At 58.5% G+C, this 53728-nt stretch carries 47 protein-coding genes and 3 pseudogenes (1 of these 50 running past the window's edge); 28 read left to right on the plus strand and 22 right to left on the minus strand.

Translation table 11 applies throughout. The annotated features are described in order from the left end of the window. The 8 genes from AXW79_RS18035 to AXW79_RS18070 all read left to right on the plus strand — a co-directional run. Window positions 1-1147, plus strand: partial view of a YcjX family GTP-binding protein gene (locus AXW79_RS18035; protein ID WP_005310768.1) — the 3' portion only. 260 nt of this gene lie to the left of the window's left edge; only the last 1147 of its 1407 coding nucleotides appear in the window; its start codon lies off the left edge, out of view; it ends in the stop codon at window positions 1145-1147. 68 nt (window positions 1148-1215) lie between these two features. After that, window positions 1216-2259, plus strand: a complete 1044-nt coding sequence (locus tag AXW79_RS18040) for a YcjF family protein (protein ID WP_005310770.1) — start codon at window positions 1216-1218, stop codon at window positions 2257-2259. Between the two features lie 169 nt (window positions 2260-2428). Next, a complete protein-coding gene (phhA, locus tag AXW79_RS18045) occupies window positions 2429-3223 on the plus strand; it encodes a phenylalanine 4-monooxygenase (RefSeq protein WP_005310772.1) in 795 nt (264 codons plus the stop codon). Between the two features lie 53 nt (window positions 3224-3276). Next, a complete protein-coding gene (locus AXW79_RS18050) occupies window positions 3277-3630 on the plus strand; it encodes a 4a-hydroxytetrahydrobiopterin dehydratase (protein ID WP_005310774.1) in 354 nt (117 codons plus the stop codon). Window positions 3631-3764: 134 nt separating this feature from the next. Then, entirely contained in the window at window positions 3765-5312 is a 1548-nt protein-coding gene (gene tyrR, locus AXW79_RS18055; RefSeq protein ID WP_005310776.1) for a transcriptional regulator TyrR, read from the plus strand. A 197-nt stretch (window positions 5313-5509) separates the two neighbouring features. Continuing rightward, complete coding sequence (locus AXW79_RS18060; protein WP_005310778.1) at window positions 5510-6061, plus strand: YfiR family protein; 552 nt, start codon at window positions 5510-5512, stop codon at window positions 6059-6061. Then, window positions 6058-7254, plus strand: a complete 1197-nt coding sequence (locus AXW79_RS18065; protein ID WP_005310780.1) for a diguanylate cyclase domain-containing protein — start codon at window positions 6058-6060, stop codon at window positions 7252-7254. Before AXW79_RS18060 ends, AXW79_RS18065 begins: the two co-directional genes overlap by 4 nt. Before the next feature lie 74 nt (window positions 7255-7328). After that, a complete protein-coding gene (locus AXW79_RS18070; protein WP_005310782.1) occupies window positions 7329-7817 on the plus strand; it encodes an OmpA family protein in 489 nt (162 codons plus the stop codon). A gap of 59 nt (window positions 7818-7876) precedes the next feature. Here the strand turns inward: AXW79_RS18070 and AXW79_RS18075 are convergent, their stop codons facing one another. After that, window positions 7877-8608, minus strand: a complete 732-nt coding sequence (locus AXW79_RS18075) for a TerC family protein (RefSeq protein WP_005310785.1) — start codon at window positions 8606-8608, stop codon at window positions 7877-7879. A gap of 110 nt (window positions 8609-8718) precedes the next feature. Between AXW79_RS18075 and AXW79_RS18080 the strand changes: the two genes are divergently transcribed. From AXW79_RS18080 to AXW79_RS18090, 3 genes are all read left to right on the plus strand, one after another. Further along, a complete protein-coding gene (locus AXW79_RS18080) occupies window positions 8719-9834 on the plus strand; it encodes an ATP-NAD kinase family protein (RefSeq protein WP_005310787.1) in 1116 nt (371 codons plus the stop codon). Window positions 9835-9957: 123 nt separating this feature from the next. Then, the gene (locus AXW79_RS18085) at window positions 9958-10236 is read left to right on the plus strand and encodes a YfcL family protein (protein ID WP_005310789.1); all 279 of its coding nucleotides are present in this window, start codon (window positions 9958-9960) and stop codon (window positions 10234-10236) included. Between the two features lie 97 nt (window positions 10237-10333). After that, a complete protein-coding gene (locus AXW79_RS18090; protein WP_005310791.1) occupies window positions 10334-11998 on the plus strand; it encodes an AMP-binding protein in 1665 nt (554 codons plus the stop codon). Between the two features lie 78 nt (window positions 11999-12076). Here the strand turns inward: AXW79_RS18090 and cdd are convergent, their stop codons facing one another. From cdd to AXW79_RS18105, 3 genes are all read right to left on the minus strand, one after another. After that, window positions 12077-12958, minus strand: coding sequence for a cytidine deaminase (gene cdd, locus AXW79_RS18095; protein WP_005310793.1), 882 nt, complete (start codon window positions 12956-12958; stop codon window positions 12077-12079). A gap of 188 nt (window positions 12959-13146) precedes the next feature. Continuing rightward, complete coding sequence (locus tag AXW79_RS18100) at window positions 13147-13833, minus strand: LrgB family protein (RefSeq protein ID WP_005310796.1); 687 nt, start codon at window positions 13831-13833, stop codon at window positions 13147-13149. After that, on the minus strand, window positions 13830-14186 hold the full coding sequence (locus tag AXW79_RS18105) for a CidA/LrgA family protein (RefSeq protein WP_005310798.1): 357 nt from the start codon (window positions 14184-14186) through the stop codon (window positions 13830-13832). Before AXW79_RS18105 ends, AXW79_RS18100 begins: the two co-directional genes overlap by 4 nt. Window positions 14187-14386: 200 nt before the next feature. Here AXW79_RS18105 and AXW79_RS18110 point away from each other — a divergent pair. Continuing rightward, a pseudogene (locus tag AXW79_RS18110) lies at window positions 14387-15798 on the plus strand (alpha-galactosidase). 83 nt (window positions 15799-15881) lie between these two features. Here the strand turns inward: AXW79_RS18110 and AXW79_RS18115 are convergent. The 7 genes and pseudogenes from AXW79_RS18115 to AXW79_RS24005 all read right to left on the minus strand — a co-directional run. Next, window positions 15882-16388, minus strand: coding sequence for a hypothetical protein (locus AXW79_RS18115; protein WP_005310800.1), 507 nt, complete (start codon window positions 16386-16388; stop codon window positions 15882-15884). A 152-nt stretch (window positions 16389-16540) separates the two neighbouring features. After that, complete coding sequence (gene sbcB, locus AXW79_RS18120; protein WP_005310802.1) at window positions 16541-17968, minus strand: exodeoxyribonuclease I; 1428 nt, start codon at window positions 17966-17968, stop codon at window positions 16541-16543. A 155-nt stretch (window positions 17969-18123) separates the two neighbouring features. Further along, window positions 18124-19026: a nuclease-related domain-containing protein gene (locus AXW79_RS18125; protein ID WP_005310804.1), complete on the minus strand. Its 903-nt coding sequence runs from the start codon at window positions 19024-19026 to the stop codon at window positions 18124-18126. 287 nt (window positions 19027-19313) lie between these two features. Then, window positions 19314-20084, minus strand: coding sequence for an ABC transporter substrate-binding protein (locus tag AXW79_RS18130; RefSeq protein ID WP_005310806.1), 771 nt, complete (start codon window positions 20082-20084; stop codon window positions 19314-19316). A 45-nt stretch (window positions 20085-20129) separates the two neighbouring features. Next, on the minus strand, window positions 20130-20963 hold the full coding sequence (locus AXW79_RS18135; protein WP_005310808.1) for a carbon-nitrogen hydrolase family protein: 834 nt from the start codon (window positions 20961-20963) through the stop codon (window positions 20130-20132). 8 nt (window positions 20964-20971) lie between these two features. Next, window positions 20972-21556 (minus strand): aminotransferase class I/II-fold pyridoxal phosphate-dependent enzyme, encoded by a 585-nt coding sequence (locus AXW79_RS24000; RefSeq protein WP_005310810.1) that lies wholly within the window; start codon window positions 21554-21556, stop codon window positions 20972-20974. Between the two features lie 94 nt (window positions 21557-21650). Then, window positions 21651-22127, minus strand: a pseudogene (locus AXW79_RS24005) (aminotransferase class I/II-fold pyridoxal phosphate-dependent enzyme); the annotation flags it as partial. A 113-nt stretch (window positions 22128-22240) separates the two neighbouring features. On the opposite strand from AXW79_RS24005, the gene AXW79_RS18145 reads away from it, so the two are divergent. Beyond that, window positions 22241-23131 carry a LysR family transcriptional regulator gene (locus AXW79_RS18145; protein ID WP_005310814.1) on the plus strand — a complete coding sequence of 297 codons (891 nt, stop codon included), beginning with the start codon at window positions 22241-22243 and terminating at the stop codon, window positions 23129-23131. Window positions 23132-23242: 111 nt separating this feature from the next. Here AXW79_RS18145 and araA read toward each other — a convergent pair whose 3' ends face one another. The 3 genes from araA to AXW79_RS18160 are packed head-to-tail and all read right to left on the minus strand — an operon-like array spanning window position 23243 to window position 27149. Further along, complete coding sequence (gene araA, locus AXW79_RS18150; RefSeq protein ID WP_005310816.1) at window positions 23243-24742, minus strand: L-arabinose isomerase; 1500 nt, start codon at window positions 24740-24742, stop codon at window positions 23243-23245. Window positions 24743-24762: 20 nt separating this feature from the next. Continuing rightward, a complete protein-coding gene (locus AXW79_RS18155; RefSeq protein WP_005310818.1) occupies window positions 24763-25461 on the minus strand; it encodes an L-ribulose-5-phosphate 4-epimerase in 699 nt (232 codons plus the stop codon). Then, window positions 25458-27149 (minus strand): ribulokinase, encoded by a 1692-nt coding sequence (locus tag AXW79_RS18160; protein WP_005310820.1) that lies wholly within the window; start codon window positions 27147-27149, stop codon window positions 25458-25460. Before AXW79_RS18160 ends, AXW79_RS18155 begins: the two co-directional genes overlap by 4 nt. A 361-nt stretch (window positions 27150-27510) precedes the next feature. On the opposite strand from AXW79_RS18160, the gene AXW79_RS18165 reads away from it, so the two are divergent. The 4 genes from AXW79_RS18165 to araC all read left to right on the plus strand — a co-directional run bounded on the left by AXW79_RS18165 (window position 27511) and on the right by araC (window position 32092). Next, the gene (locus AXW79_RS18165; protein ID WP_005310822.1) at window positions 27511-28494 is read left to right on the plus strand and encodes an arabinose ABC transporter substrate-binding protein; all 984 of its coding nucleotides are present in this window, start codon (window positions 27511-27513) and stop codon (window positions 28492-28494) included. Window positions 28495-28569: 75 nt separating this feature from the next. After that, window positions 28570-30069 carry an L-arabinose ABC transporter ATP-binding protein AraG gene (gene araG, locus AXW79_RS18170; RefSeq protein WP_005310824.1) on the plus strand — a complete coding sequence of 500 codons (1500 nt, stop codon included), beginning with the start codon at window positions 28570-28572 and terminating at the stop codon, window positions 30067-30069. Window positions 30070-30119: 50 nt separating this feature from the next. Further along, the gene (gene araH, locus AXW79_RS18175; protein ID WP_011898811.1) at window positions 30120-31028 is read left to right on the plus strand and encodes an L-arabinose ABC transporter permease AraH; all 909 of its coding nucleotides are present in this window, start codon (window positions 30120-30122) and stop codon (window positions 31026-31028) included. A gap of 152 nt (window positions 31029-31180) precedes the next feature. After that, window positions 31181-32092, plus strand: a complete 912-nt coding sequence (gene araC, locus AXW79_RS18180; RefSeq protein WP_005310828.1) for an arabinose operon transcriptional regulator AraC — start codon at window positions 31181-31183, stop codon at window positions 32090-32092. Window positions 32093-32369: 277 nt separating this feature from the next. Here the strand turns inward: araC and galK are convergent, their stop codons facing one another. From galK to galE, 3 genes are read right to left on the minus strand one after another with little or no spacing between them, the layout of a single operon-like run. Continuing rightward, on the minus strand, window positions 32370-33527 hold the full coding sequence (gene galK, locus AXW79_RS18185; protein ID WP_011898809.1) for a galactokinase: 1158 nt from the start codon (window positions 33525-33527) through the stop codon (window positions 32370-32372). Window positions 33528-33536: 9 nt separating this feature from the next. Further along, the gene (galT, locus tag AXW79_RS18190) at window positions 33537-34577 is read right to left on the minus strand and encodes a galactose-1-phosphate uridylyltransferase (protein WP_005310832.1); all 1041 of its coding nucleotides are present in this window, start codon (window positions 34575-34577) and stop codon (window positions 33537-33539) included. Between the two features lie 26 nt (window positions 34578-34603). Further along, on the minus strand, window positions 34604-35623 hold the full coding sequence (gene galE / locus AXW79_RS18195) for a UDP-glucose 4-epimerase GalE (protein ID WP_005310834.1): 1020 nt from the start codon (window positions 35621-35623) through the stop codon (window positions 34604-34606). 312 nt (window positions 35624-35935) lie between these two features. Here galE and galR point away from each other — a divergent pair, with 312 nt between their 5' ends. From galR to AXW79_RS18215, 3 genes are all read left to right on the plus strand, one after another. Next, a complete protein-coding gene (galR, locus tag AXW79_RS18200; RefSeq protein WP_005310836.1) occupies window positions 35936-36937 on the plus strand; it encodes an HTH-type transcriptional regulator GalR in 1002 nt (333 codons plus the stop codon). Between the two features lie 484 nt (window positions 36938-37421). Continuing rightward, window positions 37422-38708, plus strand: coding sequence for a maltoporin (locus AXW79_RS18210; protein WP_011898807.1), 1287 nt, complete (start codon window positions 37422-37424; stop codon window positions 38706-38708). A 68-nt stretch (window positions 38709-38776) separates the two neighbouring features. Then, window positions 38777-39922: a glycoside hydrolase family 53 protein gene (locus AXW79_RS18215; protein ID WP_005310842.1), complete on the plus strand. Its 1146-nt coding sequence runs from the start codon at window positions 38777-38779 to the stop codon at window positions 39920-39922. 62 nt (window positions 39923-39984) lie between these two features. Here AXW79_RS18215 and AXW79_RS18220 read toward each other — a convergent pair whose 3' ends face one another. The 4 genes from AXW79_RS18220 to AXW79_RS18235 form a co-directional block, all read right to left on the minus strand. Then, entirely contained in the window at window positions 39985-40989 is a 1005-nt protein-coding gene (locus AXW79_RS18220) for a glycoside hydrolase family 53 protein (RefSeq protein ID WP_005310844.1), read from the minus strand. A 161-nt stretch (window positions 40990-41150) separates the two neighbouring features. Beyond that, window positions 41151-41573 carry a hypothetical protein gene (locus AXW79_RS18225; RefSeq protein ID WP_005310846.1) on the minus strand — a complete coding sequence of 141 codons (423 nt, stop codon included), beginning with the start codon at window positions 41571-41573 and terminating at the stop codon, window positions 41151-41153. 56 nt (window positions 41574-41629) lie between these two features. Next, window positions 41630-42592 carry a methyl-accepting chemotaxis protein gene (locus tag AXW79_RS18230; RefSeq protein ID WP_005310848.1) on the minus strand — a complete coding sequence of 321 codons (963 nt, stop codon included), beginning with the start codon at window positions 42590-42592 and terminating at the stop codon, window positions 41630-41632. Between the two features lie 2 nt (window positions 42593-42594). Then, a complete protein-coding gene (locus AXW79_RS18235; RefSeq protein WP_005310850.1) occupies window positions 42595-43656 on the minus strand; it encodes a hypothetical protein in 1062 nt (353 codons plus the stop codon). Between AXW79_RS18235 and AXW79_RS18240 the strand changes: the two genes are divergently transcribed. Further along, complete coding sequence (locus AXW79_RS18240; RefSeq protein WP_005310852.1) at window positions 43655-43963, plus strand: hypothetical protein; 309 nt, start codon at window positions 43655-43657, stop codon at window positions 43961-43963. The genes AXW79_RS18235 and AXW79_RS18240 overlap by 2 nt on opposite strands. Window positions 43964-44065: 102 nt before the next feature. On the opposite strand, the pseudogene AXW79_RS18245 reads toward AXW79_RS18240, so the two are convergent. After that, window positions 44066-45162, minus strand: a pseudogene (locus AXW79_RS18245) (ABC transporter ATP-binding protein). Window positions 45163-45732: 570 nt separating this feature from the next. On the opposite strand from AXW79_RS18245, the gene AXW79_RS18250 reads away from it, so the two are divergent. The 7 genes from AXW79_RS18250 to AXW79_RS18280 form a co-directional block, all read left to right on the plus strand. Beyond that, window positions 45733-46968, plus strand: coding sequence for an extracellular solute-binding protein (locus tag AXW79_RS18250; protein ID WP_005310854.1), 1236 nt, complete (start codon window positions 45733-45735; stop codon window positions 46966-46968). Window positions 46969-47055: 87 nt separating this feature from the next. After that, entirely contained in the window at window positions 47056-48360 is a 1305-nt protein-coding gene (locus AXW79_RS18255; RefSeq protein ID WP_005310857.1) for a carbohydrate ABC transporter permease, read from the plus strand. Between the two features lie 13 nt (window positions 48361-48373). Further along, window positions 48374-49225, plus strand: coding sequence for a sugar ABC transporter permease (locus AXW79_RS18260; protein ID WP_005310858.1), 852 nt, complete (start codon window positions 48374-48376; stop codon window positions 49223-49225). Between the two features lie 18 nt (window positions 49226-49243). Beyond that, on the plus strand, window positions 49244-50443 hold the full coding sequence (locus AXW79_RS18265) for a glycoside hydrolase family 53 protein (RefSeq protein ID WP_011898806.1): 1200 nt from the start codon (window positions 49244-49246) through the stop codon (window positions 50441-50443). 63 nt (window positions 50444-50506) lie between these two features. After that, the gene (locus AXW79_RS18270) at window positions 50507-52567 is read left to right on the plus strand and encodes a beta-galactosidase (protein WP_005310862.1); all 2061 of its coding nucleotides are present in this window, start codon (window positions 50507-50509) and stop codon (window positions 52565-52567) included. A gap of 78 nt (window positions 52568-52645) precedes the next feature. After that, the gene (locus AXW79_RS18275) at window positions 52646-52975 is read left to right on the plus strand and encodes a glucose PTS transporter subunit EIIB (RefSeq protein ID WP_005310864.1); all 330 of its coding nucleotides are present in this window, start codon (window positions 52646-52648) and stop codon (window positions 52973-52975) included. Between the two features lie 181 nt (window positions 52976-53156). After that, on the plus strand, window positions 53157-53728 hold a 572-nt coding region (locus tag AXW79_RS18280), incomplete at its 3' end, for a pyruvate kinase (protein WP_231109917.1).

Genomic DNA, 53728 nt, shown 5'->3' on the forward strand with positions numbered 1-53728 from the left:
CTTTGCCTATGAGCGCGGGCTCGATGCCCTGTTTGGCGATCCCCCTGCCTGGCCCGATCCCACTCGCGGGGTGGCCGAGGTTCGCCTCGAGATCCGCTATCGCACCCGCCATCCCTTGCGCAAGCACCTGGGAGACATCTCCACCCTCTATGTGGATCTGGTGGACTATCCGGGGGAGTGGCTGCTCGACTTGCCGCTGCTTGAACTGAGTTATGAGCAGTGGAGCGAGCAGGTGCGTGATCAGCTGCGTCGCCCCGAGTTGCAGGCGCTGGCGGCCGCGTGGCTGGCGACTGAGTGGCAGGCCGAGCAGACCTTCGAAGAGCGGCCTGTGGCGGAGCTTGCCGAGCGTTACACCGATTACCTCCATGCCTGCAAGCGCGAGCTTGGGCTGCACCTCATCCAACCCGGTCGCTTTGTGCTGCCGGGAGAGTATGCCGGTGCCCCCATGCTGCAGTTTGTGCCCTGGATGTGGGACAAACCTGCTGGCGAGCCCGCCGATGGCAGCCTCTATACCACTCTCAAGCAGCGTTTCGAGCAGTACAAGCAGCATCTGGTGCAGGGGTTTTATGAGCAGCACTTTGCCGGTTTCGATCGTCAGATAGTGCTGGTGGACTGCCTGCAGCCCCTCAATGCCGGCGCCGCCAGCTTTGGTGACATGCAGCAGGCCATCGCCCGCATCATGGAGAGCTTTGCCTACGGCAAGAGCAACTGGTGGCGGCGACTCTTTTCGCCCCGTATCGACAAGCTGCTGTTTGTGGCGAGCAAGGCCGATCACGTGACCCCCGAGCAGCACGGCCCTCTGGTCTCTTTGCTCCAGCACCTGGTGCGCAGCGGCCGGGGTCAGGCACGTTTTGAGGGGATCACCACAGAGTGTCTGGCGCTGGCGGCCATCAAGGCGACCGAGGTGGGCAAGGGGGTGGCCAATGGCCGCGAGTTTCCCGCCATCCGCGGTACCAGCCTCTCGGGGGAGCCGTTATTGCTCTTCCCGGGGGAGGTGCCTGCCCATATCCCGCCAGCCCAGTGGTGGAACAATCAGGGCTTTGATTTTCAGGCATTTCGCCCCTTGGCGATGAGCGCCCATCAGGCGCTGCCCCATATCCGGCTCGATGCGGCGCTGGAGTTTCTGCTCGGGGATCACCTCGAATAACCCAGGCTCTGTGGCAATGGATACAGATCAGGCATGGCTGCACAGCCGCGTGGAGGAACAGCAAAAAGATGAACGATCAGACAAAACACAGGGCCGATGAGACGACGCCGTTGCAGGGCAAGGTGATCCTCGAGCCCAGCGTGTCGGTGGCAAGCGAAGAGCGGCCGCCGGCTCCGGCTCAGCAGCTGGAAGAGGCGAGTTTCGAACGCCTCGACGAGCTCGACGACTTCACCGAAGTGGAGCCCGCCCTCACCATCAAGCCGCGTCGTCGCCATCGGCTGCTCGCCTGGGGGCTGGGGGCGGTTGGCCTGCTCTCTTTGGGGCAATATGGCGCCTTTCTCTATGACCAGTTGCTCACCACACCGCTCTGGGGCAGTGCCTGGTTGCTGGCCTCCGGTCTGGTGGCCGTGGGCACGGCCGGCGTAGTGGGGCGCGAGTGGTTGCGGCTGCGCACCCTCAAGCGGCGCCAGGATGTGCGCTCGCGCGCCGACGATCTGCTGGCTCATCAGGGTGTCGGGCAGGGGCAGGCTTTTTGCGAGGCGCTCGCCGAGAAGAGTGGCGACAAGGGGCGCGAGGGGTACCAAAGCTGGCTGAGTCAGCTCGACGAGAGCCACAGCGATCGGGAAGTGCTGACCCTCTATAGCCAATTGGTGCTCACCGAGCGTGACAAGCTGGCCCAGGCCCGGGTGGCCAAATGGTCGGGGGAGGCCGCCGTGCTGGTGGCCCTGAGCCCCCTTGCCACCGTCGACATGATGCTGATGCTGTGGCGCAACCTGCGGATGATTGAGGACATCGCCGACGTCTATGCCATCGAGCTCGGTTACTGGAGTCGCATCCGCCTCATTCGTCAGGTGTTTCGCAACATGCTCTATGCCGGCGCCACCGAGTTGGTGACCGAGGTGGGGATGGAGTTGCTGGGAGCCGAGCTTGCCGCCAAGCTCTCCGCCCGCGCCGCGCAAGGGGTGGGAGCGGGTCTGCTCACGGCCCGCCTTGGCCTGCGTACCATAGAGGCGTGCCGCCCGTTGCCCTGGTGTGGTGACGAGAAACCCAAGCTCGGTGAGCTGCGCAAGCGGCTCATCGGTCAGCTGGCGGGGTATCTCAACAGGGGGTGACGGCCCGGGCCTAGATTGTGGTTGTCACAAATTGTTTACAATTTGAGTCGGCAGCCGACCCCAGGGGCGGCTGCTTTTTTGAGGGGCAAACCGTTACAGTGATCCTGTCAGTCAACGATGAGTCGCCGATGCTTGGATGTCCGGGCGTGCGCACAGGATGGAACCGCTCATGGCAAGTCTCTACACAGCACACCAGCCAGATCCCCTGGGTCTTGTCCATTACTCGAATGAGGAGCATGGCACCTGGCAAATCCTGATCGAGCGCCAGCTCGCGGCGCTGGAAGGCAAGGCGTGTGACGACTATCTGGCTGGCTTGACCCGCCTCAATCTGCCCTGTGATCGCATCCCCCAGTTGGCCCAGATCAACGCCGTGTTGCAACCCGCTACCGGCTGGTCGGTGGCTGCCGTGCCCGCGCTAATCTCGTTCGACCGCTTCTTTGCCCTGCTGGCCAATCGCCAGTTTCCGGTGGCTACCTTTATCCGGCGCCGGGATGAACTCGACTATTTGCAAGAGCCCGACATCTTCCACGAGATCTTCGGCCACTGCGCCATGCTGACCAATCCCGCCTTCGCCCACTTCACCCATGTCTATGGCCAGCTTGGCCTGCAGGCGAGCAAGGAAGATCGGGTCTTTCTGGCCCGGCTCTACTGGTTCACGGTGGAGTTCGGCCTGCTCAATACCCCTGCCGGGCTGAGAATTTACGGTGGCGGCATTCTCTCCTCCATCGGCGAGACCGCCTATGCCCTCGGTGGCCAGCCTGTGCTGCAACCCTTCGATCCCATAGAAGTGCTGCGCACCCCATACCGTATCGACATCATGCAGCCCACCTATTTTGTGTTGCCTGAGCTGGCGGCGCTCTACCGTTTGGCGGAGCAGGACATCATGGCCATGGTGGGGGAGGCGAGGCGCCTCGGCCTGCGCCCGCCACGCTTTGAGCCGGCGGCCGGCAAGCAGGCGAGCTGAACTCACCACGATTTTTCGTTATCTCATTCCCATTGATGAACAAGGAAAGACCCATGTCCGAACTGGCCAGCCAGCAGTGTGAAGCCTGCCGCGCCGATGCCCCCAAGGTGAGCGAGCAGGAGCTGAGCGAATTGATGCACCTCATTCCCGACTGGCAGCCGTTGGTGGTGAAAGGAGAGCTGCAACTGAGGCGGGAATTTACTTTTCGCAACTTCAAGGAGGCGCTGGCGTTTACCAACCGTCTGGGTGAACTGGCGGAGGCTGAGTTTCATCACCCTGCGATCCTGACCGAATGGGGCAAGGTGACCGTCAGCTGGTGGACCCACAAGATAGGCGGATTACACCGCAACGACTTCATCATGGCGGCGCGTACCGACCAGTTGCTCAGCGATCCGCTGCACAAATAAGCCTCATCCGGTGACTCGGGCCTGCCCGGCGAAAGCGGGGCGGGCCCGCATTTTTATGGGCCAGCGCTCGCACTGGCGGGATCGAGTCTGTATTATCCGGTCATTCATAGAGTTAGCTAGGAAGTGTGTCCCGAATGCGTCTTGAAGTCAGCTGTGAAGACCGCCTGGGCCTGACCCGGGAACTGCTCGACCGTCTGGTGGAGCACAACATCGATCTGCGCGGCATCGAAATCGATACCTCAGGCATCATCTATCTCAACTTTCCCGAGCTGGAGTTTCGCGATTTTCAGCACCTGATGCCGGAGATCCGCCGCATTCCCGGCGTCTATGACGTCAAGACCATCCCCTACATGCCATCAGAGCGTGAACACCACGAGATTGAGGCCCTGCTCAAGGCGCTGCCGGATCTGGTGTTCTCTCTCGACGCCAAGGGCAAGGTGACCCAGGCCAACCAGTCTGCTCTGACGACCCTGGCCCTGCCGGTGGAAGAGATACGTGGCATGGCCCTTGGTTCTCTGGTCAAGGGGTTCTCCTTCAGCCGCTGGCTGGAGGCGAGTGAAATCAAGCCGCAGACCTGCAAGCTCAGCTTCAACGGCGAAGAGTATCTGGCGGATCTGATGCCGCTGTTCGTGGCCGAAGAGAAGGGCCGCCAGGCTCTGGCTGGCGCCGTCGTGGTGCTCAAATCTGCCCGCCGGGTTGGCATGCACTTCAGTGCCTTGCACGCGGTGGAAGTGGGGGGCTTCGAGCACCTGCAGGCCGAGAGCCAGAAGATGAGGCAGGTACTGGTAGAGGCGAGCAAGCTGGCGATGCAGGATGCCCCTCTGCTCATCGTCGGCGAGACTGGCACCGGCAAGGAGCTGCTGGCCCGCGCCTGCCACGGTGCCAGCCTGCGTTCCAGCCACCCCTTCATGGCCCTCAACTGCGCCGCCATGCCGGACAACGTGGCCGAGAGCGAACTGTTTGGTTACGCCCCCGGTGCGTTTGGCAACAACACCGAAGGCAAGCGCGGCGTGCTGGAGCTGGCCAGCGGCGGTACCCTGATGCTGGACGAGATCGGCGACATGTCTGCCCATCTGCAGACCAAGTTCCTGCGGGTGCTGCAGGACGGGGTGTTTCGCCGGGTTGGTGACGAGCAGGAGGTGAAGGTCAATGTGCGCTTCATCTGTACCACCCAGAAGCAGTTGCTGGATCTGGTGCACGACGGCAAGTTCCGGGAAGATCTCTACTATCGCCTCAACGTATTGAGTCTGGCGCTGCCCCCTCTGCGCGAGCGCAAGGCGGACATCATGGCGCTGGCCCAGCAGTTTGTTTCCCGCTTCGCCAGCGAGTTGCAACGGCCAAGACCGCGCTTTACCCGCAACATGGCCGAGTACCTGACGGCCTACCGCTGGCCCGGCAACGTGCGTCAGCTGCGCAACTGCCTCTACCGCGCCATGACGTTGCTGGAAGGGGACGAAATCGGCCCGGAACACGTGGACTTGCCGGTGGCCGCCGATGCCATGCCGCTCATCGACGAGTGGTTCGAAGGGGGCCTGGACGAGGCGGTGAAACGCTTCGAGAGCCGGCTGCTTGAGCGGCTCTATCCAGCGTTTCCTTCCACTCGTCAGCTGGCCAAGCGCCTCGGCGTGTCGCACACCGCCATCGCCAACAAATTGCGTGAATACGGGATCAGCAAGAAGTAAGCGAATGAATTCAAGTGATATATCGGGGCTCACGCCAGCGTGGGCCCCTTTTCTTATCGCGACAATTGCTGACGCACCCCCTTGCTCTGTCGATGTTGCCTTGTCATGCTGCTGACAAGTTCAATACTACATTCATCCGGATCTCCCTGAACGGGCATCAGCCCTTCAAATAGACCGCATGTTCAATAAGCGCAGGCATGATGCACTTTTTTTCTCTGACCCGGTCCCTGGCGTGGTTGACGCTCCTGTTCTGCTCGCTGGCGCTGGCCCGCGAGCACCTTCCTTTGACCTCTGCCGAGCTGCGCTCAGAGCAGGTGCGCCAGACGGTGCTCGACATACTCAGCTACACCCGCTGGCCCACCGAGCCAGAGGAGTTGCGCTTATGCATCGCCGCGCCGACGGAATATGCCACAGCGCTGTTCGCCATCAAGCAGCAGGCCAATGGCCGGCCGGTCAGTGTGCGCCGTTATGATGTCGAGGATGAGATGCTGGGGCGGCAGTGCGATGTGCTTTATCTGGGAGTGCTGGCGCCAGAGCGGCGCTTGCCATTGTTCCAGCGGCTGCGCGGCCATGCGATTCTCAGCATCAGCGAGCAGAGCGCCGAGTGTACCGCCGACGCCGTATTCTGCTTGCAGATAGGGTCGGAGCGTATTCGCTTTCGAGTCAATCTGGATGCCCTCGCCAGGAGCGGAGTGCGGGTCCATCCTGCCGTGCTGAAGCTGGCCAGAGCGGATGAGGAGACACCATGAAGGCGTTTTTTCGTTCACAGGCGCAGCGGCTCACCTTGCGACAGAGCTTGGGACGCACCCACATGGTGACGTCCCTGACCGCTGTTTGTATGGCCGGTCTGCTGTTGACCGGTATCGCTTTGCTGGCCCTACGTATCTATGCGGACCACAACCTGGAGCTGGTGGCGCGCGCCATCAGTTACACCAGTGAAGCGGCCGTGGTATTCCATGACGAAGAGGCCGCCAAGGAGGCGCTGCAGGCCATTGTCACCCGCGAGGATGTGGCCCAGGCCAGTATTCAGCTGCCAAGTGGCAGGCCGCTGGCAAGCTGGAGCCGGGCCATGACCACCCCCTGGTCGGGTCTTGAGCAGTATCTTGCACAGATCATCCTGCCCGGCCCCATCGAGCAGCCCATCATGCGGGGCGGCGTCGAGATAGCCCGCGTCCATCTGGTCGGCCACGGTCAGTACCTGCTGCTGTTTCTGCTGCAAACCCTGATGGCCATGCTGGTCTGCCTTATCCTCAGTGCCATGGGATCTATCTATGTGGCGCGCTGGATGCAAAACTCCATCACTGTGCCGCTCAAAAAGCTGGCTCAAGTGGCCCACAGTGTCAGTCGTCAACGTACTCTTGCCATGCGGGTACCCGAGGCTGACATCGCCGAGTTGCACGAACTCGGCCAGGATTTCAATTCCCTGCTCGATGAACTGGAGGCCTGGCAGGCCCACCAACGGCGGGAGAACGCCAGCCTGCTGCATCAGGCCACTCATGATGCCTTGACCGGTCTGCCCAATCGTGCTCTTTTTGAGGCTCGTCTGGATCAAGCCGTGACCACGGGCCGTTTGCAAGAGGAGCGGTTTGCGCTGCTCTACCTCGACTGTGATCGCTTCAAACAGATCAACGACACCCTGGGCCATGCCGCCGGGGATGACGTGCTGATCGCCTTGGCCAGACGGGTACAACATCAGCTTCGGCCGATGGATCTGGTATGTCGGCTGGGCGGCGACGAATTCGCCATCTTGCTGACGCCTCTGTTGCAAGAGAGCGAAGCGCAGGATGTGGTGTCCCGCATCCAGCTGGCGATGGCCGACCCAGTGGTACTGGGGGATGGTCGTCAGCTGGTGGCCGCCATCAGCATAGGCCTTGCCGTGTATCCGGATGAGGGACTCACTGCCGGTGAACTGTTGCAGCAGGCTGACAATGCCATGTACTAATCCAAACGGCTGCGTCGGGAGCTTGTACTTCATGACCAGCTGGAATTTGATGTTTCTGCTGAGGAAAAATAACAATGAAGATCACTGTCCTGATGAAAACCGGCCTGATCGGCCTGCTGTTGAGCGTGTTGGCGGGCTGTCAAAGTGCCCCTCGCGGTCTGATGGCGGAGCAGATCGGCGTACTCAAGGAGCAGGGCTTTCGCCTGACCGACGAGGGTTGGACTCTGGACTTCTCCAACCGGGTGCTGTTTGCCAACGATTCGGAAGCTCTCAACCCTGACACCCGTGTCCTGGTGGAAAAGCTGGGCATGACCTTGCTGGGGGTTGGCCTGAACAAGGCGCGGATCGATGGTCACACCGATTCCAACGGACCTGAGGCTTATAACGATCAGCTCTCTCTGAAGCGGGCGAAATCGGTGGCCGATGTGCTGGTGCCGGTCGGCATGCAGCCGGCCAACCTGGATATCCGTGGTCGCGGTGAACGGGATCCGGTGGCAGACAACAAGACGGCTGCCGGTCGGGCAGAGAACCGCCGCGTTGGCATCATCATCAGCAACGAATAAGCCGGTTGTGTGGATAAAAAAAGAGCGCCTGATGGCGCTCTTTTTTGTGGCTCGTCCGCTTACTGTTCGAGCTTCTTGATGTCGTGGTGACTGCGCAGACGGATGTTGATCATCTCCACCGTCAACGAGAAAGCCATGGCGAAGTAGATGTAACCCTTCGGAATGTGCAGATCCATCCCCTCGGCCATCAGCGCGAAACCAACCAGAGTCAGGAAGGAGAGTGCCAGCATCTTGATGGTGGGGTGGTTGTCGACAAAGTCCCCGATGGACTTGGCGGCGAACATCATGATGAAGACGGCGATCATGATGGCCAGCACCATGACGGGCACGTGATCTGCCATGCCGACTGCCGTGATGACCGAATCCAGGCTGAACACGATATCGAGAATGGCGATCTGGATCAGGGTGCTGACGAAACCGGAGGCGACCGCCATGGAGCCCTCCGGCTCGGCGGCGCCTTCCAGGGTGGCGTGGATCTCGTGGGCACTCTTGCCGATGAGGAACAGGCCTCCCAGCAGCAGGATGAGATCGCGACCCGAGATGGCCTCACCCAGTACGGTGAACAACGGCTCGGTCAGGCGCATGACCCAGGCAAGCGACAGCAGCAGCAGGATACGGGTACCCATGGCCAGCCCCAATCCCAGGATCCGCGCCTTCTGACGTTGCGCCTCGGGCAGGCGGGCAACCAGGATGGAGATAAAAATGATGTTATCGATACCCAGCACGATTTCGAGCAGGGTAAGGGTTGCGAGCGCAACCCAGGCAGAGGGGTCAAGAGCCCATTCCAGCATGACTGAACCTTGGTTAACAAAATGAGAGGAAGCGGATTCTAGCAGGCGCAACATGGCTTGTCCCCATGCCTTGAAAAGATAAAATGGCGGCTGACCAGAGGGAGAAATCTATGTTTCGTTTAGGGCTCATCATTAACCCGGTCGCCGGCATTGGTGGCGCGGTTGGTCTCAAGGGCAGTGACGGCGTGGTGGCTGAAGCGCTGGCTCGAGGGGCCGTGCCCAAGGCGCAGGAGCGGGCACGACAAGCCTTGTTGCCCCTGTGCGACCTTGCCACCCCATTTGAGCTGTTGACGGTCGCGGGCGAGATGGGGGCCGATCTCGCGGCGTCTCTTCAGTTGCCTTGTCGCATCGTCTATCAGCCCGTCTCTGGTGCTACCACGGCAGCCGACACTCGCGCCGCCGCCGACTTGATGCGTGCGGCCGGCGTCGATCTCTTGCTGTTTGCCGGCGGCGATGGTACGGCACGGGACATTTGCGCCGCTGTCGGAGAATCCTGTCATGTGCTCGGTATTCCGGCGGGCTGCAAGATCCACTCCGGTGTGTACGGCGTGACCCCCGCCGCCAGTGGTCGCGTGGCAGCCCGCATGATCGCCGGCGAATTGCTGAGTCTGGTGGATGCCGATGTGATGGATATCGACGAGGAGGCATTTCGCCTGGGCAAGGTGCGAGCCCGCCACTATGGTCAGCTGCTGGTACCGGGGGATCTGCGCTACGTGCAGGCGGTCAAGCAGGGGGGGCGGGAGTCCGAAGAGCTGGTACTGGCAGATCTTGCCGCCGGTGTGGTGGAGCAGATGGAGCCAGATACTCTCTACCTGATGGGCTCCGGCAGCACAGTCGCTGCCAGCATGGCGGCGCTGGGGCTGGAAAATACTTTGCTCGGCGTGGATCTGGTGGAAAATGGCCGGCTTATCGGGCAGGATCTGTCCGCCGCCGAGATCCTGACCCGGATCCGCGGTCGTCACTGTCGTCTGATCATTACCCTGATCGGCGGTCAGGGACATCTGTTCGGGCGCGGAAATCAGCAACTGAGTCCAGAGGTGATCCGGGCTGTCGGGCGGGACCAGATCCAGGTCCTGGCTACCAAAGCCAAGCTGGCTGCCCTCGGGGGCAGGCCGCTGCTGGTGGATACCGATGATCCGGCACTGAACCGGTCGTTAAGTGGTTATCTGCGCATAACCACGGGATACAAGGATCAGGTCATCTACCCGGTGGCCAACCCGGAATAGGACATCAAGGATGCGGCTGGCCTTGCGCCAGAGAGCCGTGATCAACCGGATCGCGGTTCCACTCTCCCGAATTATTTTGCCGGCAATTTTTTGCCAGCCACTCTGAAAATGAGGCTGCGTTACATGACGATTCATGAATTTGAGCACAAGTTGTTGGGACTGATAGACGCCATGGTGGCCACGGCGACTGAAGATGAGCTGTTTGCGGGGGGTTATCTGCGCGGTCACATTTCGCTGGCGGTGGCGCGTGCCGAGCTGGAAGGCAAGACACTGGTGCGGGATGTAAAGAGTTATGTACTGCGCAGCCTGAATGAGGCCATCCTGGAGGGGGAGCTTTCCGAGCAGGATGAAGAGCTGGTACAAGCCATGTGGAAGCGCCTGCAGCAGCAAGCGGAAGCTTGATCGAATACACATTTCAAACAGAAGTTTTAGTTGACGCTTCCCTGAAGTTAGTGAAAGGTTAATAATAAGTTTCGCCTTTTGTTTCAGGGATTAAACTATGGCTTCCTCTTCACGTATTGCCAATAAACTGCCGCTCGAGATGCTCTACCATTGGGAGCGGCAGTGTCCTGACCGAGTCTATCTTCGTCAAACCATCAACCGCGAGTACGTCGACTTTACCTGGGGTGAAGTGGCTGACGAAGCGCGGCGCATGGTGACGGCGCTGCGTCATCTGGGCCTGGTGCCCGGTGACAAGGTGGCCCTGCTCTCCAAGAACTGTGCCCAGTGGTTTATCGCCGATCTGGCCATGCAGATGGGGCAGTACGTGAGCGTGCCCATCTATCCGACCGCCAACGTCGATACCATCGAATATGTGCTGCGTCACAGCGAAGCCAAGGCGATCTTCGTCGGCAAGCTGGATGACTGGAAGAGCCAGGAGGCGGGTGTGCCTGCCTCCCTTCTGCGCATCGCCATGCCCTATGAGACCATGCCCGCCAGCCATCAGTGGGACGATCTGCTGGAGGCGCACGAACCTATCCCCGACAGCCCGGTGCAGGTACCGGATGCGCTGCTGAGCCTGGTCTACACCTCAGGCAGTACCGGCAAGCCCAAAGGCGCCATGTTGAGCGTCGAGCGTTATGCCTGGTCCTGTGAAAAGCTGGTGGAAGCGGTGGAGCTGACCGCCACCGATCGCGGCTTCTCCTATCTGCCGCTCGCCCATATCACAGAGCGGGTTTACATCTATGGCGGCAGCCTGTTCAGCGGCGCCACCATCGCTTTCCCCGAGTCGCTCGACACCTTCATTGATGACGTCAAGCGTTGCCGTCCCACCGTCTTTATCTCTGTGCCCCGGCTGTGGGCCATGTTCCGCATCAAGATCCACGAAAAGCTGCCCCAGAAGAAGCTGGAACTGTTGCTCAAGATCCCGTTTGTCTCGGGGCTTATCAAGGGCAAGTTGCAAAAAGGGCTGGGGCTGGATCAGGCGCGGGTGCTGGGCTGCGGCTCGGCGCCAGTGTCACCGGCCCTGCTGCAGTGGTACAACAGCATCGGCATCAAGATAACCGAAGCCTGGGGCATGACAGAGAACCACGCTTTTTCCACCCTCAACTACCCCTTCCGCGCCGACAAGATAGGCACGGTCGGCAAGGCGGGGCCCGGAGTGACCATCAAGATTTCCGATGAGGGGGAGATCCTCTGTCGCTGTGACGGCATGATGCTGGGGTACTACAAGGACCCCGAGCACAGCAGCGAAGCCATCGACGCCGACGGCTGGCTCCACACTGGCGACATGGGCAAGCTGGACAGAGAGGGCTACCTCACCATCACAGGCCGCATGAAGGATGTGTTCAAAACCGCCAAGGGCAAGTATGTGGCACCTGTGCCCATTGAAGGCTTGCTGGGACAAGAACCCATCATAGAGCAGCTGTGTGTGATTGGTTACGGCATGCCCCAGCCCATTGCGCTGGTGCAGCTGGCCGAGAGTGCCATGAAGGGTAATCGGGAAACCATCAATGCCCAGCTGGAGGCGGCGCGCAACCGGGTCAACGATCAACTGGAATCTCACGCCAGAATTCGCGGCATCCTGGTGGTGAAGACGCCCTGGAACATTGAAAATGGTGTACTCACCCCCACCATGAAGATCAAGCGCCACCTGCTGGAGCAAAAATACGCGGACATCGGCGAGCAGTGGTCCTCCTCCCAGAGCATCATCTGGGAATCCTGACGGACTGACGTGACTCAGCGATCAACAGCAACAACAAGGGGAGCCAATGGCTCCCCTTGTTGTTGGACGTCATTTACTTCAGACGGCCTGGTATTCCAGCTCGACCGAGCCCAGCGCCTTGAGGGTGGACTGGGCAGAATCCCGCTGGCTGATCTGGCCGTTTTTGCTCTCCAGCAGCACGGCGCGACGGATGCTGGCGAGATCTTCGCCGCACAGCACAGCGTGGGCGCAGGCCATCTGCATCGGCGGCAGGCTGGGATTGAACGCCGCGTTTTCTGCGTAGCGACCACAGAAGAGGCGGCCATCGGCAAACAGCAGCGCCACGGCGGCATAGCCCTGGCTGTAGGGGGCGTAGCTTTGACGGGCAGCGGCCAGCGCCGCTCGCCAGATCGGATCCTCGCTCTCGAGCACCAGCTCGTCATGAGCTTGCGGGCTCATCAGGGCATCGGTGATGTCGAGATCGGCCGGGCCAAAGGAGTGGGGCAGGAAGGATTGCAGCGCGCTCAAGTCGTCAGGCAGGGAGACTTGCAGCGTTTTGGCGGTGCTCAGCTCGTTCATGAACTGGCGGCAATGGCCGCAGGGGGTGTAGTTGACCGTGATTTCGCTGATCCCTGTCTCACCGCCCAGCCAGGCGTTGGAGATGGCGGATTGCTCCGCATGGACCGAGTGGAACAACCCTTGTCCGGCAAATTCCATGTTGGCGCCGAAATACCAGGTACCGCTCAGGCCGCAGGCGATGGCGCCGACAAAAAATTTGGAGATGGGCGCCACCGAGCAGGCGGCGGCCAGTGGCAGCAGCGCCAGACGCAGGGCGCGATCTTCCAGCCCTGTGGCGGCTTTCAGGGTCGCCACCTGCTGTGGCGTGAAACGGGCCTGGAAATCGTTGTCCAGCATGGGCAGCAGCGCCGCTTTGAGCGGGGCGGACAGGGTATCGAGTGGCTTGGCAAAACGGGGATGCATAGTGTGTCCTCAAAGGCCAATTGGGGGGCCATTGTAGGGAGCAAGCTCGGCAAAATGTGTGAGCGCGCTCACGCCCTGACGGGCAAAAGGAGGAGGAGGATAAAGGAAACGTTTGTCTTGCGCAAATTGTGCGTCAGCTCGCACAGTGGCGGGCCAACAGGCCCGCAGCGCCAGCAAATGGGTGACCCTCAGGTCAACCAGTGATAAAGAGCAAACAGCAGGGGGGCGACGGCGGCGGTGAGGATGCCGCACACCACCATGGCCAGCGACGAGAAGGCCCCCTGGGTGATGCCCTTCTCGGCTGAGGTGGCGGTGCCGATGGCGTGGGCGCAGGCTCCCATGGCGAGTCCCTGGGCCTCGGGGTCTGTCACCCGCATCAGTTTGAGCAGCGGGTATCCGATGAGGGCGCCTACAATCCCGACCACCACCACCACGGCCGCCGCTATGGCAGGTATACCGCCGATGGACTGGCTGACGCTCATGGCAAGCGGGGTTGTGATGGACTTGGTGGCGAGCGATGCCAGCAACGCCGGGTCGGCGCCCATAAAATGACCGATCAGCAGGGTAGTGCAGACCGAGATCAAGACGGAGGCCAGAGTACAGACTAGGATGGGCTTGAGCCTGGCCTGGATCTGGCGGGCCTGCTGATACAGCGGCAGTGCCAGTGCCACCACGGCGGGTTCCAGCAGGGCCGTGATGGGGAGGGTGCCACTCTCGTACTGCTCAAGTGGCAGATCCAGCCAGAGCAGCAGGCCTATGATGACGGCGGTGGGCACCAGCACGGGATTGATGATGGGCCAGGGCAGACGGCGATAGAGGGCCCGGGTGGCAAAATAGAGTGCCAGGGTCAGGGGAATGGCAAGCCAGAAGATCATTTGTTCATCCTCTGGTACAGGCGCCCGACAGTGCCCAGGATCAAGACTATCCCCAGTACGATGCAGAGCATGATGAGACCGAAGGACTGGCGCAGGGGCTCAAGCCAGGCGACCAGGCCAACGGCTACCGGCACGAACAGGACGCCCATATGCCGCAGCAGCAGGCCGGCACCGAGTTCGACCCAGTGCAGCTTCACCAGCTGCAAGGAGAGCAGCACGAACAGCAGCAGCATGCCGATGATGCTGCCGGGGAAGGCAAAAGGCAGTATGGCGGCCAGGGTTTTACCCACCAGCAGGCAGGCGACGATGACCATAAAGTCACGAAGGTAGAGCAAGGCACGTTGCGCAATCACCTGAGCCTCAACTTGGAAACTGTGAATGAATGGGCAGTTTACCAGAGAGGCAGGGGCGCGGCATTAAAACAATAACAGCTGAAATTAGTTCGATGATGGCTGATTTCATTGAAGATTCTTTGATAGCAAACCTTTCTGAACCATGGTTTTTCAAGACCATGGCGTGCTGAACACATATTTTACAATTACAAGGAGTAGCCATGACATCCCTCTTGTCCCGCGTGCGTCAACTGGCGGCCGATAGTGACCTGCCCCCTCAGTTGTTGCAGACCCGTCAGTGGGACGGGTCCTTGTGCCGGGTCCGGCTCGACAACACGGGCAGTGATGATACCCGGGTCGCTCGCTGGGTACTGTTTGATGGCAAGCTCGGCCTCCCGCTCGACACCCCTCTCTATGGCGAAGGGTTCCAGATGCTGGCCCAGACCATGGGCAGCTGGCAATTCCCTCAATCGGTTGGCCGTTGCCCCGATTCAAGCGTCTATCGCATCACGGACGATGATGGCTATCACACAGTTCATAACCTGTTGCTGGTGGAGCATGACAAGGGTTGGCTGCTGCTCGCTTTTGCCAGTTGTCACCGTTTTGGCGGCGAGTTTCGCCTCTACCCGGATGGCCGCTTGCAGATCCTGATGAACTGCGAAGATCGCCTGTTGTCTGCCGGTCAGCACTGGCAAAGCGAGGCGCTGATCTGCCTGGAAGGGGCTGACAGGGAGGCGCTGTTGGCCGAACTGGCGGAGCGGATCGCCGCCGAACACGGCTCGCTGATCGGTCAGGTGGGCGAGCGCCCCAATGGCTGGTGCTCCTGGTATCACTATTATACGGACGTCAGCGCCGATGACATTCGCGAGAATCTGGCGGTGCGTGCCGAGCGTTTCCCGGCCCTGCGCTACGTGCAGATCGATGATGGCTATCAGGCCAAAATGGGGGACTGGCTTACTCCTTCGCCCAAGTTCGAGCAAGGGGTGGCTGCGCTGGCGGCCGCTTCCACGACACCTCCGCCACCCGGGTGGAAGCCTATCGTCGTGGGATGGCGGCTATCTTGCGCGGGGCGGGTGAGGGGGCTTTCCTGCTTGGCTGCAACGCGCCAATCTGGCCGAGCCTGGGACTGGTACACGGCATGCGGGTGAGCGACGACGTGGAGCGCAATGGCCACCGTTTTCGCCAGATCGCCCGCGAGGTCTTCTGCCGTGCCTGGCAGAACGACAGACTATGGGCGCTCGATCCTGACTGCATCTGCCTGCGGGATCTGCCGAGTCAGCAGGCCACCCCTGTGGATTACAGCTTCCATCTGGCGGCGCTGGTTGCAAGCGGCGGCATGATGCTGGCAGGAGACAGACTGCAAGCGCTTGATGGTGAGCAAGGGGGGCAACTGCAAAAGCTGCTGGCCTTGTGTGCAGTCCGAGCCCCGTCTACCCGTTTCGAGTCGATGGAGTTTGTCTGCGGCGAAGTGGTGTTGCCTGAAGGGGGTAGCCTGCTTTGCCTGTTCAACTGGGAAGCGCAACCCCAGGAGTGCCTGTTGCCGGAAGGTGGGCAGGATTTCTGGGACGAGGGCGCCATCGGTACCTCGCTTACTCTGCAAGGGGGCGAGGGGCGGGTGATCCGCTACCTCTGATCCTTTGCTGCTATAAACCATTCAGGCTCCCATCGGGAGCCTGAATGGTTGGTAAATCCTGTCAATATGCCGACCGCGTGAGGTCAGTAACGCCACTCGAAGCCGATGGCGTAGTTGGCGGCGCCATAGCCGGGGATCTCGTTGCTGGAGAGCAGCGCCTTGAAAGTGAGCCGGGCGCTGAGCGGGATACCGAGCCCCAGGCCGATGGCGACCTCATCATTGGGGTTGCCAATCACGTCGGCCCGGATCATGCGATAGAGCGACAGATCCTTGCTCATGTGCACATAGCTTTGTGAACTTTGGTTATAGAGCTGACCAAAAACCTCCAGCTGGAAACCGGCCTGGGGGGTAATGGCCAGCGGCACCCCCACAAAGTTGTAGAGATCGGAGCGGTTGAAATAGCTGTTGGTGATCTGGGGGGTGAAGTCGGTCTGCTGGTAGAGGTGGTTGAAGTTGCTTTCGATCAGTTGATAGGTTTGCTGCGGCAACCGCAACAGGTAGTCGGGGACATCAAAACGTACCGCTGCCATGCTGGCCGATGGCAGCAGGGAGCAGACGAACAAACCGAAACCGGGCAATCCTGAGCGCATCAGATGAAGCATCTCCAAGGGTCGATAGCCAAAGACAGTCAATGCAATGTTAGTGCACAAATAGTTGAAATTTCGGGAGTCTTTACTCCCCTGCCCATTATGAATGGGGTGAGGGGAGCATACAGTCATTTAACTGTGAAACCGATCACATCTCATAGATCTTCGAGGTAGCGATAGAGACTCTTCAGAATCGCAAAGTTCCGTTCGTTCCCCTGATTCTGCTCCGCCAGTGCCTCGAGACGAGGGGCATAGTCCGGCAGGCGGCGGCTGAAATAGTCGCTGCAGTGCAGACGCCAGCGTTTTTGCTCCGCCTCGCTCAGGGTATGGGGCCAGTTGCGGGCGCGGTAGCGGAACAGCATCTCTGGCAGCCGCGCATCTGTGAAGGCAAACTCACGCTCACCCAGCAGGTCGGCCGGGGTAGCGCGCACCAGATCCATGGTGGACTTGTCGCCGTGGCCGAAGAAACCGGCGTAGAGCTGGGTATCGGGGTCCGGGTCATTGCTGCCCTCGAACTCCTGATTGAACACCTCCACCAGTTTTTCACGCACCTCGGGGTGAGCGCGCAGCAGGTTCAGGCTCTTGCGGCACTGCTCCCGGTCGATGGTGAGCTCATCGGCACGTTCCGGTGTCAGGGTGGCGGCTGGCGCCAGCACACGGCATTTGTTGATGTGCACCAGTTTCACCGGAATGGCGGCCAGATCCCCCAGCTCGTCCTTGCGGGTATAGAGCCGCTCGCGGATCTCCTCGCTGGAAAGCTCGATGAGCGGGGTCGGGTCGCGGGTCAAATCCACCATGATCACCGCATTCTGGTTGGTGGGGTGCCAGGCGAGTGGCGATATCCAGCTAACGCACCCCTGCCAGGGGGAGAACATGCCGGAGACGTGGACCAGCGGCTTCATGGTCACCACATCGATGAGCGCCTTGACCTTGTTCTTGTTGCGCAGGGTAAACAGGTACTCAAACAGCTTGGGCTGGGCCTTTTTCACCAGCTTGGCCATCTCTATGGTGGCCAGCACATCGGAGAGCGCATCGTGGGCATTGGCGTGGGATACACCGTTGGCTACCGTGAGCTTTTCGAGACGAAAACTTGGTTTGCCCTCCTCATCAAAGGCCCACTCGATCCCCTCCGGGCGCAGGGCATAGCAGGCCCGCAGCATGTCGAGGATATCCCAGCGGGAGTTGCCGTTTTGCCAGGCGTAGGCGTAAGGGTCATAGAAGTTGCGATAGAGGGTGTAGCGGGTCACCTCGTCATCGAAGCGGATACTGTTGTAGCCCAGCACGCAGGTATTCGGTGTAGCGAACTGCTCGTGGATCTGGCGGATGAAATCTGCCTCGCACAGTCCGTCTTTCATCGCCTTTTGCGGCGTGATGCCAGTGATGAGGCACGCCTCCGGATCCGGCAGATAATCCGCCGGCGGCTTGCAATAGATGACCAGTGGCTCGCCGATGATGTTGAAATCTGCATCGGTACGAATACCGGCAAACTGCGACGGCCTGTCCTTCGCCGGACTGATCCCGAAGGTCTCGTAATCGTGGAAGTAGAAGGTGGGCTCAATGCCGGATTGTGCTGTTTTGCTCATAAGTTCCGAGATAGGGTGTCCGGGATGGCGACGGCGCCAAAGCACCTGGGTGAGCGGTGCCCTGCACCACAATTGCCTGCATGGTAAACCATAGCGCAGGCAGAGCGAAGGGCAGCTCGTCTGGCTGCTGGTTTATTGGGCAGACTTTCGTAGTGTCATTTGGCGATGTCTCTTACTTTTTGCTCCACCTGATGGGCAATGGCTTGAATATGTGCCAGTTCCAGTGTGCCCACTCTCAACTGGGGCAAGACTTTGGGTAGTGCGGCTGCACTGACGACATAGGGGGCGGTCGTCTTCTGACACAATTCGACATACCAGCCGGGTAGCACCAGGATCCCGCCTACCGGCACATCTGTACCCGTGGCGCTATTGAGCCAGTTACGCACCGAGGTGACACTGCGCCTAACCTGATCCAGCGGTTCGGTTTCTACATGATTTGGGAAATGCAGCACATTGTTTTCCACCCTTACCTTGAACTGCCTGGTACCGTCATTGATTGGTTTGGATCGTCCCTTGGTTTCGACAACGAAGACGCCATTGGGGGAGATGATCAGGTGGTCGATGTTGAACCCATCGAACGGAATATCGTGATAGACCCGATAGGGGTGATCTTTGGGCCTGACTAGGTATTCGAGCTCTTGACCGACGGCCAGCTCACAGGCATAGCCGAGTTTCAGATGCTGTAGGCGTTGGATGACCTGATAGGTGCGATAGGAGAAGTAGCTAAAGGCGCCTGCTGCTATTACCCCGAAAATGACTAGCTGGTTTAGTGATACCCGAGTGCCGTTGAGGGTGCTTTGTAACAATGCCAGCAGGGCGACCATGAGTAGCATCAAGGGGGTCATCAACATGAGGCCGAAGAGATCGATCCTCTGATCATCAATTTGCTCTTGCAGGGTATGGCCTGCCGGTCTGAGTAGATCCCGGGTCAAAGGGCTGGTGTGATGCCGTTTGTACCTCTTCATGATAAACGTCATGGCGCTAATCAGTAAAAACAATGGACCCAAAAAGAGCAGGGCAATCGCCAGAATTGAGGTGACCACAGAGGGGAGTTCCATTCCATCTCCTTGAAATGCGACAGACAACGAAATTATTACCGAACAATCTCTATGCGGAAGTCTCTTTTTTCGCTTGCACAGAGGGTTGCAAGGGAAGGATAGAGGTCAGAAGACAGATAGTGCTTGTCGCCATTGGTATTAGACCGGGCTCTCCCCGCGTCGAGGTGACAGGCGGCCTGCATAAAGGAGGGCAGTTTGCCGCGTTGCCGGCAGAACCCGGGTAAAAAAATGCCAGTCGGTGTCGACTGGCATGCAAGGTATGGCCTGACGGATGCCCGGCGTCGGGATCAGAGCAGGTCTTCGAGCTGGTACTTCTTGAGCAGGGTGTCGAAGGTGCCGTCGGCCTTGACGCTCTCGATGGCGGCATCGAAGCGGGCCTTGAGCTTGTTATCGTTTTTGCGCAGGGCCACCGCCACCCCTTCTCCCAGGATCTTGTCCTGGGTGCCGTTGAACTGGGGACCGACGAAGGCGAACTGCTTGCCCATCTCCTTGTCGAGGAAGCCGACCTTCAACTGCACCATGTTGCCGAAGGTGTAGTCGGCGCGGCTGGACTGCAGATCCAGCATGGGGGACTGGGCGTTGACGTAGCGCTTGATCTTGGCCACGTCACCGTAGTGGGCGGTGATGAAGTTGTCCTGGGGTGTCCCTTCCTGCACCGCTATCACCTTGCCCTTGAAGTACTCAGGGGTGTCGGCAAAGTCGGCCGCCTTGTCGCTGCGTCCCACGAAGCGGTTCTGCATCATGTAGTAGACCTGGCTGAAGGCGACCTTCTGACGCCGCTCGTCCGTGATGTTCATGGAGGACATGATGGCGTCGTACTTGCGCACCTGCAGGCCGGGGAGCAGGGCATCCCAGGGCTGGTTGATCACCTCGCACTCCGTCTTCATGGCCGCGCACAGGGCATAGGCCAGATCCACTTCGAAGCCGCCGAGCTTGCCGCTGCTATCGACCATCTCGAAGGGGGGATAGGTGGCGTCGGTGGCGATCACCAGGGGTTTGGCGGCGGCCTGGCCGGCGGTGGCCAGGGCCACCAGCATCATTGCGGTATTGAGTTTCATGGTCATTCCCTTGCAGTTGTGGCGTCTGTGGCGTCATGCCGATAGTCATGAGTTGTGTCGGCTTGCGGGGCCGACGGATATCTTGCGATGGCTGAGGGCCGGCAGCTGGCTGCGTACCTTGCGCTGGGCGGCCAGATCCAGGGTGGCGATGGCCATGCCATGACCCTCTTCCACCCGGGCCAACACTTGGCCCCAGGGATCGATGATCATGCTGTGGCCGAAGGTGCGGCGTCCACCCGGGTGATGGCCCCCCTGGGCGGAGGCCAGCACGAAGGCCAGGTTCTCCACCGCTCTGGCCCGCAGCAGCAGCTCCCAATGGGCCAGCCCGGTGGTGTGGGTGAAGGCGGCGGGCAGGGCGATGAAATCGGGCGCAGGATCGAGTCGAAACAGCTCGGGGAAGCGCAGGTCGTAGCAGATCCCGAAGCGCAGCATCCCCCAGGGCAGGGGATGGCTCACCACCTCCCGGCCCGGGCTCATGGTTGCGGCCTCGTCATACTGCTCTTGCCCGGTGCAAAAGCCGAACAGGTGCAGCTTGTCGTAGCGGCTGGCCAGGGCCCCTTGCGGGTCGATGAGCAGGCTGCTGTTGTGCATCTTGCCGGGCTCATCACTTTCAAGGGGCAGGGTGCCCGCCAGCAGCCAGATCCCGAGCTCCCGGGCCAGCCCTTGCGCCCATGCCAGCAGAGGGTGATCGCTCACGGGGGCGGCCAGGGCCACCCGTGCCCGCTCGTCGGCAGGCATCAGGTAGAAGTATTCGGGCAGCAGGGCAAACTCGGCCCCCTCGGCCGCGGCCTGACGCAGCAGGGCCTCGGCCTGGGTCAGGTTGTGGTCAAGGTCATCCCCGGAGACCATCTGCAGGACGGCAACGCGCACTGAATCCATGTTGCCTCCTAGACGCCGCACAGGCGCTCGGCGCCCGCCAGCAGGGTATCGTCATCCTTGGAGAAGGAGAGGCGGATGACCCGCTGATCCGTGCTGTCGTGATAGAAGGCGGAGACCGGAATGGTGGCGACGCCGTGGTCACGAATGAGCCGCTGCACGAACAGGCTGTCCGGCTCGTCGCTTACCCGCTCGTAGCTCGCCAGCATAAAGAAGCTGCCCGCCGAGGGGAGCAGGGTAAAGCGCGAATCCCCCAGGGCCGAGACCAGCAGATCCCGCTTGCGCTGATAGAAGGCCGCCAGCCCCTGGTAGTGGGCCGGTTGCTGCAACAGGTGGGCGAAGCCGTACTGCATGGGGGTGTCGGCGGCGAACATGGCGAACTGGTGCACCTTGCGGATCTCCTCCATCAGGGGGCGCGGCGCCACGCAGTAGCCCACCCGCCAGCCGGTGACGTGGAAGGTCTTGCCGAAGGAGAAGACGGCGACTGAGCGTTCTACCAGATCCGGATAGCGGATCACGCTCTGGTGCAGAGCGCCGTCGAACACCACGTGCTCGTACACCTCGTCCGAGAGGATCAGGATGTCGGTGCCGCGCACCAGGCGGGCCAGGTGCTCCTGATCCCCTGCCTGCCTGCCAGACGGTGCCGGTGGGGTTGTGGGGGGTGTTGAGCACTATCATGCGGGTGCGCGGGGTGATGCGGGCCGCCACTTCATCCCAGGGGATGGCGAAATAGGGTGCCTTGAGGGCGATCACCACGGGGGTGGCGCCTTGCAGCTGGATCATGGGGCGGTAGCTGTCAAACGCCGGCTCGAACATGATCACCTCGTCCCCCGGGTGCACCAGGGCGGTGATGGCGCAGAACAGGGCCTCGCTGGCGCTGGCAGTGATGGTGACTTCCTCGCCGGCGTCATAGTGGTGGCCATAGCTGGTCGCTATCTTGGCCGCCAGCTGCTCGCGCAGGGCGGGCAGCCCCGTCATGGGGGCATACTGGTTCTCCCCGGCCAGCATGGCCTCGTGGGTTACCCGGATGAGCTCGGGATCGCAGGGGAAGCTCGGCGCCCCCTGGGAGAGGTTGATGCTGGGATGGCGGGCGGCCAGATCCCCGATCACGCTGAAGATGGTGGTGCCCACCTGGGGCAGTTTGCTGACAATGCGGGGGGAAGACATGACGTCGTCACCTGAGTGTTTGAAAGATGTCCCTTTTTAGTCCTCGCTCTCTTGCCGGACAACGGATTATTCGGCATGTTATGCATGAGTTTTTCTCAAGCATGGAGGCTAGTATGTTGTCCACCCAACCCCGCAGCCAATTGCCCCTGTATGGCTTGCAGGTTTTCGAGTGTTCTGCCCGCCATCTGAGTTTCACCCTGGCCGCTGACGAGCTGTGCGTGAGTCAGGGGGCGGTGAGCAAGCAGATTGCCCAGCTGGAGGCCCGCCTCGGCCACCTGCTCTTCGTGCGCGGCACCCGCTGCCTGGCCCTGACCCCTGCCGCCGAGCGGTTGCTGCCCTTCGTTCGCGAAGGGCTGGCCCGCATAGGGGAGGGGCTCTGCGCCCTGCAAACCCTGCCCCACGAGCAGGCCATCAGCATCAAGGTCCCTTCCTGCGCCAGTCGCTGGTTGCTGCGACGGTTGCAGGACTTCGAGGGGGAGGCAGTCGAAGTGCGTGGCAGCCACAGCCACGGCATCGATTTTTCCCGCGAGCCCTTCGATCTCGCCATCGTCTATCAATCCTGTCAGGCCAGATACCCCCACAGCCAGCCGCTGTTTCAAGAGCAGCTGACCCCCGTCTGTGCCCCCGCCTTTGCCGCCAAGCACCGTTTGTTCGAGCGCACCATTGAGGAGTTGCCCCTGCTGCCCCTGCTTCATGCCAGCGCGGATCGGCGGGATTGGCGCAACTGGTTTGCCGCCTTCATCGCCACCCCCTGGCAGTCCCAGGGAGGCCAGCTGTTCGATACCCTGGATCTGGCGATGAATGCCGCCTTGCAGGGATTCGGCCTCTCCCTCGGGGATCCCACCATAGTGGCCGAGGAGCTGGAGAGCGGCGTGCTGGTAGCCCCCTTTGCCCCGGTGCTCAGCACGGATCACGAGTATGCCCTGGTTGCCCGTCCCAACAGCCAGCGCCAGGGGGTGCAGCGGGTCTGTCACTGGCTGCTGGAGAGCCGCGACCATCCCTGATCGCCGTCAGTTCCTTCCCTGACAGGGTGACATCTGTCTGCCCCATCAAAAAAGCAACAGCCCCGCTGGCGGGGCTGCTGTCATGCTGGTGGCCGCTGGCCGATTAAGGGATCAGTGGCAGATCTTGTAGTAGACCTCGTTCCAGCGCAGGGTCTCCTTGAGCGCGGGGATGCGGGTGTGCTCGTCAATCACCACGAACTCTATGCCCATGATGTCGGCGAAGGTGCGCAGCTGCTCTATGTCTACCGACTGGGTGAACACCGAGTGGTGGGCGGCGCCCGCCAGGATCCAGGCCTCGGCGCTGGTCTGAAGGCTCGGCAGGGGCTTCCACAGGGCGCTCGCCACCGGCAATTTCGGCATGGCCTCTGGCAAGTCCACCACCTCCAGCTGATTGACCACCAGCCGGAAGCGATTGCCCATGTCGATGAGGCTGGCGTTGACCGCCTTGCCGGCTGGTGCAGCGAACAGCAGACGGGCAGGGTCGGCCTTCTTGCCGATCCCCAGATGCTGGGCATCCAGCACGGGTTTGTCGGCGGCGATGGAGGGGCAGACCTCCAGCATGTGGGATCCCAGTACCAGATTATTGCCCGCCTCCAGGTGGTAGGTGTAGTCCTCCATGAAAGAGGTGCCACCCGCAAGGCCTGTCCCCATCACCTTGATGGTGCGCAGCAGGGCCGCGGTCTTCCAGTCCCCTTCGGCCCCGAAGCCGAAGCCTTGCTGCATCAGGCGCTGGCAGGCCAGCCCCGGCAGCTGGTGCAGGCCATGGAGATCCTCGAAGGTGGTGGTGAAGGCGCCAAAACCGCCCTCGGTGAGGAATTTCTTCATCCCCAACTCCTGGCGCGCCGCCTCGTAGAGCGATGCGCGCAGCGGCCCACCTGCCTGCACCGCCTCGGTCAGGGTATAGCTCTGTTCGTACTCGGCCAGCAGCGCCTCGATATCGGCGGCGGGCACGGCATCGATGATCTTCACCAGATCGCCGACCGGGTGATAGTTCACCTGATAGCCGAACTGGATCTGGGCTTCAATCTTGTCGCCTTCGGTGACGGCCACGTTACGCATGTTGTCGCCAAAGCGGGCGATCTTCAGGTGGCGGCTGTCGTGAATGGCGGCGGCGATGCGCATCCAGTTGCCGATCTTGCTCCAGGCTTCCTCATCCTGCCAGTGGCCGACCACCACTGTGCGTGGCAGCCGCAGCCGGGCCCCCATGAAACCGAACTCGCGCCCGCCGTGGGCGGTCTGGTTCAGGTTCATGAAGTCCATGTCGATCTCGCTCCAGGGCAGATCCCGGTTGAACTGGGTGTGAAATTGCAGCAGAGGCTTTTGCAGCTGACTCAGGGCCGGGATCCACATCTTGGCGGGGGAGAAGGTGTGCATCCACACCATGAGCCCGACGCACTGCTCGCTGTGGTTGGCATCGCGAGCGACGCTGCTTATTTCATCGAGGGTGGTGCCGGTGGGCTTGAGCACTATCTTGATGGGCAGCCCGGCCCCCTCGTTGAGCTGGCTGGTCATGGTATGGGCGTGATCGGCGACCTGCTTCAATGTGGTTGCGCTATACAGGTGCTGGCTGCCGACCAGAAACCACACTTCCAGCTGTTTCATAAACTCCATGATCTTGTCCTCTTGATTGATTAAGTCTCGGTCTGGCCGTAATAGGCGTGCTTGCCATGTTTGCGCTGGTAGTGTTTCTCCAGCAGGTAGTCTGGCAGGGCTTGCGCCTGCGGGTTTATCTGGCCGGTGAGCCAGGCCATGCGCGCCACCTCTTCCAGCACAACGGCGTTGTGCACCGCATCATCCGCATCCTTGCCCCAGCTGAAGGGGCCGTGGTTGGCCACCAGCACCCCCGGCATGGTGAGAATGGGGGTCTGTTTGAGGGTCTCGACGATGAGATGACCGGTCAGCTCCTCGTAATCCTCTTCGACCTCCCTCGGGGTGAGCAGACGGGAGCAGGGGATCTCGCCGTTGAAATAGTCGGCCTGGGTGGTGCCAAAAATCGGGATGGCGCGCCCCGCCTGGGCCCAGGCGGTGGCATGGGTGGAGTGGGTGTGCACCACGCCGCCAAGTTCAGGGTAAGTGCGATAGAGCACCAGGTGGGTGGCAGTGTCGGAAGAGGGGCGCAAGGATCCTTCCACCTGCTTGCCCGCGAGATCCAGCACCACCAGGTCCTCAAGCTGCATCTTGTCGTAACTGACGCCGCTCGGTTTGATGACCACCAGACCCCGCTCCCTGTCGATGCCGCTCACATTGCCCCAGGTGAAGGTCACCAGATGATGGCGCGGCAGATCCAGGTTGGCGGTCAGCACCTGCTCTTTGAGAGATTTGAGGTTCATGCCAGTGCTCCCTGGTTGTAGAGGGGCTCGGCGGCATGGCTCCATTGAAGGTAACGCTGATAGAGCCGCTCATATTCGGCGACCCGTTCAGGGTGTGGCTGGTGGGTGCGCTCCACGGCGCTCGCCATGTCCCGCTGTGCATCAGCCACATCCGCGTAGATACCGGCCGCCACGGCGGCAAAGATGGCCGCGCCCAGGGCGCAGCACTGATCCGATGCCACCACCTGGATGGGGCGATTCATCACGTCGGCGCAGGTCTGCATCACAGTCGTTGATTTGCGGGCGATGCCGCCGAGCGCGATCACCTGGTCCACCGGCACCTGTTGGCTAGTCATGCACTCCATGATGCTGCGGGCACCGAAGGCGGTGGAGGCCACCAGAGCGCCGAACAAGTCGGGCGCATCCGTGCCGAGGTTGAGGCCGGTGACAGTGCCCTGCAGGCGCTGGTTGGCGTAAGGGGTGCGGCGTCCGTTGAACCAGTCGAGTACCACCGGCAGATGGGCCAGATCGCGTTGCTGATCCCAGGCGGCGGCCAGGCTTGGCAACAGCTGCTGCTTGTGGGCCTCGATGGCGGTATAGAGCTCCGGATACTGGGCGGCGAGCCGGTCCAGCGGCCAGCTCAACTGGCGCTGATACCAGGCGTAGATGTCGCCAAATGCCGATTGTCCCGCCTCCAGTCCCACCCTGCCCGGCACCACGCTGCCGTCCACCTGGCCGCAGATCCCGGCAATGGCACGATCGCCAATGGTGGCTTCATCGGCGATCAGGATGTCGCAGGTGGAGGTGCCTATCACCTTGACCAGCGCATTGTTGCCGGCCCCGGCCCCGACCGCGCCCATGTGGCAGTCGAAGGCGCCGCCCGCTATCACCACCTCGCAGGAGAGGTGCAGCCGCTCCGCCCATTCGGGCGTCAGGGTGCCGACCGGCAGATCGGCGGTCCAGCTGTCGGTGAAGAGCGGGAAGTCGAGATCCCGGGTCAGCAGCGGATCCAGCGCATTGAGAGAATCGGCGGCTGGCAGGCCGCCCCAGCTCGGGTGCCAGAGGGACTTGTGGCCGGCGGAGCAGCGCCCGCGCTTGATATTGGCAGGGGCCTGGGTGCCGCTCAGGATGGCGGGTACCCAGTCGCACAACTCGACCCAGTTGCAGGCGGCGGCGCGCACCGCAGCATCGCTGCGGGAGACGTGCAGTATCTTGGCCCAGAACCACTCGGAGGAGTAGATGCCGCCGATATAGCGGCTGTATTCGGGGAACTGGCCGCCGTGGCAGAGCGCCGTGATGGCTTCTGCTTCCTCGATGGCGGTGTGATCTTTCCACAGCACGAACATGGCGTTCGGGTTGTCGGCAAACTCAGGGCGCAGGGCCAGCACCCGGCCCTCTTCATCGATGGGGGCGGGCGTCGAGCCCGTGCTGTCAACCCCTATGCCGCGCACGGCGGCGCGCTGGGCGGGGGAGAGCTGGCCCACCACCTGCACCACCGCCTGTTCCATGGACTCCAGATAGTCGAGCGGGTGGTGGCGGAACTGGTTGGTGACCGGCTGGCAGTAGTGACCGGCCTGCCAGCGCGGGTAATAGACGACATGGGTCGCGAGTTCAGCGCCGTCGTGGCAACGCACGGCAAGTGCCCTGACCGAATCGCTGCCGAAGTCGAGTCCGATGACGATGTGCTCGGACCTGGGGTGCTCAGACATATGTGCTCCTGACCATCAATGAAGGGGTAACAGGGAGGAACCATAGGAGATGCACAGAGCGGACGGTTAGCCATTGGCTGCTGGAAATATGGATTTAAACGCTGTCAGTGCAAGAGGGTGACGACCCTCTGGAATTTGATATGTGACTATTTTGCTAAATATATAGACAAAATGGCTGCAATTTCATGGCGTGATCCTGCTCTCCATTTTTTCATGTGAAAACGATTACAACTTGGTTCGCTCATCTAGCGACAACAATAACGTCATGTTTGAACGTGCTTTTATGCGGCTACGGAGTGAATCAACTGAACAGCCGCACTTCGTTGATACATGGATTGATAGAACAGTTGGAGACACTCGCATGAACAAAATAGTTAAAAGCATGATTGCAGTAGGGTTTGCCCTCGGTATAGCAAATTCTGCTTTCTCTGCTGAGGCATTGAAGCTGGGCTACCTGGTCAAGCAGCCGGAGGAACCCTGGTTCCAGACCGAATGGACCTTTGCCGACAAGGCCGGCAAGGATCTCGGTTTTGATGTCATCAAGATTGCCGTGCCCGATGGCGAGAAGACCCTCAATGCCATCGACAGCCTGGCGGCCAACGGCGCCAAGGGCTTTGTCATCTGCACCCCTGATCCCAAGCTGGGCTCGGCCATCATGGCCAAGGCCAACAGCATGGGGCTGAAAGTCATCACGGTGGACGATCAGTTCGTCAACGCCAAGGGCAAGCCCATGGAAAATGTGCCGCTGGTGATGATGGCCGCCACCAAGATAGGGGAACGCCAGGGGCAGGAGCTCTACACGGAGATGCAAAAACGCCAGTGGGACGTGAAGGCGACAGGGGTGCTTGCCATCACGGCCGATGAGCTGGATACCGCCCGTCGCCGGGTTGAGGGTTCTCTGAGCGCGCTCAAGGCCGCCGGTTTCCCCGATGCCCAGATCTATCGTGCGCCGACCAAGGCCAATGACATTCCGGGGGCACTGGACGCCGCCAACTCCATGCTGGTGCAGCATCCCGAGGTGAAGAACTGGCTCATCGTCGGCATGAATGACAACACTGTGCTCGGCGGCGTGCGCGCCACCGAAGGGCAGGGCTTCAAGGCCGCGAACGTCATCGGTATCGGCATCAATGGGGTGGACGCGGTGAACGAGCTGTCCAAGTCCAGCGCCACCGGTTTCCTCGGCTCTCTGCTGCCAAGCCCGGATGTGCACGGCTACAAGAGCATCCAGATGCTCCATGACTGGGTGGTCAATGACGTAGAGCCGGCCAAGTTCACCGAAGTGACCGACGTTGTGCTCATTACCCGCGACAACTTCAAGGTCGAGCTGCAGAAAAAAGGTCTGTGACAGGCGCGGTTTAACCCCTGACATCTCTACAGGCATGGTGCAAAACCGCCCATGCCTGTTACCTGGAGTAAACACATGGATCAGTCAGTTCCTTATCTGGAGTTTTGCGGCATCAGCAAGGAGTTTCCTGGCGTCAAGGCGCTGCAAAACGTCTCCTTTTCCTGTCACCGGGGCACAGTGCATGCGCTGATGGGCGAAAACGGCGCAGGCAAATCCACCCTGCTCAAGATACTGAGCGGCTTTCAGGCTCCCACTACAGGGGTGGTGAAGCTGGATGGCCAGGAGAGGGTGTTTCAAAACACGGTCGATGCGCTGGAGAGCGGGATCGCCATCATTTACCAAGAGTTGCATCTGGTCCCCGAGATGACCATCGCCGAGAACATCTATCTGGGTCAGCTGCCCACTCGGCACGGCGTCATCGATCGGGAAAAACTGTACCGGGATGCGACCAGACAGCTGGCGCGCCTCGGCATGGATGTGTCGCCCGAGACGCCGCTGAAGTACCTGTCGCTGGGCCAGTGGCAGATGGTGGAGATCGCCAAGGCCCTGACCCGGGATGCGCATATCATCGCCTTTGACGAGCCGACCAGCAGCTTGTCGTCCCGCGAGATAGAGCAGCTGTTTCGGGTCATTCGCCAGCTGCGCGATGAGGGCAAGGTCATCTTGTATGTCTCCCATCGCATGGACGAGATCTTCGAGTTGTGTGATGCCATCACCGTTTTCAAGGATGGCCAGTTTGTACGCACCTTTGACGCTATGGCGGAGGTCAGCCGGGATCTGCTGGTCAAGACCATGGTGGGACGCGAGCTGACGGATATCTATGGCTACAGTCCTCGTCCATTGGGGGAGCTTGGCTTGCAGGTCAGCAACCTGATGGGACCCGGCCTGAAGGCACCCATTTCGTTTGAAGTGAAACGCGGCGAGATCCTCGGCATTTTCGGTCTGGTGGGCGCCGGTCGCAGCGAGCTGATGAAGCTGATTTTTGGTGCCGACAAGATGGTGTCCGGCGAGATTTCGGTGTTCGGCAAGCCGGTACCCATCCGCAATCCCATCGATGCCATTCACAGCGGCATCATGCTCTGTACCGAGGACAGAAAGGCCCTTGGCATCATCCCCATCCACTCTGTGCAGGAAAACATCAATATCAGCGCCCGGCGCCACAAGGCGTGGGGAGGCTTCTGGATCAACCAGAAATGGGAAGACGAGAACGCACGGCTGCGGATCCGCGACATGCGGGTCAAGACCCCGTCTCCTCATCAAGCCATCATGAACCTCTCCGGCGGCAACCAGCAGAAGGCCATTCTGGGCCGCTGGCTCTCCGAAGACATGAAGGTCATCTTGCTCGACGAGCCGACCCGCGGCATCGACGTCGGGGCAAAAAATGAAATCTACAACGTGATTTACGATCTGGCCAAGGTAGGTATTGCCGTTGTGGTGGTCTCCAGTGAGCTGCCGGAGGTACTGGGCATTGCGGATCGGATCATGGTCATGCGGGAAGGGGTGATCGCAGGGGAGCTTTCCCACCATGACGCCAATGAAGTCAAGGCGCTGAACCTGGCCATGCCGGCCCGTTGATAACCCATGACAGCGATGTAACAGCATCCGGAATAATCAGGAGAAATACCATGACAACAACGACTTCTGTCGGTCAGGCCGCGACTGTCTCGGCGGCCACCGGCACCAGAGTGCAACTGGCTCGAGTGTGGGATCAATACGGGATGCTGGTGATCTTCGCCATCCTGTTCCTGCTGGCCTGCGTGCTGATCCCCAACTTTGCCAGCCTGATCAACATGCGTGGCTTGGGCCTAGCGGTCTCCATGTCCGGCATGGTGGCCTGCGGCATGCTGTTCTGCCTCGCCTCCGGTGAATTCGACATGTCGGTCGGCGTCCTGTTTGGCCTCATCAACGGCATAGTGGTGGCCAAGTTCAAGATCAATGCCCTGATCACCACGCTGGCAACCATGCAGATGGCGCGCGGGGTGGGCTACATCATCTCGGACGGCAAGGCGGTCGGCATAGTGGAGGAGGGCTTCTTCGAACTTGGCAGCTCAGCCCTGCTGGGGATCCCGACGCCTATCTGGCTGACGGCGCTGTGCTTCGTGCTGTTTGGCCTGCTGCTCAACAAGACCACCTTTGGCCGCAATACCCTGGCGATGGGGGGCAATGAAGAGGCCGCCCGGCTGGCGGGGGTCAACGTGGTGCGCACCAAGATCATCATCTTCACCATGACGGGGCTGATCGCCTCGATTGCGGGGATCATTCTCGCCTCCCGCATGACCTCCGGGCAGCCCATGACCTCCATCGGCTTCGAGCTGGTGGTCATCTCGGCCTGCGTGCTGGGAGGGGTCTCCATGAAGGGGGGCATTGGCAAGATCTCCTACATCATCGCCGGTGTGTTGATCCTGGGCTTGATGGAAAATGCGATGAATTTGCTCAACATATCCCCGTTCGCCCAGTACGTGGTGCGTGGCTTGATCCTGCTCGCCGCCGTCCTGTTCGACCGCTACAAGCAGGTGCGCAAGGCACGAGTCTGACCCTGGTTTTCTCACGCCATCTCAGGCCAGCATCTCGCTGGCCTTGTTGTCTGGTCCTCCCCCGGCGCGCAGCAGACCCGACTGTGAGCCAGTTCAATAAATTCACACTGCGCTGGCCGTCAGATAGCGTGTTCCCAAAGCGAGTCTCTACAATGGCCCATGCCGATTTTTTTACCCAAGCGCTTTTTTGTGCCATGTCATCAATGCAAAAAGAGAAGCCAAAACAACTCAATCCCCTGTTGCCCGGATATGCCTTCGATGTCTTCCTCGTCTCTGGCATGACCCCTATCGAGCAACACAGCCCGCTCGACTTCATCATCGACCGACCTGGTGGCATGAAGGGGTTCATCGTCAACTTGACCATCAAGGGCAAGGGGCAGATCTTTCAGGGTGATCAGGCGTTCACGGTGGAGCCAGGCGACTTGCTGCTCTTCCCGCCCGCGGCCGTGCACCATTACGGCAGGGCACCGGATGCCCGGGAGTGGTATCACCGCTGGGTCTATTTCCGGCCAAGAGCCTATTGGGCCGACTGGCTCAAGTGGCCGCGGGCGGTCGCCAATGTGGGGCGCCTGAATCTGGCAGACGGTCAGTTGCTCGATGAATTTGATGCGCTGTTTCTCGATATCGAAGAGACCCACAAGCAGCTGAGGCCCATGTCGGAGCAACTGGCGATGAACCTGCTGGAGCGGCTGCTCATCCGCTGTTACGAGGCGTCCTCCCTGACGGAATATCCCGCCATTGATCACAGGGTTCACGAGGCGTGCCAGATCCTGAGCGACTCGCTTTCGGCTGAGATATCGGTCGAGGCGCTGGCCGAGCAGGTGTTTTTGTCTCCTTCGCGGCTGGCCCACCTGTTTCGTGAGCAAGTGGGGGTGAGCATAGTGCGTTGGCGCGAAGATCAACGGATCATGCGGGCCAAGCTCCTGTTGCAGACCACGCCCATGTCGGTCGCCGCCATTGGCCAGCAGGTGGGGTATGACGATCAGCTCTACTTCTCACGGGTATTCAAGAAACGGGTCGGTGTCAGCCCGACCGAATATCGCAAATGCGCCACCCCGCTGTGACAGGGGGATTGCAGACAGGTGAAGCAAAGCACGGGCGAGTGGCATCAAAACACCGGGTATTGGCCGCAAACAGGGACGTCACTGACGTCCCTGTTTGCCGATTGACCTGCTGGTGTTGAAGAGGATGGGAGAGATGACGGTGCCATGTTTGCCCATGTCTTTGCTGCCAGAGCCTGGCTAGGGTGCAACGCGTTCAAACCGGCGTCAGTTCTCTCCCGACGATGTCACTATTCGTGATGGCTACGAAGAGTGCCCGATAGCGACATCGTCAGGGACATCAGAGGATACCGGCGCCTGCCGAGGGTTTACTGATATAGATGCTGGGTTGCAACCCGCTGACCTGGGGATAGCGGGCATTGACCTGTTCACAGACTATCGAGGTCAGTGAATGTGGCACCAGCGCCACAACGCAGCCACCGAAGCCGCCACCCGTCATTCTCACACCGCCGCGACTGCCGATGATCTCCTTGATGATGTCGACCAGGGCATCAATGGCGGGCACGGTAATGGCAAAATCATCCCGCATCGAGGCATGGGAGAGCGCCATCAGCTCTGCCATCATGAGCATGTCTTCATTGGCCAGGGCATCGGCTGCGGCCAGGGTCCGTTCATTCTCGGAGATGACATGCCGTGCGCGGCGGGCGACGACGGGATCCAGCTCATCGGCTCGGGAGACAAACTGCGTCATGGTCAGATCGCGCAGCGCCTTGACGCCAAAATGGCGGGCCGCCTCTTCACATTGTGCCCGGCGGGCATTGTATTCACTGTCGACCAGTCCGCGGCGAACATTGGAGTTGATGATGACAACATCGATGCCAGCCGGAATACGGACGGGGCGAGTCCTCAGGCTGCGGCAGTCGATCAGCAGGGCGTGATCCTGCTGACCCAGAGCCGAGATGAACTGATCCATGATGCCGCAGTTGCAGCCGACGAACATGTTCTCTGCCAGTTGCCCATTGAGGGCGATATCGGCCTGACTGATGTCGAGGTGATTCATCTCCTTAAATACCTGCCCCACGGCCACTTCCAGAGAGGCGGAGGAGCTCAGGCCAGCGCCCTGCGGGACATTGCCACTGAGCACCAGATCGGCACCGGTCAGTTCGCAGCCCCGCAGCAGCAGATACTTGATGACTCCCCGTACATAGTTGGCCCACAAGTATTCAGGGCGTGACGCTATGGGACGGCTCAAATCAAACTCATCCTGCTGATTGTTGTAGTCAGCGGCGATGACTCGCACCAGGCTGTCCTGACGAGGAGCCGCACTGATCACTGTCTGATAGTCAATGGCACAGGGGAGTACAAAACCGTCGTTGTAATCCGTGTGTTCACCGATCAGATTGACGCGACCTGGCGCTTGGATGGCGAGGGTCGGATGGTAACCGAATTGGGTGTAAAACGTGGTATCAGTCATGCTGCGTGGTGATTCAATACTCATAACTCAACCTCAAACCTGTTCACGAAAATGGACATCACTGACAGCACGCAGTCGTTCGGCCGCTTGCTCTGCCGTCAGATCACGCTGCGTTTCTGCCAGCATTTCATAGCCGACCATAAACTTACGCACGCTCGCAGAGCGCAGCAGGGGCGGGTAGAAGTGGGCGTGCAACTGCCAGTGGTCGTTCTCTGAGCCATTGAAGGGGGCGCCATGCCAACCCATGGAATAGGGGAAAGAGCACTGGAACAAGTTGTCATAACGGCTGGTCAGTTTCTTGATCGCGAGCGCCAGATCTGCCCGCTGTTGCGGGTTCAATGCGGGCAGGTGCGCCACCGAAAACTTGGGCAGCAGCAAGGTCTCGAACGGCCAGGCGGCCCAATAGGGCACGACCGCCAACCAGTGCTCCGTTTCAACCACGGTGCGACGGCCATCGGCTCGCTCGCGCTCGACATAATCGAGCAACATGGCGCGGCCATGTTTGGCAAGGTATTCCCGCTGGGCGTTGTTTTCTTTCACGGCTTCGTTGGGCAAGAAGCCGTTGGCCCAGATCTGTCCGTGGGGATGTGGATTGGAGCAACCCATCATGCTGCCCTTGTTTTCGAATACCTGGATCCAGGGATAATCATGTCCCAGCTCTGCGGTCTGCTCGCACCAGGTATTGACCACGGCGGTGAGTGCCAGGAGCGGCAGCTCGGGCAGTGTCTTGCTGTGATCCGGTGAGAAGCAGATCACCCGGCTGGTACCACGGGCACTCTCCAGCTGGAACAGGGGATCGTCACTGGCCGGTGCTGCCGGTGTGTCTGTCATCAGGGCGGCAAAGTCGTTGGTAAAGACGAAGGTCTCCTGATAATCCGGATTCTTGTCACCGGTGACACGGGTATTGCCTGCGCAGAGGAAACAGTCAGGGTCGTGGGGGGCTCGCAGGGTACGATCCGGCTCATCCTGCTGACCCTGCCAGGGGCGTTTCGCCCTGTGGGGCGAGACGAGTACCCACTGCTGGATCAGCGGGTTATAACGACGATGCGGGTGATCGGTTGGTTCAAATTGCATGGATAATTGCTCCTCGTGCTGGCCACTCATAGGGTTGGATAGCCGTTCGGATTTTGTGATTGCCAGCGCCAGGTATCGGCGGTCATGTCATCAATGGTGCGATGAGCTTGCCAGCCCAGCTCGGTGAGGGCCCGGCTGGGATCTGCCCAGCATTGGGCGATATCCCCCGTGCGCCGTGGCACTATTTCATAAGGCAGGTCACGGCCACAGGCCCGGGAGAAGGCGGCGTGTATGTCGAGAACGCTGTAGCCATGTCCTGTTCCCAGGTTGTAGACATGAACGCCCGACTGCCCGAGCTTGCTCTGCAAGGCCGCCACATGCCCGTCGGCCAGATCCATCACATGAATGTAATCGCGCACGCCAGTGCTATCCGGGGTGGGATAGTCATCCCCAAAAATGGCGAGTTTGTCACGGCGTCCTACCGCCACCTGGGCAATATAGGGCATCAGATTGTTGGGGATCCCCTGTGGGTCCTCACCCATCAAGCCACTGGGATGAGCGCCCACCGGATTGAAATAGCGCAGCAGGGTCAATGACCAATCGGGCGCCGCATTGGCAAAGTCCTTGATGAGGCGCTCAACCATCAGCTTGCTCTGGCCATAAGGATTGGTGGCTTGCAGGGTTGGGCTCTCCTCTCGGACAGGCATGGTGTCCGGCTCGCCGTAGACGGTGGCCGATGAGCTGAACAGCAACGTCTTGACCCCGGCACGCTGCATCGCCTGCAACAAAACCAGAGTGCCGCTGACATTATTGTCATAGTATTCAAGGGGTTTTTGCACTGATTCCCCGACGGCCTTGAGTCCGGCGAAATGGATCACGGCATCAATCTGCTGTTCCGCGAACACCCGATCCAGCAAGCTGGCGTCACGCACATCCCCCCGATAGAGCACTGGGCGCTGCCCACTGAGAGTTTGGATACGTTCGAGAACACTTTCTTTGCTGTTGGCGAGGTTATCTAACAGTATGGGGGTCATACCGGCAGCGATAAGCTGCAGACAGGTATGACTTCCTATGTAACCAGTTCCACCGGTGACAAGGATTTTCAACATGTGGTGCTCCTTGGTGCTCATTCCTGTTGGTGTTTTTATTGTGTAACCGCTTTCCCTTATTGTGCTCTTGCCGGAAAGGGGAGGGAAGATGGCTGTGCATTTAATGTGATTTTTGTCACAAATGGTCTTCGGAAAGCTGGCTTGTCGGGATTTTGTGTATGTAAGCGAGTTACACTGCCGCCGACATGTATTGATAGGATGCTCCCGCTTTTTAGATGAAAGCCGTGTCAGGCATGGGAAATGCCGGTAGTATCTTGAACCCATGAAATAATGGTTTTTATTTGTACCGTTCACCGGAAAAGCTAATCCATGGCAACAATCAAAGATGTAGCACTCCTGTCTGGCGTATCTGTCGCCACAGTCTCACGTGTCATCAATAATTCTCCCAAGGCGAGTCAGGCATCCCGTGATGCTGTCTTCAAGGCGATGAATGAACTCAACTACCATCCCAACGCCAATGCGCGGGCCTTGGCCCATCAAAGCAACGAGACACTGGGGCTGGTTGTTGCAGATGTGTCCGACCCCTTCTTCGGCACCATGGTGAAAGCCGTAGAACAAGTGGCACAGTCGACGGGCAACTTCCTGCTCATCGGGAATGGCTATCACGATGCCGTCAAAGAAAAGCATGTGATAGAGCAATTAATTGGCCATCGCTGTTCGGGGCTGGTTGTGCATGCCAAAATGCTGCCGGATGAAGAGTTGATCCAGATGATGAGTTATGTCCCTGGCATGGTGCTGATCAATCGCATCGTCCCCGGGTACGAGTCCCGCTGTGTGGCGCTGGACGATCGTTATGGCTCCTGGTTGGCAACTCGTCATCTGATCCAGGAAGGGCACAAGAAGATAGGGTTTCTCTGCTCCAATCATCAGATCTCTGACTCACAAGATCGCTTGCAGGGTTACCTTGATGCGTTGCAAGAGCACGAGATAGCCGTCGATGAGCGCCTGATCTCCCGTGGCAGTCCGGATGAACTGGGCGGTGAGGCGGCGATGACTGAACTGCTGAGCCGAGGCCAGCATATGACGGCAGTGGTCTGCTATAACGACTCAATGGCAGCAGGGGCATTGTCCGTGCTGAGCGACAATGGTATCGAGGTACCGCAGGAGCTATCACTGGTCGGATTTGATGATGTCCTGATTTCTCGTTATTTGCGCCCTCGCTTGACGACGGTGCGTTATCCCATCATCGCCATGGCCACCCAGGCTGCCGAGCTGGCGATCGCCTTGTCAAAAGGGGGACCCCTGCCCCAGACGACCCATATGTTTAGCCCTACTCTGGTTCGCCGTCATTCGGTCCGGAGTATTGACTGACATTCCCCTGATCCCCCTCTGTCGATAAGTCATCAGGCAAGGCCGTCAAGGCGCCTTGCCTTTTTTGTCTCTTCCTTGTCTGTGTACTCTTCCTCTTGTTGCTGCGTATGGCTGTCCAGATGCAACAGCGCCATCATCCATCCATCCATGTCTTGCACCAGGTGATGCTGCTCACATTTTTGATGGACCCGCTGCAATTTCCGTATGTCGTCATCGCCGTTGATTTCCTGAATGCATAAGCCGTGTAATCGATAACACCCTAGCTTGTATTTTTTATTGCTTAGCAATCAACAACTTAAAAATGGTTCATTATTGTTTGTTTAGTAATTAAATGCTTCAGTGATGTAATAATTACAATTATGTGAGTTGTATCATGTCAGTGGTGGCTTGAATCTTTCTATAATCCACTCCGGCTAGTGAAAGCGCTTTCCCTCTGGATTGGTGAGCGTTCATCAAGATAACAATGCAACAGTGGAATAAAGGAATGACTATGAAAGTGAAGCTACTGACTACATCCGTTGCCCTGGCACTGTCAATGACAGCATTTAGTTCTAATGCTGTTGATTTTTCTGGTTATTTTCGATCCGGCGTAGGTGTGTCCCAAGATGGGGATATGCAAACTGGCAATCAGAGCCTTGTCGGACGCCTGGGTAACGAAAGTGATACCTATACCGAAATTGGTATTGGTCAGGAGGTTTACAACAAGGACGGCAAGGTTTTCTACGTTGACAGCATGTTCAGCATGCAGAGCAATGGTTCCAATGATTATGAAAGCACGGCAACTGTCTGTGACTTTGATAAAAAGCAGTGCAGTGAAGATGCGACATTTGCCCTGCGTCAATTCAATGTGAAAGCCAAGGGGCTGATCTCTGCTGCCCCCGATGCTGTGGTCTGGGCGGGCAAGCGCTTCTATCAGCGCCACGATCTTCACATCATCGATACCAAATACTGGAATATCTCGGGTGCCGGTGCCGGTATTGAAAACCTCAAGGCGGGTCCGGGTGCATTCTCGCTGGCGTGGATCCGCTCTGATGGCAACGATATCGATAACTCGATTGTCGACAATGATCTGAACGTCAACTTCCTGGATCTGCGTTATGCCGGCTGGGCACCCTGGGAAGGGGCCTGGACTGAGGCGGGCGTCAGCTATGCCATGCCCAATCCGACCGATGAGCAGAAAGCCACAGGTGGCAAGTACGATCCCGAGAACGGTGTCATGTTGACGGCAGAAATGAGTCAGTATTTTGCTGGCAGCGGCATCAACGAGAAGCTGGTGCTGCAGTATGCGAACAAGGGGCTTGCCCAGAACATGATCTCCCAAGGGGGCGGTTGGTATGACGTTTGGCAACTCACTGATGACGCCAAGGGTTACCGGGTGATCCTGACCGGTGATATTCCCCTGGGTGACAAGTTCTCTGTCAACCATGTCTTTACCTATGGTAAGGGTGAAAAACTGCAGGAATGGCACGACAACACTGAGTTGTTCAGTGCAGTGGCTCGTGGCGGTTATGCCTGGACCGATATCATGAAGACGCTGGTTGAAGCCGGTACATATGAAAGCACCAAGACCTGGACCAGTGGTGCTGAAGACAAGTCCAGTGGTCAAAAATACACCCTGGCGCAGGCCTGGTCTGCCGGCCCCAGCATGTTTGCCCGCCCAGAGATCCGTGTGTTTGCCAGCTACCTGAAAGATGGTGAAGGCGAGTCATTCAATGGGGGGGAAGATGACAGCACCTGGAACTTCGGGGTACAGGCCGAAGCCTGGTGGTAAGCGCCACACAGGTTGAACAATCAGGGAGCCATTGGCTCCCTTTTTTGTCCCGGACAAGGAGATCGCCGATGGGTTGGAAGGGGTGGCAACCGTTGTTGGGAGCCATGTTGCTGATGAGTGCATCGTCCATGAGCAAGGAGGGGGAACCCATGATTATCGGGGCGGATGTCTCCCATTTACCGCAGCTGGAAGCGGCCGGTGCCCGTTTTTATGATGGTGCGCGGCCAGAAGACTTGCTGGTTATCCTCAAGCGTCATGGGATAAATGCCATTCGTATCAAGGTCTGGAATGAGCCCGGCGAGCATGATCGCTTCCCGGCGGATCAGAGCGGGGTTGAGGGGTATAACAACCCGGATCATGTGATTGCTCTGGCCAGGCGGGCCCATCGGATGGGATTCAGGATCATGCTGGACTTCCACTACAGCGACTGGTGGGCCGATCCAGGCAAGCAGCATATGCCGGTTGCCTGGCGTGACAAGTCCGTGGCTGTGGTCAGCGAGCGGCTCTATCAATTTACTCACCAGCTGATGAGCCGTTTGCAAAGGGAGGGGATCACCCCGGCCTGGGTTCAGGTGGGCAATGAGATCTCCAATGGCATGATGTGGCCGCTGGGGCGTTTGCCTCACTGGGATAATCTGGCCCTGTTTCTTACCGCAGGCGCTCGCGCCGTCAAGGCAGTGTCACCCTCGAGCCAAGTCATACTGCATCTGGATGCGGGTGGCGATAACGTGCGTTGTCGTCACTGGTTCGAAGAGATCCTCGTCCGCAAGGTTCCCTTCGATGTGATGGGACTCTCTTATTACCCGGTGTGGCATGGCGCCATGAGGGATTTGGCTCGCAACATGGTTGACCTTAGCAGCCGTTTTTCCCGTCCTGTTATCGTGGTTGAAACGGCTTACCCCTGGACACAGGGCAATGGGGATCAGCAGCAAAACATCTACACCCATACCGGACCAGAGACCTATCCGATGACCCCGGTGGGGCAGCGCGACTTCCTGTGGCAGTTGCTGCGCGAGATCCATGGTGTACCGCAGGGTCGAGGGTTGGGTTTCTTCTACTGGGAGCCCGAGTTCATTGCGGTAGCGGGGGCTGGTTGGAAGCGGGGGGCGGGGAATGAGTGGGATAATGTGACCCTGTTTGATGCCGATGGCCGAGCTTTACCGGCGCTCAGATCCTTGGCTCTGGCGGTGAGATCGGTGACGAAAAAAGAGTAAGGCTTGTTTGAAGCGCAGGGGGATGCCAAGAGCTCCCCCTGCTATCAGTGGTGATGTTGCGATCAGTTTTGCAGGAACGCATCCATGGCATAGGTGGGTTTGCCACCTTGTTCCATCAGGCCGAGCGAGTAATTCTGCCAGCCGTTATGGCTCTGGGGTTCCCAGTAGAAGACGCCCAATCCCTTGTTGTCCGGGATCCATTTCATCTTGTTGAGCAGGTCGACCAGGGTGTCGTAGCTGTTTTTCGGATCATCCCAGGGCATGCCCACCTCCACTATCATTACCTCCTTGCCATGGCGGCTGACCATATCGGCAAGGTTGTCATAGCAACGGTTGTTCATGGAGAACCAATCGCCATTGCCGGTCTGGGTGGGGTAGATGGATGCGCCGATCACATCCCACTTGGCGCCATTGGCCTTGAGGCCGTCAAACATCCAGCGGTAAAGGGCATTGTTCTCGCAGTTGGCGAGATGGACTATCACCTTGGTCGACTTGTTGACGGCCTTGACGGCGTCATAACCACTGTTGATCAGCCAGGCAAAATTGCGCATGTTGGCCGATGCCTTGCCGTCATCCCACAGCATGCCATTGTTGGTCTCGTTGCCAACTTGTACCCATTTTGGCGTGATGCCGGCCTGCTTCAGGGCGACGAGCGAGTTGTAGGTATGCCAGTAGACGTTGGACATCAACTGCTCGAAGGTATAGCCCTGCCAGGCGGCCGGTTTGGTCTGTTTACCCGGGTCGGCCCAGCTGTCGCTGTAGTGAAAGTCGATCATGATATCGAGGCCCGCCGCCTTGGCCCGTTTGGCTTTGGCGATGACATCGTTGAGGCTATTCCAGCCTCCGGCCGGATTGACCCAGACCCGCAGCCGGATGGCGTTGATGCCGTGCTGCTTCAGGGTGAGTAACAGATCTTGCTGCTTGCCACTGTCGTTGTAAAACCTGTAGCCGGACTGCTCCATCTGGGTTAGCCAGCTGACGTCGGCTCCCTTGACCATGGCAGTACTTTCTGACGGGTAGAGCATGCTGGCGCCAAGCACCAGAGCACTGATCAAGCTCAGTTTCATCCTTGTTTCTCCGTAATTGAAAAGGGGTTGGGCTCATGGCTGAACCCGGGGCAGGGGGGAAGCTTGTAGGGCAATCGCCTGCCTGGATGCGCCATGGCCATGGCACATCCAGTCAGGTGCTGGGCAAACGTAATATGGCCCGGAGACGGCCCATGGGAGCGTTACTGTGCCTTGCTCACCGTCAGCTGGATGCTGGCGGGATCGCGGCGATCCAGGGTAAAGAGGTAGGCCCCATCCTTGAGGGGTGTGAACTTCATGTCGCTCCACTGGTAACCAGCCTTGACGATGACTGGCTTGCCGGCTTCCACCTTGCTGGCGGGGTCGAACTGGCCGTAGGTGGTATCACTCTTCCACTTCTCATCGGCAATCTTGAATTTGTAGGCGCCGTGGCTGGCTTGCAGGCTGGTGGTGACGGTGAGCAGATCAGGTTGACTCTGGACCAGTTGCTGGGCAGCTGGGGCCTCCCAATTGTTCATCTCCCCGCGCAGGAAGAGAAGACGAGTCTGCGCCGTATCGGCCTCGGCGGCCCAGACTGGATGAAGGCAACCAAGCAGGGTAGCGGCCAGGAGCGTGTGTTTGAGCATTGTCGTTTCCTTGTATTGTGTCTCAGTGGCGCCGGCCGGTGTCGACCGGCAATCGGTTACAGGCTGAATCGTTGTACCAGCGTGAGCTGCTGTTGTGAGAGCTGTTGCAACTGACTGCTGGTGTGGGCAACGCGGGTCAGCATCTCCTGGTTATCGTCGGAGATGCTGTTGATATTGTTCATGTTGCTGGCAATTTCTTGACTGGTGTTCTGCTGTTGCTGGGCGGCAATGGCGATCTGGATGCTGAGATCCGCCACCTGTTGCAGCGAGCTGGCGAGGTGGATGAGGGTGTGACGGGATTGCTCGCTGTCATCGGCGCAAAGTGCCATCACATCGGTGCAGCCACTTATGGTGGTGACGGCCCTGTGCACGCTCTGCTGTAGTGCCGTGATCATCGCCTGAATGGTGGTGGTGGTGGTGGATTCTGTGGTGTGCTTGGCCAGCTGGCGTACCTCGTCTGCCACTACGGCAAAGCCTCTCCCCTGTTCTCCGGCTCTTGCTGCCTCAATGGCGGCGTTGAGTGCCAGCAGGTTGGTCTGTTCCGCAATCCGGCTGATGAATTCCAGAATGCTGCCTATGTTGTTGCCCAGCCCGTGAACCTCCTCGACGATGCGGCGCGAATCCGCCAGACGATTGGAGAGCTGGGTCATGCGCGTCAGGGTGTTTTCACTCATGGTGCTGGCGGAACGGGCTTGCGTCGACACCTCCTTGATCGTTTGCTGGGCATGTCCGGCGCTCTCTGCCACATCGCGTACCGTGTGCTCCATCTCGAGCATGGCGCTGGCAACACTGGCCGTTTCACTGCGCTGCTGCTCCAGTTGCCGCTGCGCATTGAGCTGGGCACACTGGTTCTGGTTGGCCATCTCCCCCAGCGAGCTGGCGGCCATCACAATTTGCCCCAGCATGTTGCTCATCTCCTGGGCGAGGGCATTGATCCCCTTGGCCAGTTGACCGAATTCATCCTGCTGCCGATGGCTGATGCGCCTTGTCATGTCACCCTGACTCAGGGCTTCGAGCACCGTCAGGGTCTGCTTGATGGGGGTCGGATGGAGTGAATGATGCGCCAGAGCACCAGTGCGCTGACGGCCAGCGACAGCAGTAGACCGACAAACAGCAGGGATTGCAGCTGGCTCAGGATCTGTTTGCTGCTCTGCACCCGCAGGGCAAGCTGGGTATCGATACTGTTGTCGATCTCCGCCAGCTCACCCAGCACCGAGTTGATGATACGGGTGGCCTGAGTGCTCTGGTTGCGCAGTTGATCGCTCTCTTGTGCCAGGCGAAGGTGGGTTGCCAGCAAACCTGCGTTGCCTGCGCTCTGTTGTACAACCCGGTCAAACAGGGTGCCCAACGACTGCTCCAGATCGATCTTGCCGCCAAAGGCGCTCTCCTGCTTGAGCAGTTTGGTCGCCAGTGTCTGGCGTTGGCGCTGGATAGCCTTGCTGAGTGTCTGGTTGCCGGCCAGTTGCCCCGCAATACGGGCCGTATCCTGCAGCTTCATCGCCGCCTGTGTATTGGTGAATAACAGCTCCAGCTGGTTGACCAGCGCATTCTTGAGTCCGGCTGTGTAGTGGGCGCCCAGTGTTTCAACCAGCATGGCGAGATCTCCCTGCAGGCGCTTGTTGTCACGGGTCAGGGAGGTGTCTTCTGTCAGGATCTGCTGGCTCTTCAGGTTGGCGGCATAGCTGTCAACAATCTGGGTTGCAAGCTGCCAATAGGTTGTCTGCTGCTCGGTGAGGGCATGGATGCGGCTGATCATGGCCGGGTGGTGCGAGGCCTTGTTGCCAAGCAGTGCCAAGTCCTGCTCAAACACCTGCTGCCAGCGCGCAAGCTCGGCTCGTCCCTTGCTGACGTCATCGCTCGTCTGCAGGGTGAGCAGGCCACGCAGAACCTTGTCCTGCATAAACAAGTCTTTGGTCACCGAGCGACTCTGAACCAGAGTGGGTGCCACCTCGCCCGTCAGGATGTCGACCTGCATGGCCAGCTGGTTGCCTGCTCGTAACGAGACCATTACGGCGAGAACCAGCAGAGTGATGATCAGACCAAAGCCCAATATCAGGCGCTGGATGATGGATATCTGTGGCATGGATATTTTCATTGGTATCGCTTACATGTTGAGAGTGACATGGCTGACCGTCGATGAGGATCACCTGCATGGTATTCTTAGCCAGCTTTATCAGGAGGTTGGTGAGTGTGAGTCATACTTCACGACGCTTTATAGAGGCGTATCTTTGTACTCAAATTCACTAATTTTGTGTAACGTTTCACTGTTTGTGGTTATTTTTACACCGCCATGGTGCTCAACCAAACAGGATTTAAATAGGGTTGAGAGCCGGCTCTCATTTCGCTGGTATTTTGTGCTGCAGGAAGGGAGTGCTTTGGGTCTGAGGTGAAGGGTGAGCGGCAGGGCATGGGATCAGGGAAGAAAAAAGCCCCCGGTATTGGCGGGGGCAAATCTGGCATGGATAAAAGCGGGTGTAGAGAAGGCAGAGGGGTTAGCGGCTGATCCGGGTGCCATCGGCGGCAAAGACAAGGCAGTGCTCAGGTGAGAAGAAAACATCGAGCTGCTGGTACGGCTTGAAGGCATTGTCACCGGGCAGCAGCAGCTTGAAGCCGTCGATGCCACAGCATTGGCCGAACAGATAAGTACTGTTGCCAAGGCGCTCAACCACTTCACAGGTGAAGGAGAGATGGATGCCATCACCGCCAGGAACCAGGTGCTCTGGCCTCAGGCCCAATGTGATAGTACTGCCAGCTGCCAGCTGCCAGCTGCCAGCTCGTTGGTGATGATGGGCTGAGTGATGGTTCTTTGCTCTGACAGTGCGAGCTCCAACTGGCTGGGAGACCAGCTAATGACCTGGGCTGGCAGGAAATTCATCTTGGGTGAACCGATAAAGCCGGCCACAAACTGATTGACTGGTTTGTAATAGAGATCCATGGGTGAGCCGACTTGCTCCACCTTGCCGTAGTTCATCACGACTATCTTGTCTGCCAGTGTCATGGCCTCGATCTGGTCATGAGTGACATAAATCATGGTGGTTTTCAGCTCCTGGTGCAGCTTGGCGATATGCAGGCGCATCTCGACCCTCAGTTCGGCATCCAGGTTGGAGAGGGGCTCATCAAACAGGAACACCTTGGGGTTGCGCACTATGGCACGACCAATGGCAACCCGCTGCCGCTGTCCCCCCGAGAGCTGTTTTGGTTTGCGGTCAAGAAGATGGGAGAGTTGCAGCGTCTTGGCAACCATGCCGACCTGATGCTGGATCTGATCCTTGGGCACTCCGTTCACCTTCAATCCATAACCCATGTTTTCAGCCACAGTCATGTGGGGATAGAGGGCATAGGACTGGAATACCATGGCGACGCCACGGTGGGCAGGGGCAACATCGTTGACCACAGTGCCCCCGATTGCGATATGGCCGTCGGAGATCTCTTCCAGACCGGCGATCATTCTCAGCAAGGTTGATTTGCCACAACCTGAGGGGCCGACAAAAACGGTGAATTCACCATCTTCCACCTCCAGATCCACATTGTGCAGTGTCACGTTGGTGCCGAAACGCTTGACAACACTGTTCAGACTGATACTCGCCATACTGCTAACTCCTTGATTATAAATCCAATCTGTCATGATGCTCGATGTCGTTTGTGACACGGGGAACACATCAGGAATCAGACATAAACAGCCGGAAACCCGCTTCGCGACGACTGCATACATCACTTGTGGCGGGAATATAACAGTGGAGTGTAACCGCTTGCACAAAATGCTGTTTCTTTTGTGTATGAGATCACAACCTTTGCATATGCTGCTGGTAGATATGACGTGCTCCGCTTACCGTAATCACATTCGGTGTAACCGTTACCCTTGTGGCGGCCCTCTCGGGTGAGTTCATGGAGGAGTGGCCTGGTGAGGTGTACCGGGAAAGCATACCGGATCTCATGGTACAGAACTGAAAGTTGATTATTAATCAATTAGTTATGTAATTTGTCGCGTTTTTTGGCAACGCAGCCTGCAACCCTTGCTGAGATTGTGTAGTGGCTTGGTAGACAGAGAGTCATACCCGTGTGATTGGAAAGAGTGAAATTATTACACACATTGGTTTGATGCACGGCAAAAAACACGACGGAACAATCATTCTCGCTTGAACAGGGACAAGGATAAAAGATGAAAATCAATAAGTTAACAGCAGTGATTATGTTGTCATTGGGGGCGGGCAGCCTGTTGAGCCATGGGGTGATGGCGGCAGAGGGTGAGCTGCTTGTGTGGGAAGACATCAAGAAGTCCAATGGCATTGAAGATGCGGTCAAGGCATTCGAAGCCCAGTACAAGGTGAAAGTGAAGATCCAGGAGATGCCATATGCGCAGCAAATCGAGAAGCTGCGGCTGGATGGCCCGGCAGGCATAGGTCCCGATGTACTGGTCATTCCCCATGATCAGGTCGGTGGTGCCGTGGTGCAGGGGCTGCTGTCCGAACTCAAGGTGGATGCCAAGTACATGGACAGCTTTACCAAGCCCGCCGTGGATGCGCAGACCTATGAAGGCAAGTTGTACGGTATTCCTAAAGCGGTCGAGACCATAGTGCTGGTGTATAACAAGGACATACTGCCAAAAGCACCGGAAACCTTCGATGACTTGATCAAAGTTTCCAAAGAGCAGCGCGCCGCCAATAAATATGGTCTGCTAGCCAAATTTGACGAGATTTATTACTCATATGGCGTCGTTGCCGGTATGGGGGGATATATTTTCGGCCAGAATGCCAATGGTTCCCTGAATGTGAACGATATCGGGCTGGCCAATCAGGGGATGATTGATGCGGTCACCTTCCTCAAATCGTTCTACGCGGATGGCTTGTTCCCGGCAGGGATCGTCGGTGAGACAGGTGCCAATGCCATCGACTCGCTGTTTACCGAGAAAAAAGCTGCTGCCGTTATTACAGGCCCCTGGGCATTCAAACCTTACCAGGACGCCGGCGTGAATTATGGGGTGGCACCACTGCCCACTCTGCCAAATGGCGAGCACATGCGATCTTTCCTTGGGGTAAAGGGATACAGCGTCTCTACTTATTCAACTCAGAAGGAGTTGGCTCAACAATTCATCGAATTTATCAACCAGCCTGAATACGCCAAAATTCGTTTTGAGAAGACCGGTGAAATTCCACCCGTCAAGTCACTGATTGATGATCCGGTTATCAAGGGGGATGAGAAAGCAAGGGCCGTTGCCATCCAGGCCGGTTATGCCGTTCCCATGCCAAGTGTACCGGAAATGCAAGAAGTATGGACGCCCTCCAATAGCGCTCTGCAATTGAGCGTGACTGGCAAGCAAGATGTCAAGGCTGCCCTGAATGGTGCCGTTAAAACCATCAATATGCAGATTGAGGCAAACCACGCAAACCGGGATTAACGATACGCAGGCGTTACGCCTTGCCTGCATGGGTAGCATTAAGCTGCTTGATGCTACTCATGTTTCTTTAAGGATAGGAGGTATATTGTGGTTGTCGATTCCAGCGAAATCGCACAGGTTGGTTTAAAAACCCAGCACGCCAAGATTGCGGCATTATTATCGCTGATCCCGGGCTTTGGTCAGTTTTATAACAGGCAGTTTATCAAAGGTGTGCTGTTTTTTATCGTCATGTCTTGTTTCCTTGGCGTATTCAATGACTTTTTACAACAAGGATTTTGGGGGCTATTTACGCTGGGGACCGAGTTGCCAAGAGATAACTCGGTGTTTCTGCTGGCTAAAGGAGTGATCAGTGTCTTGATCGCGACGTTTGGTGTCGGTATCTATTACTGGGGGCTTCGCGATGCTTACCTCTGTGGTGAAAAGCGGGATCAGGGCTATGCATTATCTGGTATCAGAAAACAATATCAGCTTTTGTTGAGTGAAGGTTTCCCTTATCTGATGATCACCCCGGGTTTTATTCTGCTGGTGTTCGTGGTGGTCTTTCCTATTATTTTCGGTTTTTCTATTGCCTTTACCAACTACGATTTGTATCACACGCCCCCGGCCAAGCTGGTTGACTGGGTTGGGCTGAAAAACTTCTTTAATATATTTCGTCTGGATCTGTGGCGTTCCACCTTACTGGACGTATTGCAGTGGACAGTGATTTGGACACTGATTGCGACCACATTGCAATGTTCGGTTGGTGTCCTGCTGGCGATCCTGGTCAATCAGAAAGACCTCAGGTTTAAAGCGCTCATTCGCACCATTTTGATATTGCCATGGGCAGTGCCCGGTTTTGTCACCATTCTGGTTTTTGCCGGCATGTTCAATGAAACCTTTGGGGTGATCAATAATGGCATTCTGGCGTCATTAGGTATTGAGCCCAAGCAGTGGATGACGGATCCTTTCTGGACTAAAACGGCATTGATCCTGATGCAAACCTGGTTGGGTTTCCCGTTTGTCTTCGCCATGACCACTGGCGTACTGCAGGCTATTCCGGACGATTTGTATGAAGCGGCTACCATAGACGGTGCCAGCACATGGCACAAATTGACCACGATTACCTTGCCGTTGGTACTCTATTCGATTGCGCCGATCCTGATTACCCAATACACCTTCAATTTTAATAACTTCAACATTATTTATCTGTTCAATAACGGTGGCCCGGCTGTAATTGGATCCAATGCGGGGGGTACGGATATTCTGGTCTCCTGGATTTACAAATTGACCATGTCCTCCTCTCAATATTCCATCGCGGCCAGCATTACGATTTTGCTGTCCATCTTCGTAGTTGGTATCGCGCTGTGGCAATTCCGCGCAACTAACTCCTTCAAGCAAGATGATATGGCCTAAGGAAAACTGGAATATGAGCGTCAAACACAGTGTTAAAAAGAGTAACTTTATTCGGCTGGGCATCAGTTATGCGCTGCTGTTGATGGTCGCGGTGATCATTATCTATCCACTTATCTGGACTGTGGGGGCTTCCCTGAATCCTGGCAGCAGCCTGCTCAATACCTCGATCATGCCTGACAATCTGTCGTTCCTGCATTACCAGGAGCTGTTTGATGGCCGGATTGATTATGCCGCCTGGTATTGGAACTCCATGAAGATCAGCTTTCTGACCATGGTGCTCACCTTGATCAGCGTCAGCTTTACCGCCTATGCATTCTCCCGCTTCCGCTTTCGCGGTCGCCAGAATGGACTGATGCTGTTTCTGTTGCTGCAGATGGTGCCCCAGTTCTCGGCCCTGATCGCCATCTTCGTGCTGGCGCAGATGCTGGGTCTGATCAACAGCCATCTGGCGCTGGTGCTGGTTTATGTGGGGGGCATGATCCCCATGAACACCTATCTGATGAAAGGCTATCTGGATGCCATCCCCAAAGATCTGGATGAATCTGCACGGATGGATGGTGCGGGCAACTTCCGGATCTTCATCGAGATCATCATGCCCCTTTCCAAACCCATCATAGCGGTGGTGGCCCTCTTCTCTTTTACCGGCCCGCTCGGTGATTTCATCCTGGCCAGTACCATCTTGCGTACCCCGGATCAATTCACCCTGCCCATCGGGCTCTATAACCTGGTCGCCCAGAAGATGGGGGCCAGTTACACCACCTATGCGGCCGGTGCCGTGCTCATCGCCGTGCCCGTCGCCATTCTTTATCTCTCACTGCAGAAGTACTTTGTTTCCGGCCTGACCGCAGGCGGAACCAAGGGCTAATCACACAGGACCTCAACGATGAAATTAAAAAACAGTTTGTTGGTGGCGGCCATGCTGGCCACTGGATTGAACATGATGGCCCCCTCGGTTCTGGCGGCTGAAACGGTGCAAATCCAGCCGGTCAAGGTGGCGGCTGACTTTATCAAGGGTGCGGATCTCTCCATGCTGGCCGAGGTGGAGAAGCACGGTGGCAAGTTCTTTGATGAGCATGGCAACCCGCAGGATGCCATGGCCATCCTGAAGGAAAATGGCTTCAACTATATCCGCCTGCGATTATGGGTCGACCCCAAGGATGCTGATGGCAAGCCTTATGGTGGCGGCAACAATGATCTGGCGACCACCATAGAGCTTGCCAAGCGGGCCAAGGCCAATGGCATGAAGTTCCTGCTGGATTATCACTACAGCGATTTCTGGACGGATCCGGCCCGGCAGAACAAGCCCAAGGCATGGGCCAGTATGAATATCGACCAGCTGACCGAGGCTGTCTATCAACACACCAAAACCACCATGGATGCCTTTGCCAAAGCCGGTGTGTTGCCGGACATGGTGCAGGTGGGCAACGAGATCAACGGTGGCATGCTGTGGCCGGAAGGCAAGAGCTGGGGCCAGAACGGGGGAGAATTCGACCGTCTGGCTGGTCTGCTGAATGCGGGGATCAAGGCAGTCAAAGAGCATGGGGATCAGATAAAAATCATGCTTCACCTGGCGGAGGGGACCAAGAATGACACCTTCATCTGGTGGTTTGACGAGATAACCAAGCGCAAGGTGCCGTTCGATATCATAGGTCTCTCTTACTACATCTACTGGAACGGCCCCATGAATGCCCTCCAGTACAACATGAATGACATCAGCAAGCGCTATGACAAGGATCTGATCGTGGTCGAGGCGGCCTACGGCTATACCACAGCCAACTGCGATAACGCCGAAAACAACTTCACCTCGAAAGAGGCGGATGACGCCGGGTATCCCGCTACGGTGCAGGGGCAGGCCAATTATCTCCATGATCTGTTGCAGGTAGTCACCAAGGTGCCGGAAGGGCGCGGCAAGGGGGTCTTCTACTGGGAGCCGGCCTGGTTGCCGACACCGGGCGCCACCTGGGCCACCAAGGCCGGCATGAAATACAACAGTGATGACTGGAAAGAGGGCAATGCCCGCGAGAATCAGTCGCTGTTCGATTGCCAGGGCAAGGTGTTGCCTTCCATCAAGGCGTTCAACTAGTCACCCATGATCGGCGGGCCTGTGTGCCCGTCGGCGATGATGTCCATTATATGGAGATAGTGCATGTTCAAGTTTCCCCCCCTGAGCAGCAAGGTGCCTGTCCTGTTGCACGGTGCCGATTACAACCCTGATCAATGGCTCGATGATCCTGCCGTGCTGGCCAAAGACATAGAGATGATGAAGCAGACCAACAGCAACGTGATGTCGGTCGGCATCTTCAGCTGGTCGGGTCTGGAGCCCGAAGAGGGGCGTTATGAATTTGGATGGCTGGATCAAGTGCTCGATACGCTCTACGCCAACGGCATCTATACCTTCCTGGCCACCCCGAGCGGGGCACGTCCCGCCTGGTTGTCAAAGGCCTATCCCGAGGTGCTGCGCACCGATAAAAACCGGGTCAAGGCACTGCACGGTGGTCGCCACAATCACTGCATGAGCTCACCCGTCTATCGTGACAAGGTGCGCCAGATCAACGGTGCCCTGGCCAAACGCTACGCCAACCATCCCGGTGTCATCGCCTGGCACATCTCCAACGAATATGGTGGCGAGTGTCATTGCGAGTTGTGCCAGCATCAGTTCCGCGATTGGCTCAAAGCCCGTTACGGTACTCTGGATGCCCTGAACAAGGCGTGGTGGAGTACCTTCTGGAGCCACACCTTCACCGATTGGCAGCAGATAGAGTCCCCATCGCCCATTGGCGAAAGCACCATCCATGGTCTGAATCTGGACTGGAAGCGCTTTAACACGGCCCAGGTCAGCGACTTCTGCCCCGCCGAAATAGCCCCCCTGAAGGCAGAAAACCCGGCACTGCCCGCGACGACCAACTTCATGGAGTACTTCTACGACTATGACTACTGGCAGCTGGCCAAGGTGATCGACTTCATCTCCTGGGACAGTTACCCCCTTTGGCACAATGCCGAGGATGATTGCACCCTGGCGGCCTATACCGCCATGTACCATGACCTCATGCGCACCCTAAAAGGGGGGAAACCTTTCTATCTGATGGAGTCTACCCCCAGCCTGACCAACTGGCAGCCCATCAGCAAACTGAAAAAGCCGGGCATGCATATCCTCTCTTCCCTGCAGGCGGTGGCTCATGGCTCCGATTCGGTGCAGTACTTCCAGTGGCGAAAGAGCCGTGGCTCGGTGGAAAAATTCCATGGCGCCGTGGTCGATCATGTCGGCCATATCGATACCCGTGTTGGCCGCGAAGTGCAGGCGCTGGGAGAAACTCTGAGCAAGATCTCTGCCGTGGCCGGCAGCAAGGTGGAAGCCAGAGTCGCCATTATTTTTGACTGGGAGAGCCGCTGGGCCATGGACAACGCCCAGGGTCCCCGTAATGCCGGTCTCTTCTATGAGAAGACGGTGGCCGAGCACTATCGTGCCTTCTGGGAGCAGGGTGTCGCGGTGGATGTGATCAATGCAGATTGCGATCTGAGCCCTTATTCGCTGGTCATTGCCCCCATGCTCTATATGGTTCGCGACGGCTTTGCCGAGCGGGTCGACGGTTTTGTCCAGGCGGGGGGGCGCTTCGTGACCACCTACTGGTCTGGCATCGTCAACGAGACGGATCTCTGTCATCTCGGCGGTTTCCCGGGGCCATTGCGGCCAGTGCTCGGGATATGGGCAGAAGAGATCGATAGTCTCTATGACCATGAGCGCAACGCTATCAGTGGCCTGCCGGACAATGAGCTGGGGCTGAAGGGACCCTATGAGGTGACCCAATTGTGCGATCTGATCCAGTTGGAAGGGGCGCGTGCTCTCGCCAGCTACGACAGCGACTTCTATGCCGGCCGCCCGGCGGTGACGGTCAACGACCATGGCAAAGGACAAGCCTATTATATCGCCTCGCGCAACGATCTGGCGTTCCAGCGTGACTTCTTCGGCAAGCTGATAGAAGAGCTGGGCTTGCCACGGGCCCTGGCCACCGAACTGCCGTCGGGGGTCACAGCACAGCGCCGCACCGATGGTGAGCAGGAGTTTATCTTCCTGCAGAACTACACCTGTGAGGCTAGAGCGGTGTTGCTGCCATCTGCTTACACGGAGATGAGTACCGGCCAGCCTCTGACAGGGAAACTTGCCCTGGAGGCTTATGGCTGCCGTGTCTTGAGCCGTCCGGTTCAGTAAACCCCGAGCCCGTCTTGTAGACGGGTTCTTTTGATTATTTCCCGGTGCGTGAGCTGCGGGTAAAAAAGGGAGACAAGCATGGTATCCATGCACGATTTCAAGCGTCTGTTTGGTCTGGCACTGGGCCACAAATCGCAAAAAGGGCAGGAACCAGAGGCTGTGTCCGGGCTGGATGAAGAGGGGATCCGGCAACTGGTGGCGGCATTTGGTGGTAAAGAGAACATCGAGTCGTTTGATGCCTGTCTGACCCGGCTCAGGGTCAAGGTCAAGGCGCTCTCGCCGGTGAACAGCGAAGCGCTGCAGCTGTTGGGCGCCATCGGCGTCATCATCATAGGGCAGGAGGTGCAGGCCATCTTCGGCACGCGCTCTGACAACCTGCGCCGGGATCTCGCAATCTGGTTTGAATAATGTGATCCGGCGCGATAGTGCTGGTCAGCGAGTCTGGCTACGCCTGATTGACTCGCCTGTTCTGCCGTATCTGGTCACTCGCCCATGACGAATTGATCTGTTATGGCTTGTCCTAGGCGCATAAACCACAACGCATTGCCAATTTCTCATCTCAATCATTGGACTGTACATGTCAGTAAATATGAAAAAGACCAAAATCGTCTGCACCATAGGTCCCAAGACCGAATCCAAAGAAATGCTGGCTAAAATGCTGGACGCCGGCATGAACGTCATGCGCCTGAACTTCTCCCACGGCGATTACGCCGAGCACGGTGGTCGTATCAACAACCTGCGCGCTGTTATGGCCGAAACCGGCAAGCACGCAGCCATACTGCTCGACACCAAGGGTCCGGAAATCCGTACCATCAAGCTGGAAGGCGGCAACGACGTTGCCCTGGTCGCTGGCCAGACCTTCACCTTCACCTTCACCACCGACCAGACCGTCATTGGCAACAAAGACAAAGTGGCCGTGACCTATGCCGGTTTCGCCAACGACCTGCGCGTCGGCAACCGCATCCTGGTGGATGACGGCCTGATCGGCCTGGACGTGATCGAAATCACCGAGCGTGAAGTCATCTGTAAAGTGCTGAACAGCGGTGATCTGGGCGAGAACAAAGGCATCAACCTGCCGGGCGTCTCCATCAAGCTGCCGGCCCTGGCCGAGAAAGACAAGCGCGACCTCATCTTCGGTTGCGAGCAAGGCGTTGATTTCGT

It is taken from the genome of Aeromonas salmonicida subsp. salmonicida, from assembly GCF_001643305.1.
Classification (GTDB): domain Bacteria; phylum Pseudomonadota; class Gammaproteobacteria; order Enterobacterales; family Aeromonadaceae; genus Aeromonas; species Aeromonas salmonicida.

Coding starts and splice junctions, on each gene's coding strand:
- AXW79_RS18040 (WP_005310770.1), top strand. CDS start 1,216: ATGAACGATCAGACAAAACACAGGGCCGATGAGACGACGCCGTTGCAG.
- phhA (WP_005310772.1), top strand. CDS start 2,429: ATGGCAAGTCTCTACACAGCACACCAGCCAGATCCCCTGGGTCTTGTC.
- AXW79_RS18050 (WP_005310774.1), top strand. CDS start 3,277: ATGTCCGAACTGGCCAGCCAGCAGTGTGAAGCCTGCCGCGCCGATGCC.
- tyrR (WP_005310776.1), top strand. CDS start 3,765: ATGCGTCTTGAAGTCAGCTGTGAAGACCGCCTGGGCCTGACCCGGGAA.
- AXW79_RS18060 (WP_005310778.1), top strand. CDS start 5,510: ATGATGCACTTTTTTTCTCTGACCCGGTCCCTGGCGTGGTTGACGCTC.
- AXW79_RS18065 (WP_005310780.1), top strand. CDS start 6,058: ATGAAGGCGTTTTTTCGTTCACAGGCGCAGCGGCTCACCTTGCGACAG.
- AXW79_RS18070 (WP_005310782.1), top strand. CDS start 7,329: ATGAAGATCACTGTCCTGATGAAAACCGGCCTGATCGGCCTGCTGTTG.
- AXW79_RS18075 (WP_005310785.1), bottom strand. CDS start 8,608: ATGCTGGAATGGGCTCTTGACCCCTCTGCCTGGGTTGCGCTCGCAACC.
- AXW79_RS18080 (WP_005310787.1), top strand. CDS start 8,719: ATGTTTCGTTTAGGGCTCATCATTAACCCGGTCGCCGGCATTGGTGGC.
- AXW79_RS18085 (WP_005310789.1), top strand. CDS start 9,958: ATGACGATTCATGAATTTGAGCACAAGTTGTTGGGACTGATAGACGCC.
- AXW79_RS18090 (WP_005310791.1), top strand. CDS start 10,334: ATGGCTTCCTCTTCACGTATTGCCAATAAACTGCCGCTCGAGATGCTC.
- cdd (WP_005310793.1), bottom strand. CDS start 12,958: ATGCATCCCCGTTTTGCCAAGCCACTCGATACCCTGTCCGCCCCGCTC.
- AXW79_RS18100 (WP_005310796.1), bottom strand. CDS start 13,833: ATGATCTTCTGGCTTGCCATTCCCCTGACCCTGGCACTCTATTTTGCC.
- AXW79_RS18115 (WP_005310800.1), bottom strand. CDS start 16,388: ATGCGCTCAGGATTGCCCGGTTTCGGTTTGTTCGTCTGCTCCCTGCTG.
- sbcB (WP_005310802.1), bottom strand. CDS start 17,968: ATGAGCAAAACAGCACAATCCGGCATTGAGCCCACCTTCTACTTCCAC.
- AXW79_RS18125 (WP_005310804.1), bottom strand. CDS start 19,026: ATGGAACTCCCCTCTGTGGTCACCTCAATTCTGGCGATTGCCCTGCTC.
- AXW79_RS18130 (WP_005310806.1), bottom strand. CDS start 20,084: ATGAAACTCAATACCGCAATGATGCTGGTGGCCCTGGCCACCGCCGGC.
- AXW79_RS18135 (WP_005310808.1), bottom strand. CDS start 20,963: ATGGATTCAGTGCGCGTTGCCGTCCTGCAGATGGTCTCCGGGGATGAC.
- AXW79_RS18145 (WP_005310814.1), top strand. CDS start 22,241: ATGTTGTCCACCCAACCCCGCAGCCAATTGCCCCTGTATGGCTTGCAG.
- araA (WP_005310816.1), bottom strand. CDS start 24,742: ATGGAGTTTATGAAACAGCTGGAAGTGTGGTTTCTGGTCGGCAGCCAG.
- AXW79_RS18155 (WP_005310818.1), bottom strand. CDS start 25,461: ATGAACCTCAAATCTCTCAAAGAGCAGGTGCTGACCGCCAACCTGGAT.
- AXW79_RS18160 (WP_005310820.1), bottom strand. CDS start 27,149: ATGTCTGAGCACCCCAGGTCCGAGCACATCGTCATCGGACTCGACTTC.
- AXW79_RS18165 (WP_005310822.1), top strand. CDS start 27,511: ATGAACAAAATAGTTAAAAGCATGATTGCAGTAGGGTTTGCCCTCGGT.
- araG (WP_005310824.1), top strand. CDS start 28,570: ATGGATCAGTCAGTTCCTTATCTGGAGTTTTGCGGCATCAGCAAGGAG.
- araH (WP_011898811.1), top strand. CDS start 30,120: ATGACAACAACGACTTCTGTCGGTCAGGCCGCGACTGTCTCGGCGGCC.
- araC (WP_005310828.1), top strand. CDS start 31,181: ATGGCCCATGCCGATTTTTTTACCCAAGCGCTTTTTTGTGCCATGTCA.
- galK (WP_011898809.1), bottom strand. CDS start 33,527: ATGAGTATTGAATCACCACGCAGCATGACTGATACCACGTTTTACACC.
- galT (WP_005310832.1), bottom strand. CDS start 34,577: ATGCAATTTGAACCAACCGATCACCCGCATCGTCGTTATAACCCGCTG.
- galR (WP_005310836.1), top strand. CDS start 35,936: ATGGCAACAATCAAAGATGTAGCACTCCTGTCTGGCGTATCTGTCGCC.
- AXW79_RS18210 (WP_011898807.1), top strand. CDS start 37,422: ATGACTATGAAAGTGAAGCTACTGACTACATCCGTTGCCCTGGCACTG.
- AXW79_RS18215 (WP_005310842.1), top strand. CDS start 38,777: ATGGGTTGGAAGGGGTGGCAACCGTTGTTGGGAGCCATGTTGCTGATG.
- AXW79_RS18220 (WP_005310844.1), bottom strand. CDS start 40,989: ATGAAACTGAGCTTGATCAGTGCTCTGGTGCTTGGCGCCAGCATGCTC.
- AXW79_RS18225 (WP_005310846.1), bottom strand. CDS start 41,573: ATGCTCAAACACACGCTCCTGGCCGCTACCCTGCTTGGTTGCCTTCAT.
- AXW79_RS18240 (WP_005310852.1), top strand. CDS start 43,655: ATGGATATTTTCATTGGTATCGCTTACATGTTGAGAGTGACATGGCTG.
- AXW79_RS18235 (WP_005310850.1), bottom strand. CDS start 43,656: ATGCCACAGATATCCATCATCCAGCGCCTGATATTGGGCTTTGGTCTG.
- AXW79_RS18250 (WP_005310854.1), top strand. CDS start 45,733: ATGAAAATCAATAAGTTAACAGCAGTGATTATGTTGTCATTGGGGGCG.
- AXW79_RS18260 (WP_005310858.1), top strand. CDS start 48,374: ATGAGCGTCAAACACAGTGTTAAAAAGAGTAACTTTATTCGGCTGGGC.
- AXW79_RS18265 (WP_011898806.1), top strand. CDS start 49,244: ATGAAATTAAAAAACAGTTTGTTGGTGGCGGCCATGCTGGCCACTGGA.
- AXW79_RS18270 (WP_005310862.1), top strand. CDS start 50,507: ATGTTCAAGTTTCCCCCCCTGAGCAGCAAGGTGCCTGTCCTGTTGCAC.
- AXW79_RS18275 (WP_005310864.1), top strand. CDS start 52,646: ATGGTATCCATGCACGATTTCAAGCGTCTGTTTGGTCTGGCACTGGGC.